The following is a 56,542-nucleotide window of genomic DNA, read 5'->3' as shown; positions in this document are numbered from 1 at the left end:
TGTCGGTTCCGGCCGAGTACGTGGTGACCTTGACCTTGGTTTTAATGTATTTTTGCAAATACCCTTCCTTGGCCAAGATAGCGGATTCCGGGCCGCCTTCAATGATGCCGACACGCACCGTTTCCGGATAACGGGCCGCCTTAGTAGCATCCGCCTGCGCGCCACCGCTAGTCGATGAACAACCCGCCAACACCACTAAACTCAACGTTAACAACAACCCTAATAAGATGCCATTTCTACGCATGCCGTTCCCTCCCGCCTACGATTTGGTGTTCCAACAACAGTCAAATTTTATCGAGAATGATCCCGGTGATGCCCATGAGGATGATGCCCACGAAAACCACATCACTTCTGAGATATTTTGACGCATCCAACACCATCCAGCCAATGCCGGAAACGGCGGCGACCATTTCAGCCGCAACCGAAGTGGCGTAAGCGATGCTCATGGCGTTTCGCAAGCCCACGAAAACTTCTGGCAACGATGCTGGTAAGATGACGTGCACGAAAATCTGGCCCTGATTGGCACCCAACGTCCGCGCATGGTTGATGTAGTCCTGATTGACCCGGGTAACACCGGAGACACAGGAAACAAAAATCGGTGCGAAGGCCCCCAGAAACAGCAGGAAAATCTTCGATGTATCACCGGTCCCCATCCACAAAATGATAATCGTGTAGTAACCCAATGGTGGCAGCGGCCGGATAAAGGCGATGATCGGTTCAAATACCGCTCGAACCTTCACCGAATACCCGCTTAACAACCCCACCGGAATGGCGGTGACCACGGCAATCGCAAACGCGATAAACAGTCGCCGCAAGCTCGCCCACATGTGCGCCCACAGGGAGTTGCCCTTGTAGCCGTTTTGAATCAACTGCATGAAGCAGACCCAAATCTGCTTTGGCGATGGAATGATCAATTGTGACACCTGATGATTGGCAGTCACTAAACTCCATGCTAGTAAGATGACGGCAACGGTAATAATACTGATCCAGTAACGTTCCTTAAATTGTCTGATGATCCTCAATCCTCTCTTATTGCAATGCGGGGGCAATTAACACAAAAAGCGCCCCTTTGACTACGACTAGCCAAAGGGGCGCTTTCAACTGATACGCGCGGTACCACCCTATTTTGTATTAACGTTCAATACCTCAAACGTGCCCGAAGCTGATTACTTCGGAAACGTGGCAGGTTTAACGGCTGCACCCGGTGAAGTAGCGTGAACCACCTCACAGCTCAGAGCTCATCTTCACTCAGTTGCGTGCGTTCCCTTTTGCACCATCCGGGATCTCTGACGTGCACGCGCATGAGCTACTCTTCTCCTCATTGCATTATCATAATATTTTCATCATGATATAATGTGCCGTCCGCTGGGTCAATTGCTGGTTGATATGTAAGTTCTATCGTAGGGCGCCGGTCGTCATTTTGATCACCGAGTCGAACGCGACAATATCAACGTTAGGTTCATCACCATGCGATAGTTTTTTTCTATGAGCGAATGGTGTTTCACGTGAAACATTCTGCGGTTTTTCAAATACATCATAACTAAAACACATAGATTACTCACCAACATAAGCATTAGACATTCTCACCGACTCCCCGTAAGCTAATCACAAAACCACTTACGGAGGCTAACACGATGAAACAACTACAACTCAACAATGGTATCACCATGCCCCAACTCGGTTACGGCGTCTACCAAATCGATGATCTCACCCAGTGCGAACAAGGCGTCCTTGACGCACTACAAACCGGTTACCGGTTAATTGATACGGCAGCCGTTTACGGTAACGAAACCGCGGTCGGCAACGCCATCGCCAAAAGCGGCATCGACCGGCACGAAATTTTCATCTCAAGTAAGGTCTGGATCCAAGACACCGGTTACGACCAGACGATGGCGTCATTTCAAAAGACCCTCGACAACCTCCAGACTGACTACCTCGACCTCTACCTCGTTCACATGCCCTACGGCGACTACTACGGCAGTTGGCGGGCCATGCAGGACCTGTACCGAGCGGGCAAAATTCGCGCGATTGGGGTCTGCAACTTTTTGCCGGATCGGTTAGTTGACCTGATTGAAGCCTTCGACATCGTGCCAGCGGTCAACCAAATCGAATTACACGTCTTTTCGCAACGCCGTGAGTTACGGGATTTAATGACTAAATACCGGATTGCCCCAATGGCCTGGGCCCCCTTTGCGGAAGGACAGCACAACCTCTTCACCGACCCAACGTTAACTGCCATCGGTGACCAGTACGGTAAGACGCCCGCTCAAGTCAGCCTTCGCTGGCTACAACAACTTGGCGCGATTGCGATCCCCAAGTCCGTCCACTTAGCTCGGATTCGTCAAAATTTCGCCATCAATGATTTCGCTCTCAGTGAAACCGACATGACCACCATCGCCAACCTTGATACTGGTAACCCGTTGATTCTGGACGTGGCAACTTGCCAAGAGGCGTATCGGCTCCACAACATGACGGTCGTTCAATAATGTTCTGGCAACACCTCTCGCATGACTTTCAAAAACGCCGTTGCCGCCGGTGATAACGGTCGGTGTTGTGGCCAAATCAAACTTGAGTGGGCTTCCAGTCGCGGCGCTAACGGTACAAACCGTAAATCAGTATTGGCCGTGTTAATGATGCCATCTAAGCACAACGCCGCGCCAACGCCCGCCTCAACCATGATCGACGCGTTGTAGAGCAAGTTATAGGTTGCGGCCACGTTTAATTTTAAGTCGCTGGTGCCGATCCAGTCAGCCAGATAATCGATGCTACCGTGTTGCTGGGGCATGATCACCCGCTGATTGGCAAGGTCGGTGGCCGTGACGGTATTTTGCTGCGCCAGTGGTGAACCCTGCCGCACGAGGACGCCCCAAGCGGTCGTTCCCGGCAAACTGATAAAATCTTCTTCATCCTTAGCGATTGGTTCCATCACAACGCCGAAGTCAAAGACCCCGGCGTGCAAGCGCTGGTTCACATCATTGGCATCAGTACTATGGATACCTACCTGTACTTTCGGCGCCACTTGCGCTAATGCGTTAATGGCTTTAGCAACGGTCACCATCATGGGCGCCTCAGCGCTGCCAATCAAGATTCGACCGGTTAACTCTTGCGTCTGCTTAACGTTGGCCACCGTCTTATCCGCCAGTACAACGATCTGTCGCGCTTGGTTGGCAAAATACTGTCCGGCCTCAGTTAAATCAATGCTTCGACTGCCACGGTCAAACAACGTCACCCCCAACTCATCTTCTAAATCTTTCAATTGACGTGAAATCGTCGGTTGTGACACATGCAATTTTTCAGCAGCCCGTGAGATGTTACGTTCGTTAACCACCATCAAAAAGTACCGTAAAACTCGTAGTTCCATTCGCTCGCCTTCTATTCATTTTAAGCATAGTATACCATCATCATTAGGTATTAGACATATTGATTGAACCGATTTAAGATTAACTCATCAAAAGGAGGTCACCACGTGAATTTAGAAACTTTAATCAACGCTGGACCCATCAGTTGGTCCGGTGAAACCGCTCGAACCGTTGATGCCATCGTCGCTGAAACCAGCAATCACTTAATTGCCCTTAATCAAGCAACTACCGACACTGAACGACGGGCGCACCTCGCCACAATTTTAGGAACTGAACTTCCCAAAACTAGCGTCATCAACCCACCCTTTCAAACCGACTTCGGGCGCCACACCACCATTGGTGACCACGTCTTCATCAACCGTGAGAACTTTTTCGTCGATCTTGGCGGCATCACGATTGAAGACAACGTACTCCTTGGCCCCCGCGTCACCCTCATTTCAGTTAACCATAACGAGGACCCCGCACATCGTCGCGACCTCGTTCTCAAATCTGTCCGTATCTGTCGAGGCGCTTGGCTCGGTGCAAACGTGACGGTGGTTCCCGGCGTTACCGTTGGCGAAAATGCCATCGTGGCTGCCGGTGCCGTTGTCACCAAGGACGTCCCGGCCAACACCATGGTCGCCGGCGTACCAGCCAAAGTCATCCGCCCCGTTCACACCCATTAATAGGAGGAATTCAATTATGATCAAAGATAAAGTTGTTGTCATTACCGGTGCTTCTAGCGGCATTGGTGCCGAAACCGCCAAGTTACTCGCCAGCCAAGGCGCGAAAGTCGTCCTTGGAGCTCGTCGTGAAGACAAGCTCCAAGCCCTCGCAACCGAAATTATCGACGCTGGTGGACAAGCCGTTTACCGTGTGACTGACGTGGTACGTCCCGAAGATAACGAAAACCTCGTTCAGTTGGCTAAGGATGCATTTGGCGGGATCGACGTGATGTTTCTCAACGCTGGCTTGATGCCCGTTGCGCCGATGTCTAAACTGCACGTTGGCGAATGGGACAAGATGATCGACGTCAACATCAAGGGCGTGTTGAACGGGATTGCCGCTGCTCTGCCAACCTTTAAAGCGCAAAAAGCCGGTCACTTCGTTGCGACGAGTTCCGTTGCTGGTCTCAAAGCCTACCCTGGCGGTGCGGTTTACGGCGCAACTAAGTGGGCTGTGCGTGATTTGATGGAAGTCTTACGGATGGAAGCCGCTGAAGAGGGCTCCCACATTCGGACGGCCACCATCTATCCGGCTGCCATTAAGACCGAACTATTGAGCACCATCACCGATCAAGATGCCGCTCAAGGCGCGCAACAGATGTATGACCATTACGAAATCAGTGCTGACCGGGTCGCAAAAGTCGTCTCGTTTGCGATCGACATGCCAGCTGATACCAACGTTAGTGAATTTACCGTTGGCCCAACTGACCAACCTTGGTAATCTAGGAGGTTTAATAAATGACTAAAGTTTTAATTCTCGGTGCCCATGGTGCCACTGCCCAAATCGTCATCGACCGCTTACTCGATGAAACCCAAGATGAACTCGTGCTCTACCTGCGGAATGCTGAGCGCCTCAACCGTTACGCTACTAACGCTCGGGTAACTTTAATTGAAGGCAATGCCCAAGACACCACAGCTTTAGCAACTGCCATGACCGGCATCGACATCGTCTACTCCAACCTCGGTGGCGTTGACCTCGCCCAATCAACCAAGGCCGTTATCGCCGCAATGAACCAAGCCGGCGTTAACCGGTTGATTTTCTACAGCGCCCTTGGTGCCTTACACGAAGTTCCCGGCAAATTCGGTGACTGGAACGAACACGCCATTGCGGCTTACTTACCCGGGTTCCGTGAATCGGCAACGTTACTTACGGCGCACCCAGAAATCAACACCACCCAATTACGTCCTGCTTGGTTAACTGATCAACCGGAAATCGATTACGAAATTACTAGGGCTGATGAACCTTTCAAGGGGACCGAAGTTTCACGCCAAAGTGTTGCTGATATGGTCGTTCGCGTTATTAAAGAGCCAACACTTTACGGCAACGATAGTATCGGCCTCAATAAGCCAAATACGGATGGCAATCAACCGGCCTGGATCTAAAAGTCGCCCTACCTTACTTCGTTTATTCAAAGACGTAAATTAGACTCAAAATAACACACTTGAATGGAGATGTTTTAATGACAACCTTTCTGAATAATCCCCAATACCCCGCCGGCCACGCTAACGTCGAACACCGTAACCCTGAACTCGCTACTGGCGATCAACACGATAGCGCTAACAACTGGTATCAAAGCGATGCCGTTGACCAACAACCCGTTACGTTCACCAACGTCTACGGCATGTCACTTGCCGGTAACCTCTTTACGCCAAAGACGCTCGATAAGACCCAAACGCACGCTGCGTTAGTCGTTGGCGCTCCCAACGGCGCCGTGAAAGAACAAGCCGCCAACCTTTACGCCACCAAGATGGCAGAAGCTGGTTTCGTGGCCCTCTCCTTTGACCAAGTATTTTGGGGTGAAAGCGAAGGGTGGCTGCGAAATGCCATGGCACCTGACTTGTACTCCGAAAGTTTCTCAGCCAGCGCTGACTACCTTGGCCAGTTAGCCTTTGTAGATGCTGACCGAATCGGCGTTCTCGGGATTTGCGCTTCAGGAAGTTTTGCCATTAACGAAGCTAAAATCGATACGCGCTTGAAGGCCGTAGCCACCGTTAGTCTGACTGATATGGGCGCTGTTGCCCGCGGTATGCGTGATATGATGGGCGACCATGCCATGGCAGACGAGGCTTCTCACCAACGTGATGTTGAAGCAGCGGGTGGCGAGATTGCTTACACCTCTGGGACGCCGGAAACGATCGACGAGAACTCGGATGCCTTTGCGACCGAATTCTACGACTTTTACCGAACCCAACGCGGGGCTGCCGATACAACGACCCACCCAACTCTGACGACCTTTGCGAAGTTGATGAACTTCTACTCATTAAATGATGTCGAAACCATCTCGCCACGGCCACTACTGTTTATCGCAGGTGACCATGCCATGTCGCTGAACTTTAGCGAAGAAGCTTACGCTAAAGCGGCCGAACCTAAGGAACTTTACAAAGTTGCAGGCGCGGGCCACGTTGATTTGTATGACCGGACGGATTTGATTCCGTTTGGGAAGTTGAGTGACTTTTTTTGGGAACATCTGAAATAACTAAAATGACCAGTACGCTCTCCTTTTTGGAGGTCACGTACCGGTCTTTTTTATTAATTTCTATTATTAGCGTGTCTCCAGAATGCCACCCTCAAACGACCTTCATTCCTGCACATACACCGACTCGCCCACAAACCGATTTTGGGTTAAATTCGTCACCATAAATTCGGCTAAATCTGCCCGAGAAAGGTGGCCGTTGATTGACTTATTTGGATAATCACCATAGCGATAATTCCCTGTCGGCGCATCAAAGGTTAACGTTGGCGGCTGAACAATGGTGAATGCCAATCCCGATTGGCGGACAATTTTATCCTGCCGCTCCTTTGTCAGTAACATGGGCCGCATCGCAGCCATTACGGCCTTCATTTTTAAATCTAATTGACGACGACTAGCGGGACTAGTTCCGAAACCGGTCAAAATTTCTAACCGGTCAACGCCCGTTGCCATCATTGCCTCAGTGATATGGCGAGTTGGTTCTACGACACCGTAATCGCCCATGGTAATTATTGCAGCATCACTACCAGCCAAACTGGCCTGAATGCTGTCGCCTCGATCGTAGTCCACGTTGAACCATTGGACACCTACTTGTTGAGGACCGGTGTAGTCGTAGCGACTAGTCGCTATCACCGTATGCCCTTGCCGGAGCGCCTCATTGATCAAATAACTGCCGACACTACCCGTTGCACCAAAAATTGTGAGTTGCATATTGATTCCTTTCTACCGATAGTTTAGCGACTCGCCTTAGCGGTTGGCCCTAGTTGGTGATCACGCAATAACTGGTTTACCATGTCGCGGAGTGTTTGTCGAAAATCCGTGTACTGGTATTGATAAAACTCTGGGTGCAATTGCTGGTACGTCACTCGATTTTTGAAGCGGGGATAGAAGTCCGCGATGGTCGTGTTGAACTGAAAAGGCACTAGTAGACTTACTGGCCAACGGAATTGATGCCCCCGAAATCCTTGGTCACGGAAATCTGTTAAAACATCTCGTTTAACATCGGCCATGCTCATCGCCATACCCATCGCTAAATTCCGGGTACCATTGGCTTCGGTGTTAGCCATTAGTGCCACTTGCATCCGCGCCACGTCACGAACGTCCACCGCGTACCCGTTCAAAGGTAATTCAAACGGTAATTTCAGAATCTGATCAACCTGTTTGGCAGAGTACCGGGCCCACGGGACCAGCGATGGCCCCATGACGAAGCCGGGGTTGATGACGGTCATCGGAATTTGGCGGGGATTATGCTGGTGGTCCTTGATCAATCGCCAAGCTCGTCGTTCTTCCAGCGTCTTACTGCGTAGATAGTCGTTTAACCCTTTGGCTTCAGCGTTGGTCCAATCGGCTTCAGTATACGTTAATTTTCGCTGTCCGCCGTAGCCAATCGCCGCCTCTGAACTCGTCAACACGATTTTTTTCAGGGTTGGACTGGTTAAGGCCTCCGCAAAGATATTATCGATGCCCTTGATCACCGTCTCGCTCCGGTGATTTTCAGTCGCAACTGCTTGTGGTGAGGCCACGTGAAACAAAAATTGAACGCCCGCTAAGGCTTCGTGCCAACCAGCATCACCATTTAAATCAGCCTTCACCAGTTCAACACCTGGTAATAGTTCTTGAATGAACGGTAGTTTGCCTTCGGAACGATACGTGCCCCGAACCCGGTACCCCTGTTCTAACAAATCCTTCGCAAGCCAAGTTGCCATGTAACCCGTAATCCCAGTTACTAACGCTAAATCACCTTTATGCATCATCGTTGTCATTGTCGTACTCCTTTTAGTTAAATGAACGTTTATTCTTTTAATCAAGTTTTGAAAAGGGCCGCGTCTGCAACCCCTAAGTCGTTGTTTATCCTAAACGTTCATTCACTTAAAAGCAACCGAATTCCTAAAGTTAATCTGATCACCGGCCAAATACCTTGCGCCCCAAGGTATTTCAGCGTTAAATTAATCAGCTAGTTTTGCCGGCAAGCCGCCCACGCCATCTCAATCATGGTGCTGACCTCATCATCCGTCAACGGCTGCGATGCCCGGAAACGGGCGTCAGCTAAACTATCCAATGGTTGAAACGTGAAGGCAATCAGGAGCTCGGGTGATACTTGCCGTAACTGCCCGCTTTTAAGTCCTTGATGATAAAGCGCATGTAGCGGTTGCGCCCGCGCCATCCCGTTTTGATAGGCATCTGCCGAAATTAATTCTGGATTACTGTTAAACACCCGCATCACCGCCGCCTCCTTTGGGTACTGGCGAATTGCTGTGGCGTAGTTCGTTAACATCAGCTTAAACCGTCGATCGATTGTAAGTCCCTCAGGTTGCGGCTTGAAAAGTTCACCATCGATTTTATCCTTAATGTCTAAGTAGACCGCACTCAACATGTCCTGTTTATCTTGATAGTAAATGTAGAGCGTTGCCACCGAGACGCCCGCTCGCTTGGCGATTTTAGCCACGCTGAGATTTTGGTAGCCTTCTTGAATCACTAGGTTGATCACTGCATCTTGTAATGCGCGTATTTTATTTTCGTCTTTATGTCTCATGTGGTTGATAGTAAACGTTCATTTATTTAAAGTCAACTGACCACGTTAGATTAATCACCACCACTTAACGTCTACAACAAAAGAAGTTCACCCACGACCACATCATGGATGAACTTCTTTTTATTTTTCCAACTCACGAAAATGTTTAATCAATCTATCTTCATACTTCTCCGCCAACGCCTTAGGCTCGCCCGCAAATGCAACGCTGTACTGCTCATACACCGCCTTAATTTCATCAAAATTCACCACCGCTATTAGCGGACTCAGTACCGTTAACAACTGATACGCAAACTCAAGACAAGTGCGCTTGGTTGGCCACTTCACTAATGCCGCCAAAACCTGATGATAGGTTGCTTTTTGAACCGTTTCAGCCTGCTGAGCGCTCGCCTTAATGGTTTCGCCAATTTGGTACTGTAGATATTCCTTAAAATGGCGAACGTTATGTTTCTTAGTATCAACGTGTGCCGGCATCGCTGCTAGTTGACCCAACAAGTGAACCATCAGCAACATGCCCTCCGCTGAATCTTGCTGATACTGATCGATTCGATTTTCCAAGTCTTCGATGATATCGATCATATCGTACCAGCGCACCCACGCAATCTGCATCGACTCGATAATTTCATCTTGAGTCGCCACTTCTTCAAGGGCGTGTTCACTTAACTGGATTGTTTGCTGCGCCCGTTGTATTAACGCTTGCTGAAATACCGAGTCTCGTTCGGCATACTGCATCACAAATTGACGCAACGCCTGTGAATCCATCTGATTAATGACCGTTGATAATTGAGCCATTGCTAACAACCTCCTAGGATGTTTCACGTGAAACATAACAATGTGGAAAATGCATCACGACCGTTACTGCGTCGCCTCATAACTCCCCTCAATCAAATCCGCCAGCTCATCCACGGTTTCAAACCGCTCCAAAATCGCCGTGATCCAGTGTACCTTTGACATGTGGTAACCGGGTAAAAAATTCGGCTGAACTTGCAGAATCGAATTCAGTTCCGGTTCCACCTTGAAGTCGGCGATTTCAACTTCTGCCGTCCCGGGAAGGCCCAGTTTATCCGCGGGGACGTTCATAATCAAGCCGAACCATTTGCCATTCGGATGGCGCAGCGCCACGTAATTTGGATAGTGTTTGAACGGTCGATCAGCTTCCATGTTATATTCGTTTTCACAGTACGCAATTAGCTCATCCCTAGTCATCTCGCTCACCTCAGCTTTATTATAGCCAAGCTCAACGATTCGCGGTAGCGCAAATTTTAAATCGTCTTTCCTAACCGATAAATTTCATCAAAGACCCGGCCCTCAATCTGCCGCTCCTGCATCCGTCGCGTATGAATCGTACTATCCGGGCGATTGACCTTGGTGTATCGTAGGACCGGGTTATACAAATACGTCCCCCGCGTCCGGGCCACAAACTGGGCCGTAAACAGGTAATCCTCGGCAATCGACAATGACTCGTCAAACTCAAGGTCAGCTTGTCGAATCGCATCTAATGAATAAGCCTTATTCCAAACGTAGCCACCGACTTCGGTACCACGGTGGCTGACCTGCGTAAACATTTCGCGTTGCGTCAGCCGTTCGTAGTGGTTTTCTTTGCTGATTGGCGCGTGCCACCAGCGGTAACCCACCGTGACGGCCACAACGCCCGGCCGAAAGCCATCCAGCAATGTCTTCACATAATCAGGATGTAGTTGATCATCACCGTCCGCAAACGCCACAACATCACCAGTAGCGTGTTGAATGCCATAGTTCCGGGCCGCCGAAACGCCACGGTGGTTGGGAAATACCGCAACATGCGTCTCAGCCCGACTAGCTGCAAACCGACGTAGTTGGTCCGCTGAATCATCCGTTGACGCATCATCAATTAACCAAAGTTCAAAGGGTGCGGTTTGCTGTTCGAGCGTGGCTAACGTTTCTGGGAGGTAAGCGCCCAAGTTATGCACTGGGACGACTAACGTTAAGGTTGTCATAGTGGGATACCACCTTTCTCGGTTGAATGTGGCCCCTATTATGCTCGGTATGTGGGTGGTGTCAATGATGTTGGCTTGAGTTGAGGGAATTGGGACGATGGGCGCGTGATGTCTTTGAATTAAATTTAGTTGTCGCTTTGAGCATTAACAATCCCGCTGACTAACTCAAACACCCCTCTCCAAAAGTTAACTAAAAACAATTAATTGTGCTTTTTAAAGTTGCATTTTAAAATCAACGTGCTATACTGTGCTTATAAAAGTTGCAGTTAACCATTTACTAACTGTGCTTAAAATTATTGCATATTATCTTAGGAGGTTTTACCATGGCCACTCACAAGTTTAACATCAACACCCCATACCTAAAGGCCAGCATTGAGGCTACGTTACCAATCGACCGTACTGTCAGCCCTTTTCGAGCACTAATACAGCTTTATAAGAGCTACTTTAAGTTCGCAACTCATCAAACGCTCACCTTCTTCAAACACCCAGCACAATCAACGACTAAATAACTGACACAACCACTAAGGAGATTTTATTATGACAAACAACATCATCGCGCAAGCCACTGCTACCATCAATGCAAAAGCTGACACCGTCTACGCCCTACTAGCCGATCCCCAACTACACGCCACATTCCAAGACAAGCCCTTCTATGATTTTAAAGTCGAACAAGACGTTAAAGGCGCCGGTGCCATCATTAGCTTTAAAATTGACTTTGTGGGGGGCGCCATTGCATTTCGCATGGCTGTGACTGAAGCTGAACCCGGCCACCAACTCGTTTGGACCGATACCAATGATTCCGGTCTCGTCACCACTTATACCGTTACTGAACAAGGCGACCAGTCCCGCGTTGAGATCACGTCACAATGGGTTGGCCAAGATGGCATTGTCGGAACGCTGGAAAAAATCATTTCACCAATGCGGATGAAAGGCGTCTACAAAAAGGAACTCGCCCGCATTAATACGTATGCTCAACAGATTTAACTGTGCTTAAAATTATTGCATATTAACCTAATCCCGTTTATACTGCAATTAAACTTAAAAGGAGCTGATTGCTATTTCAACCCGTAATGTTCATATCGGCCCGCCGCGATTACGAACCGCGATTCAAGCCGTTGTATGGCTTGGCAAAAGTGGCGGTATTATCAGCAGTTCACTAATTGCTAGTCGTGTTAAAACGCACGCGACCTTTGTTCGTCGCATTATGACGTCCTTAGCCAAAGCCAATATCATCGCCTCAAAAGGTGGCCGAGATGGTGGCTACTACCTTGAAAAATCACCGGAAGATATCACTTTGGCTGATATCTATCTCGCTGTTGGCCAAGACGCAACACCCAAGCAAGATAAAGTTGACTTTGATTACCCAGAAGGTGAAGAACGGTTGGATGTTGAACAGTTTCAAGACGCACTCGAAACAATTCTCGGTGATGCCGAAGCCCAGGCAATTGACTACCTTAAAGGGGTTACCGTTGCGCAATTAATGGCGGAAGTTAAGATGATTTAACAGCTGGTGCTGAGTAGTGCTGGCGACGCGCATTGCTACTACGTTTGTTTCGGCGCTTTGGTGACTTTTTTCGTTCCGAATAATCGTCTGTATCCTGCAGCTTGTCTGCGCCTGTTCCTTTAGGCCACCACGCCGAAACGCGCAAAGAAATGCAAAGAGTTGCATACAAGGGCGGCCAAGCCTAATCCCCCAAAACCGGGGATTAGGCTTGGCCGCCCTTGTACTCCACTCTTTAACCGCATTTCTTTGCGCTCTCTAATTCCACCAACTCATCAACTTCATCAACTGCGCATTAATCTTCTTCTCATCATAAGCCGTCCCAGTAATCCCGGCTTCTGCCAGTTCCTTTGGGTCTGCCATCCGTGAATCTTCCGCTGGGGCATCGCCCTCGCCGTTGATGCTGATTGGGAGTTGTTGGTGACCCGCTGCGACGACTTTGTCGTAGTTCAGCGTCTCTTCCAATTCGATGACGTGTTGCCAGTCGTCGCCGAAATCGTAGGTGTACGTCACTGGGCCCTTCTTTAAATCAGGGAGTGCTGCGAATTCACCTTCTGGCTTGGTTTCCACCATGCCGAAATCATCGTCGGCCATCACGATGCCGTATTCCACGTTATCGTCCGTACTTGGGCGGAATGAGTGCAAGTGGGCATTTTGCCAGTCAAATAACACCTGGATAATGGCGTGTAATTGGTCATACCGCACCGTATCCGGCACCAGAATCTCGCGCCAAACTGGCTTGTCGGCTGCGTCCGTTAGTGTAATTTTAAGTTGAAGTACCTTTCCTTGATCCACGTTGATGTCCTCCTAGACTAATCATCTCTTAAGTAGTGACTCGCTCTGCGTCCTTATCGGTTAATTTAAACTAGCTTATATTTTCAAACCAGTCCAACCGGCTCGCAACGCCTGTTTTTCCCATTTTACCATGACATTGCGGCATTTCACCAATTATCCTGATAAATTGATACTTAGACCTTCACCCCTAAAACTTGGTATAATGGAATCACGCAAAATTTTGAACGACATAAATGGAGGCTGTCAATTTGAATAACCGTGACATTCCCAATAAGATCCTAGCCCGCGGGCGTGAAATCGCGCGTGAAGGCGACTTGGATATTGATTACATCGATAATGTACAGCAAGAGGTGAACGCCACCGTTTACGGCACCTACGACTACGGCGTGACCGTCAGCTTTACTGGCCAAAACGACTACTGCGAATGCCCCTACTTTCCGGAGCACGGTTACTGCAAGCACATTGCGGCAGTGCTCTCCTTGTTGAAGACGCAGAAACGGCCAATCGAGCGCCTCTTTTCCGACGTTGATGATCGTGATAACTACGAAAATGACTTTTCCGGCGACTACCTCGGTAACAGCATGGCATTCGAGCAAGCGCTCGCCGAACACCCAGCCGCAGCTGCCCACGTTTACCCGAATAAGGAAACTTACAACGACTTACGGTTCCACCCTAAAAAATGGAACGCCTTTTTCGAGCAATATCCCGAATCAGCCGAACCATCACCTTTCGATGACAAGCCCAAGCCCTACCTCGATCCCGACATCGAGCGCTACTTTGCCCAGTACCAACCACAAAAGCAGATTTCCAGTGGGGCGTCATTTCTGCAAAACATTAACCTGCCAGAACCGCAGTATTTCAAACCCCTGACCGAAAACGAGACGACAGAGATGCCACTGGCGCTAGAAGTCACGCTCCGGTTCCTCCCCTACAGCATCTACTGGGGCAACTCGGACTACCGCGCCTTCGTCAGCCTCCGAATCGCCAGCCAGCAGCAGGGTAAGTTCTACAAAATTAGCAACATTGACAGTTTTTTGACCAAATACCTCACGGAAACCGACTACCAAACTGGTGGTAAGGCCCGGTTCCGGTTAACGCCAGCGGTCTTTTCCGAAGCCGAAAACCAAGTGCTGACGATTCTGAGCCACGGCACCCAACCCGATAGCCAGCGCTACCAAGGCACCGGTAACGACCGAAACCAGCAGCGCTTGTTAAATACCGGCGACCTCGCCCGCATCATTCCGGCATTCTCACAGGTCACTAGTTTCCGCTACGAGGCCGATCATGCTGTTTATGGTCAAGTCGACCTGACAGATTATCAGCCCGATAACGGCCTGCTTACCGCAGCGGTCACGACGACCGATAGCGGTTTTGAATTCACGTTACACAACGCCTTTGACGGCGCGCTAGCCGAAGAAAACCTCTTCACCAGCGCTGACCACTTCTTCCAACTTACCGCACCGCAGTACACGATGATCAGCGAGTTCCTTGACCGCTACGACCAAACCGCTGAGCGCGATGACGATGGCAGTTATGGCCTCCAATTTACGGCCGGCGAAGTTGACAGTCTCTTGCAGCTGATCACCTATTTCCAGCAGTTCGGGACCATTAACGATTTACCCGAAACGCTCGTTCAACCGCAAATGACGCCACACTTCGACCTCACCACGACTGGTAGCCTTCTCCGTCTCAAATTGACCTACGACTATGACGGTACGTTATACACCAAGGTGCAGTTAAACCAGGTCCCCGATGAAAAACGGCTGTTTGATAAGGAAACGCAGGCCGAAAGTTATCTCGGCTCCCTTGGCTTTACCGAGCAAGGTGACGTTTGGGAGAAGGATTTTACCGACCCCGAAACGCTCTACCAGTTCTTCGTGGCCGAACTGCCGAACCTGCAAAGTAACGGGGTCACCACGGTCACCGATGAGCTGCAGCAACGTTTGCGGTCCGGCAGTGACATCGAATCCGCCATCAACGTCAGTGAAGATAACGGCTTGCTGTCCGTGAACTTCTCACTGAAGGGCATCGATGAACAAGACGTTGATCAAGTGCTCCAACAGTTGGACGTCAACCGCCCCTACATTGCCCGTTCAGACGGTAGCATCATGTTGGTGGAAAACGACCTCAAGCAACTGAACCAGGCGTTGATTAGCTTACGGCACCAAGGCGAACTGCATCACGGCCAAATTAAAGTCAATGCCGCTCAAGCGCTAGCGGTCCAAGCAGCTGTTGGCGATACAGCGGAGTTTGACGCCAACTTTAAGCGGTTGTCGCAAGACCTCGCGCATCCAGAAGCATTTGACATCAGCGATGAAGCGCCGGTTCAAGCCACGTTACGGCCGTACCAGGTGACCGGGGTCAAGTGGTTTGAAATGCTGAATAGTCACGGTTTCGGTGGTATTTTAGCCGATGAAATGGGACTTGGGAAAACGTTGCAGATGATTACCTTCTTGAATAATCATTTGGACGCTGACCACCCTGATTTGGTGGTTTCACCCGCCTCACTGATCTACAACTGGTTAGCTGAATTTCATAAATTCGCGCCGGATATTCAGGTCGCCGTGGTGGATGGCAATAAGGAACAACGCCGCGAAATCATCGCCAACACGACTAACACCGTGTTGATCACCAGCTACAACAGCGCCCGACGTGACGTAGCGTTATACAACGACCGCGGCATCAACTACCTCGTGCTCGATGAAGCGCAGTTCGTTAAAAACAGCACCACGAAGACCCATCAAGAGCTCCGGCAACTCTCCCGGCGCAACACCTACGCCCTTTCTGGGACACCAATCGAAAACCGGACGGAAGAACTCTGGTCGATTTTCGAACTCGTGATGCCGGGCCTGTTACCAAACAAGAAGGCCTTCCACAAATTGACCCCCGACGACATCGCTATCCGGGTCAAACCGTTCATTTTACGACGGGAAAAGGAAGCCGTTTTAACCGACTTACCGCCAAAAATCGAAACCAACCTCACCAACGACATGACGCCGGAACAAAAGACCGTTTACCTCGCCCAACTGCAACAGATGCAGGTCAAAGTGCGGGGGATGTCATCCTCTAAATTCGTGAAGAATCGCATCGAAATCCTAGCCGGGTTGACCCGACTCCGGCAAATCTGTGACACGCCAGCCCTCTACATGGATGACTACAACGGCACTTCCGGCAAACTGGAACAGTTGATTGAATTACTGCATCAAGCAGTTGATAATAACCGTCACGTCTTGATCTTTTCACAGTTCACTAGTATGCTAGGCATCATCGAAGACCATCTCCAACAAGCCAAGCTACCCACTTACGTCCTAAAGGGTGATACTAAACCCAAGGATCGGTTGGCCATGGTGGATGCCTTCAACGCCGGTGAAAAATCAATCTTCCTAATTTCGTTAAAAGCCGGTGGAACCGGGCTCAACCTGACCGGCGCCGACATGGTGATCTTGGTCGACCTCTGGTGGAACCCTGCCGTGGAAGACCAAGCCACCGCCCGGGCACACCGGATCGGCCAACACCACCAAGTGGACGTTTACCGGTTGATCACCCAAGGCACGATTGAAGAGCAAATCTACAAACTGCAAGAACAGAAACGTGACCTTGTGGATCAGATCCTCAGCGGTACCCAGAATAAGGGTGCGTTGACCGAGGATGAGATTCGTGAGATTTTGGGCATTGAAGCGGAATAGTGCCTTTAAATTCAAAAAAGCTGATTCAAACGCCAATCATGGTCGTTTGAATCAGCTTTTTTGATGTCCTAAAGTCGTTTCAAATGCAGCTCCGTCAACTCACCCATCCGCGTCGTCTCAACTAACGCCAACCGCTGACTGTAATCACCAGTTGGAAACAGGCGCTTCCCTCGGCCTAACAGGACTGGCGCGATTTGAACCCAGAGGTCATCAACTAATCCCGCCGTTAGTAGTGCCGTCAAGATCTCGCCACCACCGACGATCCAGATACCGCTGCCAACCTGTTGTCGCAACGCTTGAACAACCGCAGCCGGATCATCATTGACGTAACGCCCTTCATCGATCGTTCCCGTCTTGGTCCGCGAGAAGATCACCTTTTCTTTGCCGGGATAAAACGGTGCATCATCACCCAACAACGCTAACGTGGTTTCGTAGGTCACCCGGCCCATCACTAGCGTATCAATCTTTTGCTCGAACGCTTCGTAGGTCGATTGGCCGTCTAAATTAGTATCAAACAACCACTGTAAGTTGTCCTGTTCATCTGACAAGTAACCATCTAAGCTCATCGCGCCGTAAAAGTAGACTGGTCGCATCGTGTCGTCCCCCAATCAAATTAGTTCATTGCTGCCAACTCAGCCGCCGTAAACACGTACGGATAGTGCGCCATCTCCGGCAACCGGTCCCAACGTACCGGATAACCGGCGCCATGGGCACAGAACACGGAATCTGGGGTATTTGGCACATCCCCCACTGGATCGTAACCCTGGTCGGCCACAACCGTTTCGGCATCATGCGCTGGTTGATAACCAGCAACTAAGCACTCCAATTGTCCCTTACCATGGGTGTAGGCGTTGACCGTTTGCGAATAGCCCTGCATCGTGGCGACCGGCGCCGTCCCAGTTAACGTCGTCAGGCCAGTCGTTGCGTCCGTTTCTGGCGTCTCAAACGTGCCGTTCATCCGCTGAATATCCGTCATCGCGCGACCAACTTGATCCTGCGCCACCACTAGCCGGAACTGGTACCACGGCTCCAACAGCTGGCAACCGCCACGTTCCCGCAACGTCATCAAACCCTGCCGAACCGCCCGCCAAGTGGCTTCCCGGAAGTCGCCACCCACGGAGTGCACGATGCTGGCCCGACCACCAACAAGCGTAATCGTCATGTCCGTAATCGGCGACCCGGTCAGTACACCAAGTTGTTCCTTTGCCCGTAAGTTGGTCAGTACCTGATGCTGCCAGTTACGACCAAGCACCTCAAGCGAACAGTCCGCCGCAAACGTCAGCCCACTCCCCCGCGGTGCCGGTTGCATCAACAAGTGCACCTCAGCATAGTGCCGCAACGGCTCAAAGTGACCAACCCCTTCAACGGCTTCGGTAATGGTCTCACGGTACAAAATACTCCCAGCATCAAAGCCCACATCCAACTGGAAGCGATCCGCCAACAACTGCTGCAAAATCTCCAACTGAACGGTCCCCATCAACTGCACTCGTAACTCCTGTAGCTGACTCGACCACGCCACGTGCAACTGCGGATCTTCATCCGCTAACTGTTGCAGTGCCGCCAAACAGTCGTGAATATCGTGGGCTTTCGGATCCAGCGTGTAAGTCAACACCGGTTGCATGGCCGGTGCCAACGCATCGTCAACGTTCCCCAGTCCTTGACCGGGATAGGTATCCGTGAGGGCCGGAATTACGCAAATGCCGCTGGTGACTTCTGGCTGAACCGTGTATTTGGTCCCATTATAAGTTCGCAACTGGTTCACCTTTTGGTCGTCGAGGATCACCGCTTTGGGCTTCAAACTGCCACCCAGCATCCGGAGCCAGGTTAAACGTTCACCCTTTTCGTCATGAGAAATCTTAAACACCCGCGCACCAAAATCTTCAATAACCGGCGTTTCCCGAGTCCATTTTGCCAGCCCAGCTAAGAAATTATCAACGCCGTCCAACTTCAACGCAGCGCCAAAGTAGCACGGAAAGATCGCCCGTTGTTGAATTAAATCCCGCACGCTATCATCTGAAAGTTCGCCAGTTTCGAGGAAGCTATCTAATAGCTTTTCATCATGTAACGTAATTTCCTCATCCGCGCCCTCAGGCAACTCAGTTGAAACGGTCGTCATCTCCGGCGTATCAAACGCCACACAGCCATCCGATAGCTCTGCTTGTAGTTGCGCTAAAATCGCGTCCCGGTCAGCCCCAACCGCGTCCATCTTATTCACAAAAATCACCGTGGGCACGTTGTACCGCGCCAGTAACCGCCATAGCGTTCGCGTATACCCCTGAACGCCATCAGTTGCTGACACCACCAAAATCGCGTAGTCCAGCACACTCAACACCTGCTCCGTCTGACTCGCAAAGTCCACGTGTCCCGGGGTGTCCAGTAACGTTAAATTCAGATCCTGGTATTTCAATTGTGCCTGATGGGAAAAGATCGTAATGCCCCGCTGTTTCTCTAGGTCATCCGAATCCAAAAAGGCGTCACCCTTATCTACCCGGCCAAGCTCTCGCACCGTCCCAGCGCGATAAAGCAACGCCTCTGACAGCGTCGTCTTACCGGCATCCACGTGGGCCACGATGCCCGTAATAATGTCTGTCATATTGTTTAATAGCCTCTTTTTCGTCCAGTTTATGGTTATCTTTTAGTTTAATGGAACAGCCCCCGACAATCAACTTAGACGGTTGCTTGTCGGGGGCTGTTTTAGTAGTGGATTTGTGCGGCATTTAGGTGTTAGATTTTGCCGTAATTTGTTTAAAAGGTGGTCCAACACGAGGCTGACAAGAAAGTCTATATTGGTAAGCATCGAACTAATTTCTTAACTCAAAGTAAGTTAAAGGTTTTATTTAATTTCAAGACTGTTATCTAGCCTAAACGCGCGCCAAAACTCAGGTCCCGGCCAGATAAGAGAATAGGCCCATAGATTCCCAAACCAGGAATCCACGGGCCTATTCTCTTATCTTCTGGGACCTAAACGAGTTTTGTCCCGCTCTCTATTAGTCGTAATTCAAATGTTTATCTTGATCCAAAGCGTTAATTTCAGCAATTTCGGCTGCGGTCAGGTTGAACCCAGTGATTTCAAAGTTCTCTCGTACCCGAGCTGGCTTCGATGACTTCGGGAAGACCACGAAACCGGTGTCGACTTGCCAACGCAAGACGATTTGGGCTGGTGACTTGCCGTATTTATCAGCTAACTTGGTAATGACTGGGTCTTCGAGGATCAAGTGGCCGTGGCCAATTGGAGAGTAGCCTTCATTGACGATGCCGTTGTCCGTGTCAAATTTACCCAGTTTAGCCTGGACCTTGTAGGGGTGGCGTTCGATCTGGTTGACCATCGGCTTAACCTTGGCCATCGCAAATACCTTTTCCAATTGGTCTTCAGAGAAGTTGGAGACCCCAATGGCCCGAACCTTCTTTTGTTGATAGAGGGTTTCCAGTGCACGCCAAGTGTCCAGCGTCAGGTCGAAGTTGTCCTCGTTTGGCCAGTGGATCAAGTAGAGATCCAGATAGTCTAACTGTAAGTCGGTCAACGTCTTGTCAAAGGCTGCTAACGTCTTGTCGTAGCCCTGATCGGCATTCCAGACCTTCGATGTGATAAACAGGTCGGAACGATCGATCCCAGAAGCCTTGATTGCCGCACCAACGGCGGGTTCATTGCCATAAATATGGGCGCAGTCAAGATGCCGGTAACCCGCATCCAGCGCCGTCTTGATTGCTGCAGGGACGTCCTTACTGTCGATTAAATAAGTGCCAAATCCCAACATGGGGATGGTCACGCCGTTGCTTAATTGTGTCGTTTCCATGTCATTACCTCGCTCTTCAAAATTTTATGCCATAAGACTATAGTACACCACGCCACCGTCAGTTTCACGGCAGCCGAATTAGGAATTGTCGGCTGGTGACCGCATATAGGAAGACCGTTTTGGGCGCATGCACTCAGCTATGAACTCGTCAAACTTTCTAAAAAAGCGCAACGACTAAAAAGCCATTGCGCCAATGATCATTCAAAATTAAGTTACTCCGCCAAAACGGTCCCCTCAACCGAGGTACAGTCCCGACCTTCACGTTTAGCCTGATACAAATAGTGATCCGCGCGTTTAAACTGCGCTGTCGGATTAGGATCCGTCGCCTGGGCCAACGTTACGCCAAAGGAACAAGTAATGTGAACCGCATCGCCCTTACTGGTGAGGATCACCATCTGGCGAACCAGTTGCTGACACGCTTTAACAACTTCAGTCGCCTGTTCGATCGTGGTATCCGGCATCACGATGGCGAACTCTTCACCACCGGTACGGTAGAACTGATAGTCGGTATTTTTCGACTGTAAGAACTGCATCATTTGACCCGATAACGTGATCAGGACTTGGTTACCGGTTAAGTGGCCGTACGTATCGTTAATGGCCTTGAAATAGTCAATGTCAAAGACAATCAGTGCCGGCCGCTCCGTTTGACGCGCGAAGTTGTCGTTGAGGTCGGACTGGAATGTGCCCCAGTTCCGGGCCTGCGTTAATGCGTCATACTGCACCTCCCGGGTCAACTTCGCGACGATCCGCTGATCCTTTTGCTGGTACTGGTCGTAATCGACGAACGCGAGGTAGGCCCAAACGAACCCCACGTAGTTCACCACGATCTGCATCACCGTTGCCCGTGGTTGGTAGTACATGCCGATCACGGTCCAGTAAATAGCCCCCACGATCATCGGTGGCACGATCAGTAAACTTGGATGGCGATTAAGGACCTCGCCATACCAGTGCATACTGTAAATCAGCAAAAAGGATAAAAAGTAAAACGGCACGATTTTTAACGTTAGGGCGTTGGTTGTCGCAAATAACAACGCCCCCACGACCTGAATCAGCAGGAAACTACCAAACGTATCCACCAGCATACTAGCAGACAATAACACGACCAATTGTAAATTCAATAACACCCAGCTCTGCGATAACGTCGCATTCAGTTCCAACACGCGCAGCAGAACCAGTACAATGCAGATATAGACAATCTGCGGTATGACTTGTCGGGTTAAATTAAGGTCGCGCTTCACCCGAACCTGGCGTTGGGTGCCCAAAGCAATCTGCGTATTGACCGTCGCAAATCCCAGGGTACCAATCACCACGAAAAACATTTCTCTAAAATAATCGATCCATATCAATTTGGTATACTCCTCTTTATCCAAACCGACCGTGGGTTATACAAACGTTGGTTCATTTGAACAACGTAACCGGCCCACGGTCACCCAGCCAACGCGGTTTAACGCCGCCATCGACTTCTCGCGCCACACCCCGCTCATGAATCAGCGGTATCTGGTTAGCAGTTAATCGCTCTTCAACTATTATATGATAAAAATTCTTAATAAGGCGTTCAAATTAAACATTCTTTCCATTAATGTCCTAAAAAGTGACACTTCACCTCACAAGTTAAACAAACTTTCCGGTTATCGTCAACGGTTCGCGCCCGTAAATTAACCTTAAGTACTGATGGTGCCTTAACTTAATCTGCATGATGCGGTTAAGCCGCCGTATGTATTTAACATCACAATCAAAATAATTGTAACCGCATACAAAACCAGTTATCCTACCAATATAGTCCCATCGACACCGGCTATAACACCAATGTGATGAGATACGCATCGCTAGCTAGCTTAGACATCGAGCACCATCAATCTTGATATCGTTGATAAACTGATTAGGAGGATCATACTATGGCCTATGCAACTATTAATCCGTACAATAACGAAGTCGTTAAAGAATATCCTTACGCAACCGATGAAGAACTCCGCGAAGCGTTAACGGTTGGTCACGATCTTTATAAGACCATGCGTCACCAACCCGTTGCCGAACGCGCAAAGATCTTACACAACGTTGCAGCTAAACTACGTGAACATGCTGATGAACTCGCCCGCGCTTGTACCATTGATATGGGGAAGTTGCTCCGTGAATCCGAAGGTGAAGTGGAACTCTGTGCCATGATTGCCGACTGGTTCGCTGATCACGGCGAAGAAATTTTGACCCCAGAAGTCCTAGACACGATTGCCACTGGTCACGCCCAGATTCGCCATTCCGCAACCGGCGTCGTGATGATGGTAGAACCATGGAACTTCCCATACTACCAAATCATGCGGGTCTTCGCACCAAACTACATCGTTGGGAATCCAATGATTCTTAAGCACGCCGCTAACACACCAACCTCAGCGCAAATGTTCGCTGACGTGGTGCTTGAAGCCGGTGCACCTAAGGGCGCGTTGACCAACCTCTTCTTGTCATACGACCAAGTTACAGAAGCCATCGAAGATCCTCGGGTTCAGGGCGTGGCGTTGACCGGTTCCGAACGTGGTGGGACTGCTGTGGCCCAAGCTGCTGGGAAGAATTTGAAAAAGAACACCATGGAACTTGGTGGAATGGATCCATTCATCGTGCTCGACGACGCCAACATGGACGACGTGATCGACATCGCATGGCGGGCACGGCTCTATAACACCGGCCAAGTCTGCACGTCATCCAAGCGGTTTATCGTGCTGGATAACGTCTACGATGAATTTGTGGACGCGTTGAAGGAGAAGTTCAGCAAGGTCGTTCCTGGCGACCCACTGGATCCAAACACTTCCCTTGCGCCAATGAACACCAAGCGTGCTAAGGAAAAACTCCAGAAGCAACTCGACGACGCCATCGCTGCCGGCGCCAACGTAGTTTACGGTAACGAACCAATTGACTTACCAGGTCAATTCTTCATGCCAACCATTTTGACCGACATCGACCGCAACAATCCAGCCTACGCGCAAGAAATGTTTGGCCCAGTTGCGGCTGTCTACAAGGTGCACTCTGAAGCCGAAGCCATTCAATTGGCTAACGACAACCCATACGGTTTAGGCGGCATCGTCTTCGCCGGCGACCCTGATCACGGCACTGAAGTTGCAGCCCAAATCGAAACTGGGATGGTCTTCGTTAACAACTTCATGGTGACCTTACCAGAATTACCATTCGGTGGTGTGAAACTCTCCGGCTACGGCCGTGAAATGAGCCACATCGGCGAAATGGCCTTCACTAACGAACAATTAATCGTTACAGCCGACAAGCCAAACCTCGACAACGTTGCGGGTGGCTTGGTGGCGACTGATCCGGTGACGGAACCGGTGAAGTAGTAGATCGTTTAAATTCAAACAATAACGTCAAATACCGTGGCTTTCAAAATTGAAGGCCACGGTATTTTTTTGCATATCACTAACTTTCACGCATCCCCATCTGCGTCTCCCCCCACGTACAAATCAAATCCATCACGGGAATCAACGACTGTCCGCACGCCGTCAAACTATACTCGACCTTGGGTGGAATCTGGGGATATTCTTTTCGCAGAATCAGGCCATCCGCTTCCAGCTCTCGCAACGTATTGGTCAGCGTCTTAAACGAAATGGGCGTCAAGACGCGCTTTAACGCATTATAACGAATCGGACCATGGTTGAGGGCCAAGGCGTAAAGGGTCTGCATCTTATACTTCCCGCCAATCAACCGTAGCGTATACGCGAAGCCCGTATCCTTGAGCTGATTATCCTTAATATAGTCAATATCAGGCATCTTACACTCTCCTTTGGGTGAGTACCGCACTTTCATTACCGTACTTGTTTGCCGATTTAGTATACCATACACTAAATTTCAGTAAACCAAAGGAGGTTCTTCTCATGAAGACCATTATTTATGCTCACCCTTACGAAAAAAGTTTCAATCATGCGATTTTGACCAAGCTGACCACTTACTTTGACCAAACGCAGCAGGCTTATCAGGTAATCGACCTCTACAAGGACGACTTTAACCCCCGATACTCGAAAGAAGAGTTGCGGCTGTTTAGTCGCGGTGAAACACCTTACGAGCTCGTTAAACACTACCAACACTTGATTGCCCAATCTGACGAACTCCTATTCATCGCCCCAATTTGGTGGCACCAGGTTCCTGCTGAATTGAAGGGCTTCTTTGACAAAGTGATGTTGAAGGGGTTTGCGTACGAAGAGGATCCTGAATGGCGTGGCTTACTGACTTACATTAATCAGGCAACCGTGATTACAACCGCAACGATTACCAAAAACGATTTACTGACAACTTCTGGTAACCCGATTCAAGGTAATCTGATCAACCGCGTATTTGCAGATATTGGCATCGCCCCCGCTAACACGAATTGGATTCACTTTGGGGAAGCTAACATTACAACTGATGCTGTTCGTCAGCAGTTTTTGACCGATTTACCTGAGCTTTATGTTCACGGGCAGCTTTAGTATCTTCTATCCTGGCTCTGGACAAGTCACTAATCATTACCCGTTACAGCAACCAGACCATTAATCATCGAGATGAAATCGCTTTATAATTCCGGATAAAACGTGCTATGATGACCCTAATCACAATCAACTGGAGGTCATCACATGGATACGCAACTCACCACCCAACTTAACCACCGTTCCGTCCGCCACTTCAAGGATCAGCCCATTCCGGAAACCACCCTGTCAGAACTGATTCAAGTTGCGCAACACACCGCAACCTCGCACTTTTTGCAGTCGTTTAGCGTGATCAGCATTCAAGATCCCGCGATTCGCCAACAAGTCGCTGAGATCAGTGGCCAGCCCTACGTTAATGGTAACGGGCACCTGTTCATCTTCGTTATCGATCAGTACCGCGCAGCAACGTTGGCGCAGGCCGATGACGTAAGTGAGTTAGGGTCAGCTGATAAGTTCATGCAGGCGGCTTCCGATGCCATTTTAGCGGTGCAGAATTTGGTAAATGCGGCCGAAAATCTCGGCTTAGGAACAGTAGTGCTGGGCAGTATTTTAAACGATCCACTGGCTCTAATTGAGCTGTTGAAGTTGCCAAAATACACCTTCCCAGTTCTCGGCGTTATGGTGGGGTATCCTGATCAGGCAACGCAACCGAAACCACGGATGCCACAATCGATGATGCACTTCACTGACAGCTATTCACCAGAAGCAGCGGTGGCTGCTATCAGCGATTACGATCTGACGATTCGCGACTACTACGCCAATCGGTCGTCCAATGCCCGGGAGGAGACCTTCACTAACCTCCTAACGAAATCGGCAACTACTTCGCCTAGAAAGCGGCATGAGATTCTATCCGCCTTACATCAACAAGGTTTCTTATTAAAGTAACTAGTTTGCTAGCTATCTACAAACAGCTTAAAAAAGACGCCAATCAGTCATTATCGGCCTGATTGCCGTCTTTTTCTTGTGCTTTCAAACGAACCATCACCAATGAGAATCCCCAATCATTTTTCACCCGAAATGGTTTCTCCGCCCTGAACTGTGCTAAAATGACTATCGCTTGCTAACTTACAACCTAGGAGTTTTTATCTAATGAAAGAAATGAACAAGATCCTCAAAAAGCAGTTCTTCGTTGACGACCTGTCCGACGATCAAAAAGCTGTGATCACCAACATTAACGACTACATTAACCAAGGCCTCACCCGGAAAGAACACTCCGTCGCCATCATCGAAGGCGCCGCTGGAACTGGAAAATCAGTCGTCTTGATGGAATTGGTTCGCCAATACATGACCGATAAGCGCTACAAGACTTCGCTGGTGGTTAACCACCCCGAACTCTACAAAGCATACCGTGAAATTGGCGCTGCCATTCCCGGCATGGACGTGATGGCTATCCGCCGACCAACGTCACTGATCAACTTCGCGCAAAAGAACCACAAACACTACGACGTGATCTTCGTCGACGAAGCGCACCTACTTTACTCAAAGTCGGAACCTTACGCTCATTATCGTGGCGAAAACCAACTGACTGACTTGATGAATCTCGCTAAAGTCGTCGTGGTCGTGTACGATTTCGACCAAGTGTTCCAGTCTAAGATGTACTGGGACCAAAAGCTGCTCTTCGATACCATTGGTAGCCACCCTTACAAGCTGTTCAGCATGAACTTCCAGTACCGGATGGTCGCCAGCAACGAACAAGTCGCTTGGATGGATGATTTGACCGCTGAAAAGCCAATGAAGCCCTTCCCGAACAATAGTGACTTTGAGTTTAAGGTATTTGACAAAGCCGGTGACTTGTTTGAAAACATCAAGAAGCGCAACAAGGAAGTCGGCATGAGCCGGGTGATTGCCACTTCTGGCTTCCCACGGATCGACGGCCGCCACAACGTTGAAATGGACACCTTCAACCTGCCTTGGGACGAATGGGACCCCCAACGGACGCCTTGGGCCAAGCGAGAAGGCTCGATCACCCAAGTTGGGACGATTTACACGCTGCAAGGGTTCGATCTGAACTATGCGGGGATGATTATCGGCCCATCATTCGGCTATGATAAAGCCACCGACACCATGACGATTATTCCTGAAAAGTACTCCCACAAGGAGATTTTCAAGAAACGTAAGGATCGCAAGTTCACGCAAGACGAGTACAAGGCCTTCATCGCCAACGTCTTGAACGTGCTGATCAAGCGTGGGAAATACGGTTTGTACCTGACCGCTTACGATGATGCGTTGCGGGCACGGTTGATTGAACTGTATCAGGAAAGTAAGTAATCAAATTTCAAAAAACGGCTAAATGACATAGCACCTATTGAAAAATAGGTCGTGTGTCGTTTGGCCGTTTTTTTGAATATTCACATTGTTGACTGCCGCCTTCAATATACGTTATGTTCTCCGTTAAAACCTAACTGTATCGTTCAACCAGTACGTGAAATTTCAACCGTTATTCCAGTATCACCGCCCGGCATTCACTCGTTCGCAATGATGCCCCTTATTTTTCTCTGAGACCTATACACTAATGAAAAATAGTAATAAAATTGAGCTAATTTAATAATAAGTCGATCAACGCAGTCTGCTTTGACCGACGACTTAATTAACCGACAGTTTTTCAACGACTGTGGAAAGTAGGGGCGCGTTATGGGACATTCGTTAAGAACACTTATTTTGGGTTTCGCAGGTGGGTTATTGGGGTTAGGTGCGGTGGCAACAACTGCCAACGCAACGACCGTGAGTTCAAAAATTCAAACTGCCAAAGTTGAATCGGTTCAAACCTACAAGGCAACCAAGTACTATACCAAGTTTAATTTAACGACGGGCAACGTCTATACGTCGCGGTATCTAAAGAATTACAGTCATAATCTGGCCAACTATCCGAATACCACTTGGTACTCAACCGAAAAGGCCACGTTACTTAAAACTAACGGTAAAAAAGCCGAGTACCGTTATATCTATAACGCCAACAAATCAGTCAAGGGCTGGGTCTGGTGGCAAAATCTGCAAACGAAGCCAGCGCCAAAGGTCAAAACGCAGTATTTACTGGTCATGGGCCACGGTGCTGGTGACGCGGGTGCTCGCGGTAACGGGACGACCGAAGCAACTTACCTCCGGAATAAGATGCTACCAAAATTGAAAAAGTATGCCGCTGAAGTTTCGAACGTTAAAATTACGTTCTACAACCCAAGTCACGACATCGTCAAGGACACACTGACCTACCACAAAGGCTCATATGACATCAACAAGAAGACCAAGGTCATCATGTTCCACTTGGATGCCGCTGGCGGTCATGGTGGCCACGTGATTATTCATAGCAAGACCCCAACCGCTCGTGATCGGCGTTTAGTGAGTGTGATTAAAAAATATATCGGCTTAAATCCGGCCTATCAAGGTTATAGCTTCCGAACCAACCTAAATAACTGCAACGTCTTGCGGAAACGCGGTATTGATTACAGTTTAATTGAGACGGCCTTTATTGATAACAAGTCCGATTTCACCAAGTTGAATAAGCACTTGGATCAGATTGCTAAAGGGTATATTGAAGCGATTGCGGATCGGCAGATTAAGTAATAGGCATAAAAAAGAAACTGCACTCAACTATTGAGTTGCGGTTTCTTTTTTATGCGCCTCTTCTCCCTCGCCTCACCACAAATATCCCCAAAATTCCTAACCCATTTTCACCCAATCGCCCCACCCCAGTACCTCCCAACACCCATTCCTACCCCCACATGTTACACTATTGCCAAATGATATAGGGGGGTCAAAGTTATGACATCATACGCCTTGATTTTCAACCCACACGCCGGTCACAATGGGGCAACGGCGGTGGCGGATCGAATCGCACAACGGATTAAAGCAGCGGGTCACCAAGTCGACAAGCAGCCAACGTCGCGGCCAGGTGACGCCACCACTTTAGCATTTACCACACTAGCCGACGTTGCTGTTGCCATTGGGGGAGATGGCACGATTAACGAAGTCGCGGCTGGGTTAGTTAAACGTCGCAAGCCACCAAAGTTGGGCATCATTCCGCAGGGCACCGTCAACAACCTCGCCCGGGTGCTCCATATTCCGCTAACGGCGGATGCTGCTCTGGACAACCTCCTCGAAGGTCAGCCACACCCCCTCGACATCGGCATGGTCAACGACCAAGTCATGATCTCAACCATGACCCTCGGCGTACTGGCAAATGCCGCCGTATCGGTCTCCCAAAAGGAAAAACAGCGTTTCGGCCCGTTCGTTTTCCTCACCCGTGGTCTGCGAAGCCTCAGTAAGAACCAACACTGGCACCTCACCATCGATAGCGCTGATGGCACGTGGGAGCGCAATACCGCCTTTCTGCTGGTGACCATGACCAATTCCGTTGGTGGCTTCTTGAACTTCGCCCCGCAGGCCAAACCGGACGATGGCTTCTTCCACGTCTTTGTCGCCCCCAAAATGACCTGGCGACGGACCCTATTGCTGATGCCGTACTTTCTAACCGGTAACTTCAGCAAGCTTCCCGGCATGACCTACTTTGCAACCAGTCAACTCACGATCACCAGCCCCACCGCCCGACTAAAAAGTCGGATTGATGGCGATCCGAGTGACCGCCTGCCGTTGAAAATGCGGGTGATTTCGGATAAGGTGCAGGTGATAGTGAAGCCGGCATTATTACCGTAATTTAAAAAGCGTGCTCTAGAATTTCAGCAATGAAATTCTAGAGCACGCTTTATTTGATTAACCATTTAATTTCGAATAACCGCATGCGCACTACTCCAAAGTGAACCCGTGTTCACGTAATTTGGATAAAATGCCAACATGTTTTGATAAAGTTCCTCGGCCGTTTTAGCATCTGCAGCAAGCCGATTAAAGTCACTGATGTATTTGATTGTTTGATCTAAGATTGCCGGATTATCGTCGTTATCAGGGTTCTTGTGCCCCGCCACCACAAACTGTGGCTGTAACGTCTTCAAGTGCTCGTTTGCCTTGATCCAGTTATTCCGAGCAGCCAAAGTGGTTTCTTGCATGTAGGCGTGAATGCCGTTGTAAGTGGCATCACCCGCAACAACTAGCTTAATATCCGGTACCCATAAGCTGGTGGTATCGTGGGTGTCCGTAAAACCGTCTTGAATTATCTCGATGCGGTGTCCTTCCAACTCAAATTGGTCACTCACAACATCATCAACGCCAACGATTGGGCTTGGCAGGCTACCAGGAAATAGTGGTTCCCACGTCCCGGCGATGTTGGCCGGCGTCATAACTGCAGGAATGCCATCAGCAGTTGCGCGGGTGCCAATGATCCGCGCACCCGGAAAGGCCGCCTTGACCATCCCGGCACCGAAGAAGTGATCGGCGTGGGCGTGCGTCAGGTAAATATATTTGACAGTCACGTGATGGTCCTTGATCCAATCGATCAGTTCTTGATTGGCAACCTTCGTCATGTACGTATCAACCAACACCGCCTCTTGGTCGCCATAGATCAAAGTCGACGTGTTCGACACCCACTGGAGGGCCTTCGTGTCTTCAGGGATGCCACGGGTCACCCCGTTGCGCCGATTATTCAAAACATCATAGTTTAAACTGCTCATTATCGTTGACCTCCGCATTATCATTGCTATTTAATGACTAAAAATCATGCTATTTATAATAAAAACCTAAACTGGCTGATCAACCTCGACAACTATACTGCAAGTTGATTCTAAATCCAAGCAAAAATACTCACGTTTTCCGGTTTTATATATTAAGCGGTAATTCATCATCAACTTAAAAATAGCGATTTGAAAGACTTCAGCCGCTTAATTGTCATGGCTGATTCTTCAAATCGCTATTAATAAATTTATGCTAATGTCGATATTTACTTCGCTTGCACCGGAATCCACAACTCACCGTGCACCCCGTCCGCATCCGTACTCAATTCAACCGACGCATTCGGTCCACCAACGTAGGCGTAATTATCGTTGTTCGGTAATACTTGCCCAAACGCCTCGCCTTCCAGTCGACCAAACAATTCCCCTGGCGTTGCCGCAGTCCCAGCCACCACCAAGTACTGCGCATCCGGAAAGGCAATGCTCCGTGCGCCAGCTGGTGCTTCGGCATCGGATTGCACACCGGCGTAGTACCACATTTCGTCTTGGTAGGCTTCATTGATGGCGAATAGCTTAGAATCAGGCGCAAGGTCGGTCAGTTGCTTCAACCGGCCATCAGCCTCGGCATCCGCCCACAATTCTGCTTTTTGGCGAACGATTTGCGTGAATTTGTCATCACCAGTTCCATATTGAACGGTGCGGCCAAAGCCAATGAGGTTAAATGCGGTTTTGTGTTGAATCGAAAAAGTCATAATTGTTAGCTCCCTTTAGTTGATAGTGCTATCATAAGTCGCAAACGTATCATTACTTGAGACCTTTGGGAGAAAACCATGAAAAAAAGTTTACGCATCCAAACCGAAATGCGCTTTATCAACAATCGGGAACGGTTTACGATTGCTGACCTGCAAGCCGAGTTTGATATCTCACGCGCCACGGCGATTCGTGACCTCCAAGAAATCGAAACCTTAGGCTTGCCACTCACCAGCCAACCAGGCCACGGCGGCGGTTACGCCGTGCTCCGCAATCAAACGTTAGTCCACGTCCAGTTCAATCAGTCCGAACTAGCCGCCCTCTTCACAGCCATGCAGGCATCAACGAACACCCAACTCCCCTTCCTGAAGAGTCGCCAGGCCATCGTCGAAAAACTCCTCAGTCAAGCGAGTCCAGCTCAACGCGCTCAACTCCTCGCCCTCCGACAGATTCTGATATTTGAAAATACCAACCCCGATGACCCCGACCTACTGGAACTCACCGATCATGCGCCAGATCAATTGGCACCGTTGATTGAACTGGCAACAACCACGCCTAACTTAACTTTCAATTACACGAAACCGGACAACACCGTCACTACCCGCCACGTTTACCTACTACATATCTACCAGCGACAAGCCCGGTGGTATTTAGAAGGCTTAGACCGCGACCGTCACGCCAAGCGGTTGTTTCGGGTCGACCACATCACCCAACTTGTGGCAGATGACGATGCCAAACCATTAACGAAGCAGACGATTGCCGAATGGACCCGAGACGTTGCGTTCAACGTTGACCTCACGTTAGATACCACCGCCATTCAACGCTTCCGCCGGTGGCACCAGCCTGGTCGCCGGCTACAGTTTTTAGATCCGTATCAGCAACAAGCACGGTTACAGGATACGGTTAACGTTGCGAATCCGGATGCCGTGGCGATGTATGCGGATTGGGTGCTGTTTCTGGGTGATGGGGTGAATGCGGTGCAGTTGCCAGAAGTAGTACGAGCGCAGTTGCGACAGAAGTTGGCGCGGTGGCGGTAGCACCGCTGATCATCCATCTGGGCTATTAATAACCTATTTGAATCACCACAAATAAGCTATAATTAACCCTATTACTTATACAGAACGGAGACGCAACATGGCACATCAACATACTCGCACCATCGTCCTAGGTAGTTTGGCTGCGCTTGGTTGCGAAACCTTATATGGACTAAGCTACATCTTTACGAAACAAGCAACCAATAGCGCTAGTCCCATCGCACTATTGGGTTGGCGGTTCTTAATTGCCTTTATCGTGATGACTGGCTTGATCGTTGCCGGGGTCATTCACGTCAATCTGGCAGGCAAAAAACTTCGACCGCTCCTCTTAGTTGCCATTTTTGATCCAGTCCTCTACTTCATTGGCGAAACCTTTGGCATCAGCCACACGACGGCTTCGGAAAGTGGGGTCTTTCTAGCCTGTATCCCAGTGGCGGCCTTGCTTGCATCGGCATTGATTCTTCACAACTACCCGAGTCGCCAACAAGTAATCGGCATCTTGATCACCTTAATTGGGGTAATCATTACCGTGATTGCCGCCGGTGCCAGCGCCAGTCTGTCGATCATTGGCTACCTGTTCTTATTTCTAGCGGTCATCACCTATGCGCTATACAGCGTCTACGTTGAAAAGGCCGAAGCTTACACTGGTATCGAAATCACCTACATCATGCTGGCGGCTGGTGCGATCGTCTTTGTCGTCATGGCGCTTGGTGAAGCGCTGATTCACGGTAACCTCCAATCTTTACTAAGCCTGCCAATAACCAACAAGCGTTTCACCATCGCCGTCTTATATCAAGGAATCGGCAGTTCAGTACTAGCCCTGTTTTTATCAAATTACGCCATCGCTAAAATCGGTGTGAATAAGACTGCCTCGTTCATTGGGGTATCAACCGTTGTGTCAATTGTGGCTGGTATTTTGTTACTTGGTGAAGCCTTCAGTAGCGCTCAGTTGATTGGTGCCGTTGTCATTATCTGTGGCGTGTATACTGCAAATAATACGTTTCATTTCAAATAATATCGCTTAAAAAAAGTCTGGTCGTTTGGTGATCAGGCTTTTTTAGTAATCTATCACGACCGACCGTAACAAAAAAGATCCCCATTCAGGAGATCTTCCGCATGACTTAAATTCGTTTTACAAACACTGACTAATCATTAACCTGCCCAATCTGCTCAATCAGATAATTTTCCATTCCGATATCCTTGATCAAACCAAGGTGCTTCTCAAGCCACAGCTTATGCCCCGCTTCTTCAACAATAAAGGTTTGAATCATCTTGCGCGTCGTATAATCATCGTCAAATAACGCCGCTAAGCGATCCAAAGCACCCTCGTTTTCACCGATAAAGCCCTGATACGTTGATTCAAGCTGTTCCTTAATATCGGTGTAGATTGGTAACGCATCCGTCGCTGGTTGTGGGGTGTAACCCAGTTCAACCAACCGTTTAACAATCGTTTGGGCATCCTCAAAGTCCTCTTTGGCTTCACCCTCTAAAACATCCGCTAGTTTCCCATAGCCGCGCTTTCGATCAAGTTCAGCTTGAATAATTCCCTGCTGAGCAGTCTTGAACCACGTCTGTGCTAAACCCTGAAGTGCATCTAACTTTGCTGTCATGATGAAGCCTCCAATTCGTTATTTGATAATTTTAAAATTAAATTTATGGTACAGCAGCCACTGTTGCTAATCAATTATTGCGATCGCTTTCGTTTAGTCAAATTGAATCCATTTTGGAAATCAAATAAAAAAGAGTTGCTTTTAACTGACTAATCAGTTACTATTGATTCATTGATAAATGACTTAAATAATTTTACTTAATTCGGTGAGCGTTAACTCGCCATTTATTTTAAGTTTTAAAAGACTAACTAATCAGTTATAGGAGAAAATCAAATGAACGCAAGCACCATTTTAATCGCCGACGCCGTTGTCGTTGCCGGTTTGACTGCCGTCTTTGGCCACCGACTCATCAAAAATTATCACCGTAAAATTGAAACGCCGGATGCTTACATGATCAAAAACGTGAAATCTGGGCTAGTTATTCGGCCAAAAGATGCTGGAATCGCTGATGGCGTTCCAATCATTCAATACACGCCGCAAAACTGGGAATGCACCACTTGGCAGATGATTAAAATTGACGAGGAGACCTACCTCCTCAAGGACCTTTATACTCAAAAATCCTTTGCGCCGGTTGGTGAACCCGTTGCCGGTACCCAATTAGCACAACGCCCAATCGGTGGCGACAAGCACCAACACTGGCAATTTAACCGACAAGATGACGGCACCTACACGATTCAACTTGCCGGTAGTGACCTGTACATCACCAGCACCTCAAGCACCGTTGATGATCGACTGGTTCTACAACCAGCCAGCGATGACGCGGATCAACGTTGGACCTTAACGCAACAACATCCCATCATCTAACACCACCTCCCTAGTTCTGTTAGATCACCCAATTCAATCAACTTTCCCCAACTCAAAAATAAGGAGTAAATCTATGTCTAAAATTATGTTAATTACCGGTGCCACCGACGGAATCGGAAAAATCACCGCTCAAGAACTCGCAGCCAAAGGCAACCAAGTGATTATCCACGGTCGTAATGAACAAAAAGCCCAACGCGTAGTTGCTGAACTCAAAGCCGCAACCGGCAATCAAAACGTCAGTTATTTGATTGCCGACCTCTTCTCAATGAAGGCGATTAAACAGATGGTCACTGAATTTAACACCCAGTTTGACCACCTTGACGTTCTAATCAACAACGCCGGTGCGGTTCTCGATGCCAAGCGGTTTGAAACCGTAGATGGAATCGAAGGCACGATGGCGTTGAACGTGATGGCGCCACTGCTGCTGGCCGAATTATTATTACCACAGTTACGCAAATCAACTGACGGCCGGATCATCAATATGTCCTCTGGCACTCACCGCATGGCACGCCCTGATATGCACGACCTTAACTTGGAACACGTTGACTCGGGCCAAACGCGGTACGGCATCAGCAAGTTATTTGTCATCTGGAACACGCAACACCTGGCAGCTCAACTGCAACAGGCTGGCATCACCAACGTGACGGTTAACGTTTCACACCCTGGGATGGCAACGACCAATTTCGGCCAAGACAGTGACAATGGCTTTTGGGACAACCTGATTTATAAAGTCGCTATCAGAATTGGCAAGACCTTCCACATTGCTACCCCAGAACAGGGCGCTGTCACCAACGTCTACCTAGCCTCTGATGATGCAGTAAAGGGCGTTAGTGGCAAATTCTTCGATAATAAAAAGCGGCAAATTCAGCCCGCAACCCGGGAATACTCCCCTGCTAAAGAGCTGATGCTGTGGAACTACTGCATGGCCCAAATCCAACCTTGGATTGACGAAAACTGATTAATCAGTTAAGGTTAGCCTATGAGAACAAAAGACGAAAATAAAATCAAAGCCATTAAAGAAGCCGTCATCGTGTTGTGCGAAGCAGATGGCTTCACCAACCTGACTACAGCCAAAGTCGCCAAGCGTGCCGGTGTTAGTCCCGCAACCATCTACCTCTACTATCAAGATAAGACCGACCTGTTGAGTCGCTTATACGAGGAAGTCAAAGATGATCTGCATAAAGGACTCGCTGGCGCAATTGCGGCTGCCGGTTCGGACCTAGAAGCTCAGGTCCGGGCAATGTTGCGCTATTCAATCACTCAGACGCAGCAGTATCCTAAAGAAGCCCACTTCGTTTCCGCACTGTGGACGAATCAGGAGCTATTGGATGATGCAGCCCGCGCCTATGGTCAAACCGCTGCTGGATCACTGGTAAAGTTGTATCAACAAATTGCCGCTTCGCCCGACTTTATTGATGCACCAGAGGTCATCGTGGCGAGTTTTGCGACCGTGCCACAGCTGGTTTTGCAGACGGCTAATGATGCGGTTGATGATGCGACGATTGCGCAAACCATTGATCTTGTGGTTAAAGTATTGAAACGTTAATAAGCCGATAAATAGCGCATGCCCGCGATAGGCATGCGCTATTTATGTGTCCTCTTTTTTGAGTCAGTCTTTGATATTACACTGTTGATGGCAGTTTTGACAGATCACTATAAATCTAGCTAACTATTTGATTGACTACCACGGCACAATGCCATCAATATCTGAAAACGTCCCCGAATCAATCAACGTCGTCGCGGTCGCTAACGCAACTGTACGTGCCACTCCCACCTGCACGGTCCGGTTACCGCCACCACCGCCGAAACTAGTATCAACCCACCCTGGATTGACGGCGTTGACTGTAAGTGGCGTCCCCTCAAACTCTGCAGCGAGCTTAATCGTGAACATATTGACCGCTGCTTTAGAGGCCTGATAACCGGACGCCTGGAGCTTATGGATACTGGTATCGGGATCACTAGCGAGGGCCAGCGATCCAACAGCACTGGAGATGTTAATAATCCGGCCAGCTGGGGCCGCCTTCAAGAGTGGCAAGAAAACCTGAGTAACGTCCATCATGCCAAAATAATTCACGTCAAAATCTTGGCGAATGGCATTTATAGATACCTCAGAAGGTTTCGTATCATGGTCAACCGCAACGCCAGCGTTATTGATGAGAATGTCCAACTGTGGGTTGAGTTTTGATTTCGCAGCAACAATCGATTCATGATCCGTGACATCTAACTGCACCGCTTCTGCTTGAACCCCAGCAGCCTTAAGTCGGGTTGCCGCGTCCTGTCCACGCGCTAGATTCCTAGAGCCAACGTAGATATACTGCCCTTTCAACCCAATTTCTAGTGCCAATTCATACCCCATTCCTCGATCCGCACCGGTAATTAGCGTCTTAATCGTCATGTCCCCATCTTCCTTTTCTGTTATGATGAAGCTACTATATCAACCTAACGTAACGGGAGGTCAAGCTAAAATGACAACTAATCACTTAATGCGTATCGGTGAGTTCGCAAAAGCCGCCGACGTCACGATTCGGACAGTCCGCTATTACCTAGAATGTGGGTTGTTACCACCAGAAAAGCGCAATGCCACTCATCAGCGACTCTTTGACGATGAAGACTTGCATTGGATGGTCAACCTACACTATTTGCGGGCCGCTGGTATGTCGATTGTTGAATTACAGCATTACACCGCCTTAGTCCGTGAAGGTGACAATAGCTTACCGGAACGAATCGAATTGATGCGTCAACAACGCGATCGAGTCGTTGCTGCGATTGCTGACAAGCAGGAACAGTTGAAGGTAATTGACCATAAGCTGGAACGGTATTTGGCTGGGGATCGTGCGGTGATGTGATGCTTACGTCTACTATGCTTTTTAAGCATTAAAGTGAATATTTTGAAGTATTGTACACAACAAAAAAGTTGCACTAAAATACTAATTGTAAGCAGAATTTAAACTGACAGACCATTCATCAACGCGTTATTCAAGGAGAATCAACCATGAACTATACTCAACTCGGCAACACAGACATTAACATTTCTAAACTTTGCGTCGGCGCCATGAGCTTTGGCCAGGCCGGCACGATGCACGATTGGACACTTGATAAGACTCAAAGTGAGACCGTTATCAAGCATGCTTTAGACCTCGGCATCAATTTTTTTGACACTGCCAACGTTTATTCGGCTGGTACCAGTGAAGAATACCTAGGCGCAGCAATCAAACGGCTAACCACCCGGGATAAGGTCGTCTTGGCTTCTAAAGTCTATTTCAATCCTGGCCGTCTTTCTAAAGCAGCAATCAACCGTGAAATTGACGGGACCTTGAAACGGCTTGGAACAGACTATCTTGATCTCTACATCATTCACCGGTTTGATTACGATACGCCAATTGAAGAAACCATGTCCGCACTTAACGACCTCGTGACAGCCGGCAAAGTCCGGGCACTTGGCGCTTCTGCGATGTATGGCTACCAATTCTACAATATGCAGTTAGCAGCTCGTGATCACGGTTGGGCCCCCTTTGTAGCAATGGAAAATCATTACAACCTGTTGTATCGCGAAGACGAGCGCGAACTGATCCCCCTATGTCAACAAATGGGTGTCTCGTTGATGCCATACAGCCCGCTAGCTGCTGGCCGCTTAGCTCGCCCAAACTGGTCAACGGATACCAAGCGCAGTCGCACGGACCGGGTCGCAGCCGGTAAATACGACCACACCAAAGCAACTGATTTGCTGATCACCCAACGGGTTGCGGAACTGGCAGCACAACATCACGCCACCATGGCGCAAATCAGCATCGCTTGGGAATGGGCCAAGGGCGTTGCCGCACCAATCATCGGGGCGACGAAATCAAAGTATCTTACCGATGCGGCGGGTGCATTTGACGTAACACTCTCCCCTGACGAGATTGCGTACCTTGAAGAAGCTTATCTCCCACACAAAGTTGTCGGCGCCATCGACCACAATCCTGACGATGGGGTTGTGTTGCTGGATGCGGATCGTAAATAAACTAAAAAACCAGATGATCATTGAGCGAATTATTGCTCGATGGTTATCTGGTTTTTTGTTTTATCGCGTTATTTAGCTTCCTTGCAGTTTGCCCGCACACCTTCATGTTTCAATCACCAGTCCCACGATGTTAGCTGAAAATTGAAGCGGCACCACAAGCCAGTTATTTCACAACAAACTGTTCAGTGACCGTACAATCTTCAAGATAGGTCTGACAACTGTCAGCAACCATTGCTTGAATTTTGGGTGCATCGAATTCGCCAAATGCATAGACAATCACTAACGCGTGCGTGGTGTCTTCAGTGATCATTGCCCGTGTCGAATCAGCCGTTGGACTACCGAAGAACCCGTTAGCATCCTTTAAAACCAAGCCATTGGCAAGATCAATCGCTGCCTTCCCGATTCCCGGGTAGGTTGCCCCAGTCGGCGCCACCGTATAAGCGAGCGGCGCAACAAGGTGGTCCAAGTCGTAACTCCCTAGTGGCAAATGCAGCCGCAATGATAACTCATTATTCAAATCTACTAGCGTGTTGACCGCGTATAGCCCTTTGCCTTTGATCACCCGCCGCCACAAGCTATCACTTGAAGGTCGGTAACGACTTGGATCTTTACCCACGTGTTTATAGCCGGCTTTAGTTGCTTGAATTGCGGGATTATCTCGTAATGCCTCTAAATTGTCACGATTAGCGATTTCATCAATTAACGGATCAAGCCGTTCATGCCAAAGGCTATCGCTGTGCGCCGTGTTTTTGAAGGTGATTTCACTGACGAGTAAGGCCCCGTCAATCGTCGGATCAATTGTAAATATCATCTGAAGACTTCCTTTATTTCATCTCACTAGTTTACTAGCATTTACGTTTCAACCGCATCATTTAAGTAACAATGCCACATCTCACCCATTTAGTTCAACGATATCGACATCATTACCATGCGTTTTTATTAGTTTAACAAGCGTGTCAGCCTTCAACCATACTGTGGCAGTATTGTCATTAGGATGTACGCCGATGAGATTGCCCACAAACTCAGCATCAAGATAAAAGTGAACCTTACAGTCTGCATCATTCAAAAGACCAAGCGGTGTCACAGACCCGGGAGTTAATCCCATAATGGTTAGCAAGTCATTCTCTGACGCGAAGGAAAGTGCCCGTAACCCGTATTTCTTACGGAAGGCCTTCAAATCAACTCTTTTGTCACCTTTAACCGAAATCAGATAGTAATGCCGTTTTTTATCATCTCGAACAAATAGGTTTTTGGCGTCCCATTCAGGATAAGCCAAATCCACAGCGTCTAGTTCTCCCATATTGAAAACTGCTTGATGCTCATTGACTTCAAATTTTACGCCATGGTACTTTAAATATTGGTAGATTGCTTCTTTATTCATGGCTCCTCCTTTGAGGTATTGGATTGCAGTTATACGAGCTGTAAGGTGATGATCAGCCTCGTTTATTACGCTAGTCCGCCTCACTTATAATACGGACTTACGTATCATTTTACTCAGCGGTTTTTAAGTCAAAAACCGCTCTATTTATGATACGGAGATCCCTCATTAATCATAAACGCCCGATAAATCTGCTCCGTCAACACCAATCGCATCAATTGGTGCGGTAGCGTAAACCGACCAAACGAAATCTGAGTGTTGGCGCGTTTCAACACGGCCGGATCTAACCCTAAGGAACCACCGATAACAAAGGTGATGTCTGAGTGACCGTACGTTGTGAGCTGGGAGATCTCCTTAGCGAACTCTTCAGACGAACGTTCCTTCCCAAGGATAGCTAGCGCATAGACGTATTCGCGGTCTTTGATCTTATCCAAGATGCGTTGGCCTTCCTTTTCCATGACCTGAGCCATCTCTGAGTCACTTAACGATTCTGGCGCCTTCTCATCCGGCACCTCTACAATTTGAAACTTGCAGAACCGCGATAAGCGTTTAGCATACTCTGCGATACCTTGTTTAAAATACTTCTCTTTCAACTTACCAACCACAACGAACTTGATGTTCATAACTAATCTTCCTCCATTTAACTTATCCACAAAGTTATCCACAGGCACTTTTTGTTGATAACCCTTACATTTCTAACCCACTTTTAATGGCGCCGAACCTATACCAATTTTCATTTCGCCACTCAGCTTCTCCCTTATTCTACCAGCAAGAACCCCGTCATAGCAACGTTTTCCAGGGATTTTTTATTTTCATGATTTTAGTTATCCACAACCTGTTTATAGATTTCGCGACACGCCGGGAAAAAACGAGTAATGACAAGCCTTCACCCACTTTTTGAGTTATCCCCAAAGTTATCCACAGGTTCATAACTTTTCCAGACGTTCCCGAATTTTTCTAGGCGACAGCGCTTTCGTTATTCGTTATCCACAAGCCGTATTTCCTAAACTTCCGTTACTTATACCATTTTCACATTCCGAATATTCGATTTTTCAGGAGAATGAAAAGCCGCTGAAACCAGTTTGTCCGGTTTCAGCGGTTTTTGATTCATTGGGTTTTAATTTTTTGGTAGAAGTAGTTAATTTGTGATGTTTTTGGTGGGTTGCGTTGCGGATTGGGGATCGACCAATTAGTGGCGCGACTTTTTGTGTGTTGCGTGTGAGGGCGACCCGGACAAAAAGAGGTTGGGATAGTTTACTGAGTGCTTCTGGCGATGTACATTACTACTACTTTGTTTTCGTCGCTATTAAAACTGATATTTTCCGGACAATCGCCAACGTTCCCTAACTTGTCATCTCATAACTTTCTGGCCACCGCGCCGAAACGTGTGAGCCAAAGCAAAGCGTTGCATATAAGGGCGCCCCGATTAAAACCTCAAAAACCGAGGTTCTAATCGGGGCGCCCTTATACTCCACGCTTTAAACGCTTTGTCTCACACTCTAATTATTACTATTCAACTGCGAAGTAGTCTCCGTCAACTTAACCTTCTCAGTCTTCATTTTCCCATTGTGGTAGTACGTTACCGCAACCGTATCGCCCACGCTGTACTTGTACAGCAAGTCACGCAAGGTTGAATCGGTGCTGATCTTCTTACCACCTAAAGCAGTGATGACATCGTACTTCTTGATGCCGGCCTTACCTGCTGGGGTGCTTGAACCTGGTGTCGTCATCACAACGACCCCGTTTTCAACACTGGTTGGCAACTTCAAGATGGACTTCTGTTGAGTCTTTGAAACTTCTGAAAGGTCCACGTACTTGATGCCTAACGCTGGCCGAACGATCTTCCCGTTCTTGATCAACTGGTTAATAATCGTCACAACTTCGTTACTTGGGATCGCAAAGCCCATCCCTTCAACGCTGGTCCCGGAGTTATCGCTGGCCAACTTCATTGAGTTGATCCCAACGACTTGACCGGCCAAGTTGATCAGTGGACCACCTGAGTTTCCAGGGTTGATGGCAGCATCGGTTTGGATAACCGTGGCGTTCCCAGTTTGTTGGTTCGTGGTTTCATCGGTCGTTGCGACGGTCCGTTTCTTAGCGGAAATAATTCCTTCCGTTAATGACGTTGCGTACTGCGAGCCTAATGGCGAGCCAATTGCCAACGCGGTTTCACCGACTTTGATGTTATCAGAATTACCGAACGTAGCGACACTCTTCACATCTGCACTGTTGATCTTCAAGACAGCTAAGTCGGTCACTGAATCCTTACCAACAATCTTAGCATCCAGCTTCTTACCATTACTTAAGATCACTTCAAGCGCGTTGGAACCTGAGACCACGTGGTTGTTGGTCACAACATAAGCGGCGTTCCCGGACTTCTTGTAAATGACCCCAGAACCTTCAGAGCTGGTTTCCAAACTGCTTGATGACGATGAATCGCTACTGCTACTATCGCCACCAATCAAGCCACCTAAAGTACTTGATGACTGACTTTCTTTTTGCAAATTAATGACTGACACAACGGACGGTTTAACGGTCGTAAATGCCTTTGAAGCCTGCGAGCTGACGTTCACCTTTAAGTTACTGGTCGACGTTGAACCGCCGCTATTTGACCCAGCTGGTACCGATGTCGAATCCCGGTTACTTAAGTAGTTAGCGCCACCGTAAGCGATTCCCCCGCCCACGAGTCCGGCTACCAACGCCGTAACGGCCACCTTAATTAATAAGCCCTTAGTACCAGAATGTTGCGGTGTGATTGGTTCATTTGAGTTTGGTCCTTGTTGATTATCCATCGTTCGCGCGAATCGCGCTTTCCCTCCTTTAGTAAGGGTTCCAACAGCCGTCCTCCTCAATGCTAGGCACGAAGGCTAGCGCTGTCAGCAGCCCTTTGTCAGATTGGTCCAGTCCCTCACTGAACCACGTTCTGTATAGGTTCTATTGTAACGGTTAGTTATGAAAAAAGTTTGAATCTTAACTCGTAAAAGTTATAAATTTTTGCTAAATCCCTTAAGAATTAGGCGAAAACTTAAAGAGTCACTAACCCGCTAGCCTTCTCTGGATCGGTATCTAAAATCTTGAAATCGTGGTCAACGCCAAAATCGTGGTCTTCCAAAATGGAGGCAACGGTCAGGTGTGCCAGTGACTTCATGTTGTTTTCTTGACTCAAATGTCCGAGGAAGATGCGCTTGGTATGACGGCCTAAAACATCCATCATCGCGTCGGCCCCGTCTTCATTTGACAAGTGACCAGTGTCGCCGAGGATCCGTTGCTTTAATGGCCAAGAGTAACTGCCCATCCGTAGCATTTCAACATCGTGGTTACACTCCATTAAGTAGGCGTCGGCATCCTTAATAACGCCCTCGACATGGTCGGAAACGTAGCCGGTGTCCGTCAACACCACAAAGGTCTTGCCGCCACTGTGAACGGCGTAAAATTGCGGCTCAGCGGCATCATGCGACACGGAGAAGCTCTCCACATCCATGTCACCCAAACTCAGCGTACTGTCGGGTGCCAAGATGTGCTTTTGGGTAACGTCAACTTTACCGATTTTACCATCCATCGCATCCCAAGTCCCCTGGTTCGCGTAAACGTCAAGCCCGTACCGCCGCGCCAAAATGCCGACTGCTTTCCGGTGATCAGAATGTTCATGGGTCACAAACAGCGAATCCACGTCGTGCATATCCCGACCGATCGACGCCATTAACCCTTCGATTTTCTTACCACTCAACCCCGCATCGATTAAAATGTGGTGTTCCTTGGTTTCAATATAGGTACAGTTCCCAGTACTCCCACTGGCTAACACACTGACCTTCAACCCATCATCTTCCTGTTGCATAGACTGCCCAACTTCCTTTTAATTACGGTTCCACGTTACTTTAAAATTTTTACTATCGCCTACTATTAGAACCCATTTCGTACAAAAATACAAGCGTGGCGGTTAGTGTATCGGCCAATTTTAATGGCCTGTCATTGCTTACGTTTGTGTCCAGCGTAAGCATTCTGAGTTTGCGAGGTGATTCTGGTTTTATATGGTGGGAGGATGCCGCGGGAGACTCCGGCGCTATGCGGAGCTGGAACGCAGCTTCCAGGCTTCGCCGGGTCGTCGCTCCGGAGCTCCGCGCGCCTCCGCCTCCCGCTACATGGTGTGCTGGCGGTAACAGAGCTGCTGACTGTCACAATCTGAAGTTGACGGAACTGCGTCACGGCAATGTTAGATAATTACTCGACAACTGCAGACGCGTAACCACAATGAACCAACGATTGCATAAAACTAAATTTGCCAGTTATGCGCTACGTTCACGTGAACTTAATGCAGTTGTGCTGATATTCAGCTATCGTAATATGAATTGCTGATTGATGATCAATTTGGGCGTTTGTCGAATTAACGTCAGTCGTTGTAATCCCGTGACTGAACGTGCAGTTAAGCTCTTGAGATGGTCTACAATGCGGCCAATTGTGCAATATGAGATTCCGGTCAGCGGCTAGGTGGATGCTGTGTCGCGATAATTGGTAGTTGTTGACGAACTTCCAACAACCGCCAATTATCGGGGACGAATTCAAGACTCGCACGGGTTTTGGCGAGGCTTGAATTCGAGGACTGAGACCGCCCTTTGGCTCAGGCCGGCCCCACAGCAGGAACCTAGTCGCTGACCGGAATCGCCAGCTCACGCAACTTATATTTCACAAACTCACATCAATGATGCTTACGCTGGACACAAACGACAGCACAAAAAAGCACCACCCACAATCGAGTGATGCTCATCACACAACAACTAAGTCATCGTAAAAATTTCCGTATTAGCATTGCTGTTATTACTACCGTTGCCAGTCTTAAGAATCTCACCCGTGTAGGCGTTGACCCGTTTCAACACAACGGCAGATGAATTATTGATTTTAACCGCGAAGACCCAAGTCGGCAAGAAAACGTACTGCCCGCGAGCGGTCAGTAACCGCGTATAGGCGAGGTTGGACCAGGAAATCTTAGCACCGTTTGGCACTTCGTTGTACTGGTATAACCAAGTCAGCGCGCGTTCCTCGCTGATAGTCTTGCTCTTTTCCTTTAGTAACTTCACGTTATCGAGGTAGGTTTGGCTATAACCAATTACCCGGTGCTGATTATTCAGCGCAAAGCGAAGTTGGCCGTACCGCGAGTATACCGGACCGCCAGCTACCCGTTGAACGTAAATCAGCTCGTTGTCCCGCGACAGCTTACTGCTATAGGTGTAATCCTTCCCGTTGATGACTAACAGCGGGTTGGCGACGATTTTATCCAAGGTTGCCTTGGCCTCACCTTCAGGCAGCTTGATGGTGCGTTTAAATTCACTCACCAGCTCCTGGCCATTAAAGCGGTAGGTTTGCTGCTGTAGCGCTGCTGCACCATCCCGCAATGTCGTGCCGTTTTCACCAGAGAAATAGTAGCCCTCATGCGTGTCAGTCGTCGGCTTCGTAAAGCTGATTTGATCCTTACGCATTTCTTCCAAAATGTTATTACTGGAGGAATCCGAATTACCGACACTACTCCGGTTGAAGGACAGGTAGAGAAACCCGTCCATCATGATAAAGATGATGAGGAAGATGATCTGAATTCGCTTAAAGTTCATTGGATCGCCTCCTCATACGTTTGCCATTTGCCACCAATTTTGATGTACCAAGTTGGTGTGAGGTTGACGACTTTATCCAGACCGGTATCTCGTGTCCAAGTGTAACCGAGTTGAATATCTTGGATCTTACGCTTATGAACACCCGCAGCCTCAAGTCGTTTAAGTAACGTTCCCATCGACTCAACCGTTGCGGTATCCTGAGCCGGCGGAATCGGTACCTGCAAGCTATCCAGTGAGAAGTTCATCTGATACGAGGTCTGATCCAGAATCTGAACCTGAACCGCCCCAAAGTTTGATTGGTCAAATACCGGCAGTCCACCGACATAGGTTCGGAAACTAACCGTGTGCGCCCCGCTGTCGTAAGCGAAGAACCGCATGTTATCCAACGGCATCCCCACCATCACCATTTGCTGGTAAACGTGGTTCATGGTCGTCAAAAAGCTGTTACTCTTCACTTGCGAATTGTAGTTCGTAAAGACCACGGTATCGTCCTTATCGCTCACTACCATGTGCCGGAAGCCATGATCATCGTAGACCGTACTGTTCTTGTGGTGTTTGATCTGCACACTACTGTTGGCGTTGGTCGTCATGATTCGGTTCGCGTAGTAGCTTTGCGTCTGTTCAGTTAGTTGATAACTGTAAGTTTTAAGTTTCAGCGCATCGGGGTAATAAAGCAGTGGTTTACCATTCAGCATCATGAACGATACTGGGTGCTTGACCATCTGATCATTCAACACTTTCTTTAACTTGCCAGCTTCGTTATTCTTCAACTTCACCCGCGCCACCCGCAACGTTTGGTCGTTTAATAGATACAAATGCTTCGGGTCGTTCAGCAGTAACTGAACCCGGTTAAACTTCTGGTTTGGCACCTTAAGTTGGTTGTCAAAGACCTTGCGGAAAAAGTTGACCGTCATTGGTGTCTCGTAGTTCAGCAACACCGTACTCTTGCGCTTCAACTGCTTGAGATAGGCTTTACTGGACCGTTCGCTCACCGTCTGAACATCAGTCGCCGTAAACCGACTCATTTTGTCGCGAAGTTGCGAGGCAATGTTGATCTTATCGTTAGTCAGAACCTCTTGTTGGCCCTTACTATCGGTCGACACGATTTGTGACGGCAGGTAAATATCCTGAAAGGTGGTGTTATTTGAATTATCGTTGGTTTTGGTCACCTTGGTTCGGCTACTCAGCGTGGAGTGGGCAGGGTTCGTCCACAACATGACTGAGAGGCCTAAACTGATGACCATGGCGATCCCCAAACTAACGGGGAGCCAGAGTTGTCTAAGCTTCATCCCAAAGATCATCCCCCTCATCGTAAGGTTCGTATGGCAGTGAAATGTAGAAGGTTGAGCCGTGCCCTTCACGACTTTCAACCCAAATCTTACCGCCAAGCGATTGGATCACTTCTTTAGAGATGGCTAAGCCCAAGCCAGTCCCGCCTTGTGCCCGTGAGCGCGCCTTATCGACTCGGTAGAACCGGTCAAAGACGTGGGGAATATCGGCTCGCGGAATCCCGAGACCTTGGTCTGCGATGCTTAAAATCACGTTATTATGCGTTTCAATCAACCGACACGTCACGATCCCGCCATCCGGTGAGTACTTGATGGCGTTGTTCATAATGTTGTCTAACACTTGAGTGAAGCGGTCGGTGTCGATTTCAACCCATAAATCACGCTTGGTAAATTCCCGCTTGATGGTGTAGTGCTTATCAGAGCGGTCGTTTTGTTCGTTACTATCGATAATCATATCGAAACGGTTCAAGACGTAGTTAAAGAGCTCGTTTAAGTTCACGAGTTCGAGGTTTAATTTCTGGGTCCCGGAATCCATCCGTGACAACGTCAACAGGTCATTGATCATCCGAATCATTCGATCGGTTTCCTCTTGGGTCACCTTCAGGAACTTCGGTGCGATTTCTGGATCCTGCCAAGCGCCATCCGACAAGGCTTCAATGTAGGACCGGACACTGGTTAACGGTGTCCGTAATTCATGGGACACGTTAGATACGAATTGTTTGCGGTCTTGATCGATTTTTTGTTGTTCAGTAACGTCATGCAGCACACAGGCTAACCCGCTGATAAAGCCGGATTCCCGTTGAATCAGTGAGAAATAAGCCTGCAGGATCAAGTCGTGATCGTCAGTTGAAAAGTCCAGCATGATTTCGTCTGGATCTTCCAATAAGTCACGCAACGTGTACCGCTTGCGGATGTTTAAAATATCAAGGACTGATTGGCCAATCGCTTGGTCTGAATCCACGTCTAAGAATTCAACGGCGGTTTCGTTAATAATCGTCACGTTCCCGCGGCGGTCGGTCGCAATGACCCCATCGGTCATATGCGCCATCACTGAATTTAACCGTCGTCGCTCAGACTCGGTGGATTCTTGCGCCTCTTCCACCCGGACAGATAGGTTATTGACCGCACTGGCTAGTTGGCCCAGTTCGTCATTACCGTAAATCTGAACTTGTCCAGAGTAGTCCCCACGCGCAATGCGGATGGTCTGCTCCTTCATTTCGGTGATTGGGACGGTAATTGCCCGGGAAATAACGATCGACAAAACCAGCCCTAAGCCAACGGCAATAATCGCCGCCACGAGGTAGATGGCTGTAATCTTACTAATACTATCGTAGACACTTTCGAGGCTCGCACGAATGTACACGACCCCAACGGGCGTACTACTCCCGCTACTTTGTTTGATCAACGGCGTCACTTTGATGTAGTAGTACTGGTTGCTGGACGAATCGTAAGTGGTCGTCTCGCTACCAGCGCCGTTGTTATAAATGACTTTTTTAACGGTGTTATCCGTGGTTTTTTGGCCAACGATCTGCTGATTATTGGCTTCGTTAGTCCCCCGAATAGTCCCCTTATTATCGATAATCCGAATCTCAGCGTTTGCCGTACTCGGGATATTAGCATCGGACAACAGGGTTCGAATCTGTCGGTTAGCTGATGCGGTGTTCGCCCGCGAAAGTTGAGAAGTCAGATTGGTACTCACATAACGCTGGAGTGAAATCTGGTTCTTAAACGTGCGTAAGTTCTGCGTTTCGAGTTGCTGGACGAAGACCGCCCCAACAATTTCCAACGTAATGATCAACATCATCGCGAACACAAACGCGATCTTAAACTGAATCGACTGATACCATCTAATTTTTCGTTTCACGTGTCTCTTTACCCCTTACGATCATGCTAGTCGCCTATGCTTGGGCGTCGCTATCGGTATTTCTCAGGTAATACCCCACCCCACGACGGGTGACCAACCAAGTTGGATGGCTGGGGTTATCTTCGATTTTTTCACGTAAGCGCCGTACCGTTACGTCGACTGTCCGGACATCACCGAAGTAGTCGTACCCCCAAACGGTTTGGAGCAAGTGTTCCCGGGTCATTACTTGGCCAATGTGTTGGGCTAAGTAGTGTAATAGTTCAAATTCCCGGTGGGTTAATTCAATGTTTTGGCCCCGCTTTGAAACGGAGTAGGCGTCTGGATGGATCACCAAATCGCCAATTTCGATATCCTTGTTTTCCTCTTCTTCAGGAACGGCCGCACTCACGCTGTTTTGACGACGTAAGTTCGCCTTAACCCGGGCAACCAGTTCCCGGTTAGAGAATGGTTTCGTGACGTAATCATCGGCACCAAGTTCAAGTCCCAGCACTTTGTCCAGTTCTGAGTCCTTGGCAGTGACCATAATAATTGGCATATCGTGCTTCATCCGCACTTGGCGCGCCACTTCAAGCCCGTCGATCTTAGGTAACATCAGGTCCAAAATAATTAAGTCTGGTTCAATTTCTTCTACTTGTTGCAAGGCCTCTTCGCCATCATGCGCGACAGCCACCTCGTAACCCTCTTTAGTTAAGTTAAATTTGATAATGTCTGTAATTGGTTTTTCATCGTCGACCACTAGAATTTTTTTCATCTGAATTATCCTCCTTCAGATAACGATTCGTTCAGGTATGTTTAGTTTTAGTTTAAGTGCACATTCGGTTAGGTCAGGCGCGGGTGCACGGCCCGGCTGACACGTTCAGGTAGGTGTACAGGCTTGTGAAAACGGCCTATACAGTAGATATTATAACACAGCAAGTCACATGAAGCGATTCATGTACTGTGGTTAACGGTAGTTTCCCCGGGTTACATATTAAGTGTGCGGAGCAAGACGGGTTGAGAGCAGTGTGTAAGGCGAGGCCGGTGAAGGCGCCTGGGCCTGGCGGGTTTACCGGCCTTGCCTTACATGCAGCTCTCAGTCTTGCGCAGCACTATTCGGCGCGGTGGCCGGAAGGTACACGTGGTTGACAACTTCCTATAACTTCAGGAACCCTGGAAATAACAGCCAAAGTGGCGCCGAATTTTGTAGCTTGAGAGCGCCAGCTTTTATGCGGCTTTGGCGAGCGAAGCGACGACAAACAGCCAAAATCCAACACGCGCTGGACACAAACGACAATAAAAAACGACCTGAATTCTCAATCAATTCACGTCGCCACTCACATCATTCAGCTAAATACTTATCCATCAAAGTCACGCCACCAACGCCCGCAATCAACTCATCCGCAAACGCCGCAACGTCATGCCCTGTGACGTCTAAAACATCAGCCTGTTGTTCCGCACCATCCTGAAATAGCTGCAGTAACTCCGCCAGCACTTTCTCCTGACCACTAGCCGCTACCGGACCAACTTTAAACACGTACTTCTGAATCTCCAAATAAACCACTTCGTAATCTCGTGGCAAGGCATGAACCGCCGCCATGTGCGCCCGCCAAGCCTGTTTATCATCCATTAACCCCATCACAACGACCTCCCAAGCTTCTTAGCCACTCGCCGGTTCAAAGTCGCTCGCCAACGATCTTGTAGATTCTGCGCACCACTAGTTGCCGCAACGTTGTCCGCAAACGCTGCGATGTCATCACCAAGTGCTTCAGTCACACTAAGGCCATCCGCCGCAGCTTCCGTCATCAAGTCAACAATACCATCAAAAATCGGCATCAAATTTCGTCCGGTAATATCCGTTCGGGTCCAAACCGTCTTTTGAATCAACTGCCACGCAGCTTGATAATCGGCTGGCAAGGTTTGAACCTGTTGCTCGAACGCCTTCATTTGGCGTGTCATATCATTGCCAGTTATTCTATCCCAAAAATTCACTTTTGATGCCCCCTCAACGCCGTCATCGTTGTCGTCAAAAAATCCCATTTCGTCCAAAATTCGGCTAAGTAGGCCTCACCATCGGCATTTAACGAATAAAACTTCCGCATCGGTCCTCGGTCTGATTTTCGCCGGGTGACGGTGAGTAGGCCCTTCTTATCTAGGCGTAACAGAACGGTATACACCGTCCCTTCAACGATATCTTCTAAGCCGTTATCGACTAAGTACTGGGTGATTTCGTAGCCATAGGTCTCGCCTTGGCTGATACGCTGAAGAACGATGCCTTCCAGCGCCCCTTTGAGTAATTCGGTTAGTCCGTTCATAGGTTTGACCTGCTTTCGTTAGTTTAGTTAAGCTCCAGTACATTATATTGTTAGGTAGTATAGGCGTCAAGAACCGAACCTGACAATTCGATGCCACTCGACAAACCGGCACCCAACTGGCTCTTGGGTTCGGTTCAATTTTCACTATACTAAGAATTGTTGCCAAGCATCAGCGAGGACGCGAATCCCATCGACAATGTGGGCATCGTCCATCTGCCGTAAGCTCAGCACGATGCTCGGATACGCCGGTTGTAAATTCGACCAGCACCGATCCGGGTCAACGAGGCCAACGCCAACCTGTTCGGCAGCCGCAATCAACGTTTTAACGGGTTGCTTTAAATACAGCCGTAGCGTCACAAAGCTCCCAGCCGCAACGTCCATTGCTTCAACTCGGGACCCGAAACAGTCCCGCACCGTATTTAACACCAACTGCCGGCGGTTGGCGTAGACGATGGTGAGTTGGCGCATGAACCGTTCGAGGTCATCGTTGGCGATCAACTGACTGAGGACCTGTTGCTGAAGCTGTGAGTTGCAGTTGGGCAACTTACCGTAGATCACCTGATAGCGACCAACGAAGTTTTCCGGAATGACTAAAATGCCCATGCACAGCGAAGCGCCTAAGATCTCATCAAAGTTGGTGTAGTAGAAACAGCGCTCACCATCAAGGTAGTGGTGAATCGCTGGCGTTGGCTGCCCCGAATAAGTCAGGTTGCCGTCCGTATCTAGCTCGATCAGGTACCGTTGCCGTTCTTGTAACCACGCCGCAAATTTTTGTCGCTGAATGGCGGTCAGACCGGCGCCGCTGGGAAAGTTATGGGTCGGTGATAACACGTAACCCGCCGCATCTGGCAAATTGGCCAGTTCCCGAAACTGGGTCACAGGCACCGCCAACGTCTGCCACACCGACCGCGCATTAGGTGCGATCGGTTCCGCCACGCTGAGGCCTTGTTCATGAAAGGCCGGCACAAGCTGGGCAATGATCCCGGCAGCTTCATTGAATCCGCTGGTGATCACGATCTGTTCCGGTTGAACGTGGAGATTTTTCAACCGCGCCAAGTAGTTCACTAGCTGTTCGCGATAACCTAAATCACCATTCGCAGGTTGAATGTGAGCAACGCCACGTTGGAAAACCCGCTGTTCAGCGGCCTGCCACGCTTGCACCGGAAAGAGCCGTAAGTAATCGTAGGTTTCGGTGAAGTCGTAGCGGTATTTGGGCCGCGGCACCGCACTCAACGCCGGACTCGCCACCGTGAATGGTAACTGGTTCGCCACGTGGTAGCCGGATCCTGGCCGACTCACTAAGTAACCTTCAGCGACTAAGTCCTGATAGGCATGATCCACGGTATTTCGACTCAGTGATAACTGTTGGGCCAAATACCGGGTGCTCGGGACGACCTGTCCCGGGTGCCGGACCCCCGTTTCAATTTCCGCGCGCAGTTGACGGTACAACTGGTGATAAATCTGCTCCGTTGCTTGCCGGTCGATGAGAAACATCGCGACCCCTCCTCAATTAAACTACTACTATTATACTCGAAAGGAATCTTACTATGACCATCTTAATCATTAACGCCCACCCAGATTACACGAACCCCCAACGCACCATTAACCAACTCGAACAAACCGCCCTCGACCAGTTAAAACAACTGGCGCCGAACGCCGAAGTCGAACAATTGACCCTGTACGCACCAGAAGCCAACATTCCAGAAATTACGGCCGAAAACTTAAACACCCCGGCCCTCGTTGACGACGCGCAAAATCAACTGATCGACCAATGGAAGCGTGCTGATTTGATCCTCATCATGATGCCACTCCACAACTTCAACGTGGTCAGCCGGCTCAAGGACTACATCGACAACATTTTGATTGCTAATAAAACGTTCAAATACACCGCCGATGGCTCCGTCGGTCTCTTAGACGGCAAGCAAAAAGTGGCCTACATCCAATCCAGTGGCAGCGACTACGAACACGACATCCGCTACGTCAACGCTGACATTGCGCCCCACTACATGCGGACCGTTTTGAACTTCATGGGCATCACCAAGATGGAACTGATTCGCGCTGAGGGGTTAGACCTAATGGAAAATGACAAAGCGCAATTGGTTGAAGACGCTAAGCAGCGGTTAAGTGCTTACTTGGCATCAGTCGTTAAATAATTAGCTAATAAAGCAACCTTGAGAACGCCAAACCGGTAGTTCCCAAGGCTGCTTTTATGCGTTCAGCCCATCTAAGCTAAACCCGATTACTTCTTCAGGAACACTTGCGCATAAACCACGTAAGACAAACCACCAAACATAATAATCCCAGCAACTAACCAGATCAGCGCAATCAACGTGGTATGGGTTGACGCCTGAACACTTTGATCTAACAATCCCCGCGCCACGTTAACAATTGGCGTCATAGGTTGATGATTAGCGAAGATCCGCACTGGTTTGGCCATCCCCGCCGTTGGCATCAACGCCGAACTAACGAACAACAACATCAGTAATAGGTAGGAAAAGCCACCAGCAGACGCATAGTTATCCGCCTTTAGCGAAAACGGCACTGCCAGCAACGTAATCGCCAAACCGAATAACAAGGAGACCCCCCAGAAGGCCAGTCCTGCCGATAATGGCGCATCGACCCGGTAGCCCATCACCATCCCCACTAAAAAGACGGCAACCTCTGCCAGCAACATGAAAATAATCGAGGCCAGAACGTGTGAGCCTAAAATCACCCACCGGCGAATCGGCAACGAGTGAAGCCGGCTTAAGAACCCGGTCGTTTGATCCGTGTTGATTCGTAACGAGGTGTAGGCTGAGCCCATCGCCATCGTTAATAGTAGAAAACCGGGTAGCGCATAGGTTAAATAATCACCCTCACTCATCCCGCCACCACTAACGGTCGCAATGTTGCCACCGAAAACGTACACGAAGAAGAGCAACATAAATACCGGCATGGCGATTACCGTGATTACCGTATCCGCGTTGGTTAAGTTCTGACGCACGATGCGCTTAGTCAGCATCGTTAACTGTTTAATTGATTGCATGAGTGGCCTCCGTATCCGTGACGTTCAAGAAAACGTCCTCTAAGCTAATTTCATCTAAGTCATATTGTTGCACGGTCAGGTGCTGATCCATCAGTAACGACAGTGCAACCGGCGCCACGCTGGCCGTTAACTTGAAACTGCCAGTCTGTTCGGTATAGGCGATCTTTGCAGCTGTTAACGCAGTGACTGCTTCCGCGCGTTGGCTTGGCGCAACCGTCAACGTGTACGATTCCGTGACCCGCTGTTTGATTTCAGCCGGTGTTCCGTATTTGACGATCCGTCCATCCCGGATAAAGGCGATGTGGTCCGAAAGGGCGTCCGCTTCGTCCAAATACTGCGTGGTGAGAAAAACGGTCTTCCCGGCATCCCGCATCTCACGGATGAGTTGCCACAGTGCCAGCCGGTTCTTCGGGTCGACACCAGTCGTGGGTTCATCCAAAAAGACGATTTGGGGATTCCCTAGCAACGACATCGCAATATCCAACCGGCGCTTCATCCCACCAGAATAGGTCTTCACCTTCCGCTTCAAAAACGTGGTCAGATCCAGTTGCGCTGCGACCACTTCAATGGCGGCTGATACATCTTGAACGTTCCGTAACGTTGCAATCAGTCGTAGATTGTCCAACCCTGTAAAATCTTCATCCACAGTCATCGACTGCGCATTAAGCGTAATCTGCTGCCGAACCTGATTACCGTTCTTCACCGGATCAAGGCCCATAATCGACACCGTCCCAGCGTCCGCCCGTGACAGCGTCGCCAAAATATTGATCAGTGTGCTCTTCCCCGCACCATTTTCTCCAAGCAAGGTAAAAATCTCACCCTGTTGTGCTTGAAGCGTAATCCCCTTCAACACTTCCAATTTACCAAACCGTTTTTTAACATCCGTTACATCAATCGCAATCATTACTGCGTCGCCTCCCTGAGTTGTGTTGTTTGTTGCCGTGCGCTAGTGTCAATAACCATCTATATTGTATTACTAGGTAGTCAATCTAATTCGACACTTAAATAAGCCCAGCATGTTCATCTATTCGTTAATACTAGGTACCACTACATAGTAACAGCGAGTAGACTATCCGTCAAGCAAATTAACTAGTCATCGTCAATGATGCTTAACAAACTTGCTCGCCATCTACTGAACTAACCGCATGGTAAGGATTGGATACGGCTTGCCCTGACCATCTAATTCAGACCGACGCACCGTTTTAAACCCTAGATGCTCGTAGAAGCCGATCGCCTGAGGATTTTGCTCGTTAACGTCAAGTTCGGTCACCCCTTCGTGTTGGATTGCCTCTTGCAGTAATTGGCGCCCCAAACCTTGGCCACGAGCTGCCGGTGCAATAAATAGCATTTCCAGCCGTGGTGCCTCGATGGCCATAAACGCAACGGGTTGCTGCGTCTTGGCATGTCGAATGATCAGCAATCGCGGAATCGCCATCAGCGCTGATGGCACAATCGTCTTGATTTCAGCAATTTCAACCTCACTGAGAAAAGTGTGCGTTGCAGTGACTGATTGCTCCCAAACGTCAACGAATTGGTTGATCAGTTCCGGACTGCGTTGGGTACAAACTGTGATCGTCATTTGATCATCTCCCATCTATCATCTTAGTCGCTTGATGGTACCAAGCGACATCAAAGTCGTCAAGCCAACCCATTTAACGAGAAGTCTACTCAACTCGGTTGATGATGGCTAGGCAGGGAATCGAATCCGGGACACACCGATTGCTTCTTTCGTCACATCTTGCTGTGAGAAACGCCTGATTATTTTTTATTTTCTAAATTCAACAAATCCCGGTAAATCAACGTTTCCAATCAATAATCCAACAAAAAATTCCCTAATTATACATTTTTTTGAAAAAAGGTGTTGTCAGATGCTGGTTTAAATGATATATTAGTAAACGTTGATTGAGCGAGTTACTTACTCACATCACAACTTAAACCTTATGGGCAGTTAGCTCAGCTGGCAGAGCAACGGACTCTTAATCCGTGGGTCCAGGGTTCGATCCCCTGACTGCCCATCATAAGATATTAACCAGTTATCACGCAGTGTTATGAACACCGTGGTTGCTGGTTTTTTTGTA

General features: G+C 48.9%; 58 protein-coding genes and 1 tRNA gene (1 of these 59 cut by a window edge). 24 read left to right on the top strand and 35 right to left on the bottom strand.

Annotated features, from left to right (window positions below):
• Together ACYVR3_RS10050 and ACYVR3_RS10045 are read right to left on the bottom strand one after the other, a co-directional pair.
• On the bottom strand, positions 1 to 244 hold the start of the coding sequence (locus tag ACYVR3_RS10050; RefSeq protein ID WP_461244139.1) for a taurine ABC transporter substrate-binding protein. 791 nt of this gene lie to the left of the window's left edge; 244 of the gene's 1,035 nt are visible here — the first part of the coding sequence; it begins with the start codon at positions 242 to 244; the stop codon falls past the left edge of the window.
• A gap of 40 nt (positions 245 to 284) precedes the next feature.
• The gene (locus tag ACYVR3_RS10045; RefSeq protein ID WP_461244138.1) at positions 285 to 1,022 is read right to left on the bottom strand and encodes an ABC transporter permease; all 738 of its coding nucleotides are present in this window, start codon (positions 1,020 to 1,022) and stop codon (positions 285 to 287) included.
• A 612-nt stretch (positions 1,023 to 1,634) separates the two neighbouring features.
• On the opposite strand from ACYVR3_RS10045, the gene ACYVR3_RS10040 reads away from it, so the two are divergent.
• Entirely contained in the window at positions 1,635 to 2,486 is an 852-nt protein-coding gene (locus ACYVR3_RS10040; protein WP_461244137.1) for an aldo/keto reductase, read from the top strand.
• Here the strand turns inward: ACYVR3_RS10040 and ACYVR3_RS10035 are convergent.
• Complete coding sequence (locus tag ACYVR3_RS10035) at positions 2,480 to 3,361, bottom strand: LysR family transcriptional regulator (protein ID WP_461244136.1); 882 nt, start codon at positions 3,359 to 3,361, stop codon at positions 2,480 to 2,482. The genes ACYVR3_RS10040 and ACYVR3_RS10035 overlap by 7 nt on opposite strands.
• Before the next feature lie 105 nt (positions 3,362 to 3,466).
• On the opposite strand from ACYVR3_RS10035, the gene ACYVR3_RS10030 reads away from it, so the two are divergent.
• From ACYVR3_RS10030 to ACYVR3_RS10015, 4 genes are all read left to right on the top strand, one after another.
• Entirely contained in the window at positions 3,467 to 4,024 is a 558-nt protein-coding gene (locus ACYVR3_RS10030) for a DapH/DapD/GlmU-related protein (protein ID WP_461244135.1), read from the top strand.
• A 16-nt stretch (positions 4,025 to 4,040) separates the two neighbouring features.
• Complete coding sequence (locus ACYVR3_RS10025; protein ID WP_461244134.1) at positions 4,041 to 4,784, top strand: SDR family oxidoreductase; 744 nt, start codon at positions 4,041 to 4,043, stop codon at positions 4,782 to 4,784.
• Between the two features lie 17 nt (positions 4,785 to 4,801).
• On the top strand, positions 4,802 to 5,446 hold the full coding sequence (locus ACYVR3_RS10020; RefSeq protein ID WP_461244133.1) for an NAD(P)H-binding protein: 645 nt from the start codon (positions 4,802 to 4,804) through the stop codon (positions 5,444 to 5,446).
• 77 nt (positions 5,447 to 5,523) lie between these two features.
• Positions 5,524 to 6,540: an alpha/beta hydrolase gene (locus ACYVR3_RS10015; RefSeq protein ID WP_461244132.1), complete on the top strand. Its 1,017-nt coding sequence runs from the start codon at positions 5,524 to 5,526 to the stop codon at positions 6,538 to 6,540.
• Positions 6,541 to 6,642: 102 nt separating this feature from the next.
• Here ACYVR3_RS10015 and ACYVR3_RS10010 read toward each other — a convergent pair whose 3' ends face one another.
• The 6 genes from ACYVR3_RS10010 to ACYVR3_RS09985 form a co-directional block, all read right to left on the bottom strand.
• Complete coding sequence (locus ACYVR3_RS10010; protein WP_461244131.1) at positions 6,643 to 7,245, bottom strand: NAD(P)-dependent oxidoreductase; 603 nt, start codon at positions 7,243 to 7,245, stop codon at positions 6,643 to 6,645.
• Between the two features lie 23 nt (positions 7,246 to 7,268).
• Positions 7,269 to 8,297: an NAD-dependent epimerase/dehydratase family protein gene (locus tag ACYVR3_RS10005; protein ID WP_461244130.1), complete on the bottom strand. Its 1,029-nt coding sequence runs from the start codon at positions 8,295 to 8,297 to the stop codon at positions 7,269 to 7,271.
• Positions 8,298 to 8,488: 191 nt separating this feature from the next.
• Positions 8,489 to 9,067, bottom strand: a complete 579-nt coding sequence (locus ACYVR3_RS10000) for a TetR/AcrR family transcriptional regulator (protein ID WP_461244129.1) — start codon at positions 9,065 to 9,067, stop codon at positions 8,489 to 8,491.
• Between the two features lie 120 nt (positions 9,068 to 9,187).
• Positions 9,188 to 9,856 (bottom strand): hypothetical protein, encoded by a 669-nt coding sequence (locus tag ACYVR3_RS09995; RefSeq protein WP_461244128.1) that lies wholly within the window; start codon positions 9,854 to 9,856, stop codon positions 9,188 to 9,190.
• Positions 9,857 to 9,919: 63 nt separating this feature from the next.
• Complete coding sequence (locus ACYVR3_RS09990; RefSeq protein WP_461244127.1) at positions 9,920 to 10,270, bottom strand: MmcQ/YjbR family DNA-binding protein; 351 nt, start codon at positions 10,268 to 10,270, stop codon at positions 9,920 to 9,922.
• A 56-nt stretch (positions 10,271 to 10,326) separates the two neighbouring features.
• Positions 10,327 to 11,040 carry a glycosyltransferase family 2 protein gene (locus ACYVR3_RS09985; RefSeq protein ID WP_461244126.1) on the bottom strand — a complete coding sequence of 238 codons (714 nt, stop codon included), beginning with the start codon at positions 11,038 to 11,040 and terminating at the stop codon, positions 10,327 to 10,329.
• Positions 11,041 to 11,363: 323 nt separating this feature from the next.
• Between ACYVR3_RS09985 and ACYVR3_RS09980 the strand changes: the two genes are divergently transcribed.
• The 3 genes from ACYVR3_RS09980 (at position 11,364) to ACYVR3_RS09970 (ending at position 12,544) form a co-directional block, all read left to right on the top strand.
• Positions 11,364 to 11,549: a hypothetical protein gene (locus ACYVR3_RS09980; protein ID WP_461244125.1), complete on the top strand. Its 186-nt coding sequence runs from the start codon at positions 11,364 to 11,366 to the stop codon at positions 11,547 to 11,549.
• Positions 11,550 to 11,577: 28 nt separating this feature from the next.
• Complete coding sequence (locus ACYVR3_RS09975; RefSeq protein ID WP_461244124.1) at positions 11,578 to 12,024, top strand: SRPBCC family protein; 447 nt, start codon at positions 11,578 to 11,580, stop codon at positions 12,022 to 12,024.
• 64 nt (positions 12,025 to 12,088) lie between these two features.
• A complete protein-coding gene (locus tag ACYVR3_RS09970) occupies positions 12,089 to 12,544 on the top strand; it encodes an RrF2 family transcriptional regulator (protein ID WP_461244141.1) in 456 nt (151 codons plus the stop codon).
• A gap of 255 nt (positions 12,545 to 12,799) precedes the next feature.
• Here the strand turns inward: ACYVR3_RS09970 and ACYVR3_RS09965 are convergent, their stop codons facing one another.
• Positions 12,800 to 13,336, bottom strand: a complete 537-nt coding sequence (locus ACYVR3_RS09965; RefSeq protein ID WP_461244123.1) for a plasmid pRiA4b ORF-3 family protein — start codon at positions 13,334 to 13,336, stop codon at positions 12,800 to 12,802.
• Positions 13,337 to 13,584: 248 nt separating this feature from the next.
• Between ACYVR3_RS09965 and ACYVR3_RS09960 the strand changes: the two genes are divergently transcribed.
• Positions 13,585 to 17,022, top strand: coding sequence for a DEAD/DEAH box helicase (locus ACYVR3_RS09960; protein ID WP_461244122.1), 3,438 nt, complete (start codon positions 13,585 to 13,587; stop codon positions 17,020 to 17,022).
• Positions 17,023 to 17,090: 68 nt separating this feature from the next.
• Here the strand turns inward: ACYVR3_RS09960 and ACYVR3_RS09955 are convergent, their stop codons facing one another.
• The 4 genes from ACYVR3_RS09955 to ACYVR3_RS09940 form a co-directional block, all read right to left on the bottom strand.
• Positions 17,091 to 17,615: a dihydrofolate reductase family protein gene (locus ACYVR3_RS09955; protein ID WP_461244121.1), complete on the bottom strand. Its 525-nt coding sequence runs from the start codon at positions 17,613 to 17,615 to the stop codon at positions 17,091 to 17,093.
• 20 nt (positions 17,616 to 17,635) lie between these two features.
• Positions 17,636 to 19,615 (bottom strand): GTP-binding protein, encoded by a 1,980-nt coding sequence (locus tag ACYVR3_RS09950; protein WP_461244120.1) that lies wholly within the window; start codon positions 19,613 to 19,615, stop codon positions 17,636 to 17,638.
• A gap of 394 nt (positions 19,616 to 20,009) precedes the next feature.
• Positions 20,010 to 20,816: an aldo/keto reductase gene (locus ACYVR3_RS09945; RefSeq protein ID WP_461244119.1), complete on the bottom strand. Its 807-nt coding sequence runs from the start codon at positions 20,814 to 20,816 to the stop codon at positions 20,010 to 20,012.
• A gap of 212 nt (positions 20,817 to 21,028) precedes the next feature.
• Positions 21,029 to 22,162, bottom strand: a complete 1,134-nt coding sequence (locus ACYVR3_RS09940; protein WP_461244118.1) for a GGDEF domain-containing protein — start codon at positions 22,160 to 22,162, stop codon at positions 21,029 to 21,031.
• A gap of 549 nt (positions 22,163 to 22,711) precedes the next feature.
• Here ACYVR3_RS09940 and ACYVR3_RS09935 point away from each other — a divergent pair.
• The gene (locus ACYVR3_RS09935; RefSeq protein WP_461244117.1) at positions 22,712 to 24,148 is read left to right on the top strand and encodes an NAD-dependent succinate-semialdehyde dehydrogenase; all 1,437 of its coding nucleotides are present in this window, start codon (positions 22,712 to 22,714) and stop codon (positions 24,146 to 24,148) included.
• Between the two features lie 79 nt (positions 24,149 to 24,227).
• Here ACYVR3_RS09935 and ACYVR3_RS09930 read toward each other — a convergent pair whose 3' ends face one another.
• Positions 24,228 to 24,578, bottom strand: coding sequence for a winged helix-turn-helix transcriptional regulator (locus ACYVR3_RS09930; protein ID WP_461244116.1), 351 nt, complete (start codon positions 24,576 to 24,578; stop codon positions 24,228 to 24,230).
• A gap of 104 nt (positions 24,579 to 24,682) precedes the next feature.
• Between ACYVR3_RS09930 and ACYVR3_RS09925 the strand changes: the two genes are divergently transcribed.
• The 5 genes from ACYVR3_RS09925 (at position 24,683) to ACYVR3_RS09905 (ending at position 29,914) form a co-directional block, all read left to right on the top strand.
• Positions 24,683 to 25,270, top strand: a complete 588-nt coding sequence (locus ACYVR3_RS09925; RefSeq protein WP_461244115.1) for an NAD(P)H-dependent oxidoreductase — start codon at positions 24,683 to 24,685, stop codon at positions 25,268 to 25,270.
• 144 nt (positions 25,271 to 25,414) lie between these two features.
• Positions 25,415 to 26,152, top strand: coding sequence for an NADPH-dependent oxidoreductase (locus tag ACYVR3_RS09920; protein ID WP_461244114.1), 738 nt, complete (start codon positions 25,415 to 25,417; stop codon positions 26,150 to 26,152).
• A gap of 213 nt (positions 26,153 to 26,365) precedes the next feature.
• Entirely contained in the window at positions 26,366 to 27,535 is a 1,170-nt protein-coding gene (locus ACYVR3_RS09915) for a DUF2075 domain-containing protein (RefSeq protein WP_054735199.1), read from the top strand.
• A gap of 363 nt (positions 27,536 to 27,898) precedes the next feature.
• Entirely contained in the window at positions 27,899 to 28,825 is a 927-nt protein-coding gene (locus tag ACYVR3_RS09910; protein ID WP_461244113.1) for an N-acetylmuramoyl-L-alanine amidase, read from the top strand.
• 198 nt (positions 28,826 to 29,023) lie between these two features.
• Entirely contained in the window at positions 29,024 to 29,914 is an 891-nt protein-coding gene (locus ACYVR3_RS09905) for a diacylglycerol/lipid kinase family protein (protein ID WP_461244112.1), read from the top strand.
• Between the two features lie 65 nt (positions 29,915 to 29,979).
• Here ACYVR3_RS09905 and ACYVR3_RS09900 read toward each other — a convergent pair whose 3' ends face one another.
• A complete protein-coding gene (locus ACYVR3_RS09900; protein WP_461244111.1) occupies positions 29,980 to 30,822 on the bottom strand; it encodes an MBL fold metallo-hydrolase in 843 nt (280 codons plus the stop codon).
• A 266-nt stretch (positions 30,823 to 31,088) separates the two neighbouring features.
• Positions 31,089 to 31,571, bottom strand: coding sequence for a GyrI-like domain-containing protein (locus ACYVR3_RS09895; protein ID WP_461244110.1), 483 nt, complete (start codon positions 31,569 to 31,571; stop codon positions 31,089 to 31,091).
• 78 nt (positions 31,572 to 31,649) lie between these two features.
• On the opposite strand from ACYVR3_RS09895, the gene ACYVR3_RS09890 reads away from it, so the two are divergent.
• Positions 31,650 to 32,606, top strand: a complete 957-nt coding sequence (locus tag ACYVR3_RS09890; RefSeq protein ID WP_461244109.1) for a helix-turn-helix transcriptional regulator — start codon at positions 31,650 to 31,652, stop codon at positions 32,604 to 32,606.
• Positions 32,607 to 32,703: 97 nt separating this feature from the next.
• The gene (locus tag ACYVR3_RS09885; protein ID WP_461244108.1) at positions 32,704 to 33,618 is read left to right on the top strand and encodes a DMT family transporter; all 915 of its coding nucleotides are present in this window, start codon (positions 32,704 to 32,706) and stop codon (positions 33,616 to 33,618) included.
• A gap of 130 nt (positions 33,619 to 33,748) precedes the next feature.
• Here the strand turns inward: ACYVR3_RS09885 and ACYVR3_RS09880 are convergent, their stop codons facing one another.
• Positions 33,749 to 34,213: a ferritin-like domain-containing protein gene (locus ACYVR3_RS09880; RefSeq protein ID WP_461244107.1), complete on the bottom strand. Its 465-nt coding sequence runs from the start codon at positions 34,211 to 34,213 to the stop codon at positions 33,749 to 33,751.
• A 273-nt stretch (positions 34,214 to 34,486) separates the two neighbouring features.
• On the opposite strand from ACYVR3_RS09880, the gene ACYVR3_RS09875 reads away from it, so the two are divergent.
• The 3 genes from ACYVR3_RS09875 (at position 34,487) to ACYVR3_RS09865 (ending at position 36,563) form a co-directional block, all read left to right on the top strand.
• Positions 34,487 to 35,017, top strand: a complete 531-nt coding sequence (locus ACYVR3_RS09875) for an RICIN domain-containing protein (RefSeq protein WP_461244106.1) — start codon at positions 34,487 to 34,489, stop codon at positions 35,015 to 35,017.
• 73 nt (positions 35,018 to 35,090) lie between these two features.
• Positions 35,091 to 35,975, top strand: coding sequence for an SDR family NAD(P)-dependent oxidoreductase (locus ACYVR3_RS09870; protein WP_461244105.1), 885 nt, complete (start codon positions 35,091 to 35,093; stop codon positions 35,973 to 35,975).
• A 21-nt stretch (positions 35,976 to 35,996) separates the two neighbouring features.
• Positions 35,997 to 36,563, top strand: a complete 567-nt coding sequence (locus ACYVR3_RS09865; RefSeq protein ID WP_461244104.1) for a TetR/AcrR family transcriptional regulator — start codon at positions 35,997 to 35,999, stop codon at positions 36,561 to 36,563.
• 135 nt (positions 36,564 to 36,698) lie between these two features.
• Here the strand turns inward: ACYVR3_RS09865 and ACYVR3_RS09860 are convergent, their stop codons facing one another.
• Complete coding sequence (locus ACYVR3_RS09860) at positions 36,699 to 37,412, bottom strand: SDR family NAD(P)-dependent oxidoreductase (protein WP_461244103.1); 714 nt, start codon at positions 37,410 to 37,412, stop codon at positions 36,699 to 36,701.
• 70 nt (positions 37,413 to 37,482) lie between these two features.
• Here ACYVR3_RS09860 and ACYVR3_RS09855 point away from each other — a divergent pair, with 70 nt between their 5' ends.
• Together ACYVR3_RS09855 and ACYVR3_RS09850 are read left to right on the top strand one after the other, a co-directional pair.
• The gene (locus ACYVR3_RS09855) at positions 37,483 to 37,863 is read left to right on the top strand and encodes a MerR family transcriptional regulator (RefSeq protein ID WP_461244102.1); all 381 of its coding nucleotides are present in this window, start codon (positions 37,483 to 37,485) and stop codon (positions 37,861 to 37,863) included.
• A 146-nt stretch (positions 37,864 to 38,009) separates the two neighbouring features.
• Positions 38,010 to 39,017, top strand: a complete 1,008-nt coding sequence (locus tag ACYVR3_RS09850; RefSeq protein ID WP_461244101.1) for an aldo/keto reductase — start codon at positions 38,010 to 38,012, stop codon at positions 39,015 to 39,017.
• Positions 39,018 to 39,180: 163 nt separating this feature from the next.
• On the opposite strand, the gene ACYVR3_RS09845 is transcribed toward ACYVR3_RS09850, so the two are convergent.
• The 13 genes from ACYVR3_RS09845 to ACYVR3_RS09785 form a co-directional block, all read right to left on the bottom strand.
• Positions 39,181 to 39,828 carry a B3/B4 domain-containing protein gene (locus tag ACYVR3_RS09845; RefSeq protein WP_461244100.1) on the bottom strand — a complete coding sequence of 216 codons (648 nt, stop codon included), beginning with the start codon at positions 39,826 to 39,828 and terminating at the stop codon, positions 39,181 to 39,183.
• A gap of 81 nt (positions 39,829 to 39,909) precedes the next feature.
• The gene (locus tag ACYVR3_RS09840; RefSeq protein ID WP_461244099.1) at positions 39,910 to 40,398 is read right to left on the bottom strand and encodes a prolyl-tRNA synthetase associated domain-containing protein; all 489 of its coding nucleotides are present in this window, start codon (positions 40,396 to 40,398) and stop codon (positions 39,910 to 39,912) included.
• Between the two features lie 140 nt (positions 40,399 to 40,538).
• Positions 40,539 to 41,018, bottom strand: coding sequence for a 23S rRNA (pseudouridine(1915)-N(3))-methyltransferase RlmH (gene rlmH / locus ACYVR3_RS09835; RefSeq protein ID WP_054735519.1), 480 nt, complete (start codon positions 41,016 to 41,018; stop codon positions 40,539 to 40,541).
• Between the two features lie 876 nt (positions 41,019 to 41,894).
• Positions 41,895 to 43,187, bottom strand: coding sequence for a S1C family serine protease (locus ACYVR3_RS09830; protein ID WP_461244098.1), 1,293 nt, complete (start codon positions 43,185 to 43,187; stop codon positions 41,895 to 41,897).
• A 233-nt stretch (positions 43,188 to 43,420) separates the two neighbouring features.
• Positions 43,421 to 44,230, bottom strand: coding sequence for an MBL fold metallo-hydrolase (locus ACYVR3_RS09825; protein WP_461244097.1), 810 nt, complete (start codon positions 44,228 to 44,230; stop codon positions 43,421 to 43,423).
• Positions 44,231 to 45,167: 937 nt separating this feature from the next.
• The gene (locus tag ACYVR3_RS09820) at positions 45,168 to 45,995 is read right to left on the bottom strand and encodes a two-component system regulatory protein YycI (protein WP_054735447.1); all 828 of its coding nucleotides are present in this window, start codon (positions 45,993 to 45,995) and stop codon (positions 45,168 to 45,170) included.
• Positions 45,992 to 47,284, bottom strand: a complete 1,293-nt coding sequence (locus ACYVR3_RS09815; protein WP_461244096.1) for a YycH family regulatory protein — start codon at positions 47,282 to 47,284, stop codon at positions 45,992 to 45,994. Before ACYVR3_RS09815 ends, ACYVR3_RS09820 begins: the two co-directional genes overlap by 4 nt.
• Positions 47,274 to 49,148 (bottom strand): cell wall metabolism sensor histidine kinase WalK, encoded by a 1,875-nt coding sequence (gene walK, locus ACYVR3_RS09810; RefSeq protein WP_461244095.1) that lies wholly within the window; start codon positions 49,146 to 49,148, stop codon positions 47,274 to 47,276. The genes ACYVR3_RS09815 and walK overlap by 11 nt, the downstream gene beginning before the upstream one ends.
• A gap of 34 nt (positions 49,149 to 49,182) precedes the next feature.
• Complete coding sequence (yycF, locus tag ACYVR3_RS09805; protein ID WP_461244094.1) at positions 49,183 to 49,899, bottom strand: response regulator YycF; 717 nt, start codon at positions 49,897 to 49,899, stop codon at positions 49,183 to 49,185.
• Positions 49,900 to 50,466: 567 nt separating this feature from the next.
• On the bottom strand, positions 50,467 to 50,763 hold the full coding sequence (locus ACYVR3_RS09800; protein ID WP_461244093.1) for a DUF1048 domain-containing protein: 297 nt from the start codon (positions 50,761 to 50,763) through the stop codon (positions 50,467 to 50,469).
• Entirely contained in the window at positions 50,763 to 51,116 is a 354-nt protein-coding gene (locus ACYVR3_RS09795) for a DUF1048 domain-containing protein (RefSeq protein ID WP_461244092.1), read from the bottom strand. The genes ACYVR3_RS09800 and ACYVR3_RS09795 overlap by 1 nt, the downstream gene beginning before the upstream one ends.
• A complete protein-coding gene (locus tag ACYVR3_RS09790; RefSeq protein WP_054735460.1) occupies positions 51,113 to 51,439 on the bottom strand; it encodes a PadR family transcriptional regulator in 327 nt (108 codons plus the stop codon). Before ACYVR3_RS09790 ends, ACYVR3_RS09795 begins: the two co-directional genes overlap by 4 nt.
• Positions 51,440 to 51,583: 144 nt before the next feature.
• A complete protein-coding gene (locus ACYVR3_RS09785; RefSeq protein ID WP_461244091.1) occupies positions 51,584 to 52,933 on the bottom strand; it encodes an aminotransferase-like domain-containing protein in 1,350 nt (449 codons plus the stop codon).
• Positions 52,934 to 52,986: 53 nt separating this feature from the next.
• On the opposite strand from ACYVR3_RS09785, the gene ACYVR3_RS09780 reads away from it, so the two are divergent.
• Positions 52,987 to 53,592, top strand: a complete 606-nt coding sequence (locus ACYVR3_RS09780; RefSeq protein ID WP_461244090.1) for an FMN-dependent NADH-azoreductase — start codon at positions 52,987 to 52,989, stop codon at positions 53,590 to 53,592.
• Between the two features lie 86 nt (positions 53,593 to 53,678).
• Here the strand turns inward: ACYVR3_RS09780 and ACYVR3_RS09775 are convergent, their stop codons facing one another.
• The 3 genes from ACYVR3_RS09775 to ACYVR3_RS09765 form a co-directional block, all read right to left on the bottom strand.
• Positions 53,679 to 54,464: an ABC transporter permease gene (locus tag ACYVR3_RS09775; RefSeq protein WP_461244089.1), complete on the bottom strand. Its 786-nt coding sequence runs from the start codon at positions 54,462 to 54,464 to the stop codon at positions 53,679 to 53,681.
• Complete coding sequence (locus ACYVR3_RS09770; RefSeq protein WP_461244088.1) at positions 54,451 to 55,368, bottom strand: ABC transporter ATP-binding protein; 918 nt, start codon at positions 55,366 to 55,368, stop codon at positions 54,451 to 54,453. The genes ACYVR3_RS09775 and ACYVR3_RS09770 overlap by 14 nt, the downstream gene beginning before the upstream one ends.
• A 225-nt stretch (positions 55,369 to 55,593) precedes the next feature.
• Complete coding sequence (locus tag ACYVR3_RS09765) at positions 55,594 to 56,043, bottom strand: acetyltransferase (protein ID WP_461244087.1); 450 nt, start codon at positions 56,041 to 56,043, stop codon at positions 55,594 to 55,596.
• Positions 56,044 to 56,406: 363 nt separating this feature from the next.
• Here ACYVR3_RS09765 and ACYVR3_RS09760 point away from each other — a divergent pair.
• Positions 56,407 to 56,479 (top strand) — tRNA-Lys (locus ACYVR3_RS09760).
• Positions 56,480 to 56,542: the final 63 nt, after the last annotated feature.

Source organism: Secundilactobacillus muriivasis (assembly GCF_054785195.1).
Note: the sequence above shows the minus strand (reverse complement) of the source record. Positions and strands in the feature narration are given on the sequence as shown.

What these genes read in the sequence shown, in the direction of transcription:
- ACYVR3_RS10040 (WP_461244137.1), top strand. Translation starts at nt 1,635, where the DNA reads ATGAAACAACTACAACTCAACAATGGTATCACCATGCCCCAACTCGGT.
- ACYVR3_RS10035 (WP_461244136.1), bottom strand. Translation starts at nt 3,361, where the DNA reads ATGGAACTACGAGTTTTACGGTACTTTTTGATGGTGGTTAACGAACGT.
- ACYVR3_RS10025 (WP_461244134.1), top strand. Translation starts at nt 4,041, where the DNA reads ATGATCAAAGATAAAGTTGTTGTCATTACCGGTGCTTCTAGCGGCATT.
- ACYVR3_RS10020 (WP_461244133.1), top strand. Translation starts at nt 4,802, where the DNA reads ATGACTAAAGTTTTAATTCTCGGTGCCCATGGTGCCACTGCCCAAATC.
- ACYVR3_RS10015 (WP_461244132.1), top strand. Translation starts at nt 5,524, where the DNA reads ATGACAACCTTTCTGAATAATCCCCAATACCCCGCCGGCCACGCTAAC.
- ACYVR3_RS10010 (WP_461244131.1), bottom strand. Translation starts at nt 7,245, where the DNA reads ATGCAACTCACAATTTTTGGTGCAACGGGTAGTGTCGGCAGTTATTTG.
- ACYVR3_RS10005 (WP_461244130.1), bottom strand. Translation starts at nt 8,297, where the DNA reads ATGACAACGATGATGCATAAAGGTGATTTAGCGTTAGTAACTGGGATT.
- ACYVR3_RS10000 (WP_461244129.1), bottom strand. Translation starts at nt 9,067, where the DNA reads ATGAGACATAAAGACGAAAATAAAATACGCGCATTACAAGATGCAGTG.
- ACYVR3_RS09995 (WP_461244128.1), bottom strand. Translation starts at nt 9,856, where the DNA reads ATGGCTCAATTATCAACGGTCATTAATCAGATGGATTCACAGGCGTTG.
- ACYVR3_RS09990 (WP_461244127.1), bottom strand. Translation starts at nt 10,270, where the DNA reads ATGACTAGGGATGAGCTAATTGCGTACTGTGAAAACGAATATAACATG.
- ACYVR3_RS09985 (WP_461244126.1), bottom strand. Translation starts at nt 11,040, where the DNA reads ATGACAACCTTAACGTTAGTCGTCCCAGTGCATAACTTGGGCGCTTAC.
- ACYVR3_RS09980 (WP_461244125.1), top strand. Translation starts at nt 11,364, where the DNA reads ATGGCCACTCACAAGTTTAACATCAACACCCCATACCTAAAGGCCAGC.
- ACYVR3_RS09975 (WP_461244124.1), top strand. Translation starts at nt 11,578, where the DNA reads ATGACAAACAACATCATCGCGCAAGCCACTGCTACCATCAATGCAAAA.
- ACYVR3_RS09955 (WP_461244121.1), bottom strand. Translation starts at nt 17,615, where the DNA reads ATGCGACCAGTCTACTTTTACGGCGCGATGAGCTTAGATGGTTACTTG.
- ACYVR3_RS09950 (WP_461244120.1), bottom strand. Translation starts at nt 19,615, where the DNA reads ATGACAGACATTATTACGGGCATCGTGGCCCACGTGGATGCCGGTAAG.
- ACYVR3_RS09945 (WP_461244119.1), bottom strand. Translation starts at nt 20,816, where the DNA reads ATGGAAACGACACAATTAAGCAACGGCGTGACCATCCCCATGTTGGGA.
- ACYVR3_RS09935 (WP_461244117.1), top strand. Translation starts at nt 22,712, where the DNA reads ATGGCCTATGCAACTATTAATCCGTACAATAACGAAGTCGTTAAAGAA.
- ACYVR3_RS09930 (WP_461244116.1), bottom strand. Translation starts at nt 24,578, where the DNA reads ATGCCTGATATTGACTATATTAAGGATAATCAGCTCAAGGATACGGGC.
- ACYVR3_RS09925 (WP_461244115.1), top strand. Translation starts at nt 24,683, where the DNA reads ATGAAGACCATTATTTATGCTCACCCTTACGAAAAAAGTTTCAATCAT.
- ACYVR3_RS09920 (WP_461244114.1), top strand. Translation starts at nt 25,415, where the DNA reads ATGGATACGCAACTCACCACCCAACTTAACCACCGTTCCGTCCGCCAC.
- ACYVR3_RS09915 (WP_054735199.1), top strand. Translation starts at nt 26,366, where the DNA reads ATGAACAAGATCCTCAAAAAGCAGTTCTTCGTTGACGACCTGTCCGAC.
- ACYVR3_RS09910 (WP_461244113.1), top strand. Translation starts at nt 27,899, where the DNA reads ATGGGACATTCGTTAAGAACACTTATTTTGGGTTTCGCAGGTGGGTTA.
- ACYVR3_RS09905 (WP_461244112.1), top strand. Translation starts at nt 29,024, where the DNA reads ATGACATCATACGCCTTGATTTTCAACCCACACGCCGGTCACAATGGG.
- ACYVR3_RS09900 (WP_461244111.1), bottom strand. Translation starts at nt 30,822, where the DNA reads ATGAGCAGTTTAAACTATGATGTTTTGAATAATCGGCGCAACGGGGTG.
- ACYVR3_RS09895 (WP_461244110.1), bottom strand. Translation starts at nt 31,571, where the DNA reads ATGACTTTTTCGATTCAACACAAAACCGCATTTAACCTCATTGGCTTT.
- ACYVR3_RS09890 (WP_461244109.1), top strand. Translation starts at nt 31,650, where the DNA reads ATGAAAAAAAGTTTACGCATCCAAACCGAAATGCGCTTTATCAACAAT.
- ACYVR3_RS09885 (WP_461244108.1), top strand. Translation starts at nt 32,704, where the DNA reads ATGGCACATCAACATACTCGCACCATCGTCCTAGGTAGTTTGGCTGCG.
- ACYVR3_RS09880 (WP_461244107.1), bottom strand. Translation starts at nt 34,213, where the DNA reads ATGACAGCAAAGTTAGATGCACTTCAGGGTTTAGCACAGACGTGGTTC.
- ACYVR3_RS09875 (WP_461244106.1), top strand. Translation starts at nt 34,487, where the DNA reads ATGAACGCAAGCACCATTTTAATCGCCGACGCCGTTGTCGTTGCCGGT.
- ACYVR3_RS09870 (WP_461244105.1), top strand. Translation starts at nt 35,091, where the DNA reads ATGTCTAAAATTATGTTAATTACCGGTGCCACCGACGGAATCGGAAAA.
- ACYVR3_RS09865 (WP_461244104.1), top strand. Translation starts at nt 35,997, where the DNA reads ATGAGAACAAAAGACGAAAATAAAATCAAAGCCATTAAAGAAGCCGTC.
- ACYVR3_RS09860 (WP_461244103.1), bottom strand. Translation starts at nt 37,412, where the DNA reads ATGACGATTAAGACGCTAATTACCGGTGCGGATCGAGGAATGGGGTAT.
- ACYVR3_RS09855 (WP_461244102.1), top strand. Translation starts at nt 37,483, where the DNA reads ATGACAACTAATCACTTAATGCGTATCGGTGAGTTCGCAAAAGCCGCC.
- ACYVR3_RS09850 (WP_461244101.1), top strand. Translation starts at nt 38,010, where the DNA reads ATGAACTATACTCAACTCGGCAACACAGACATTAACATTTCTAAACTT.
- ACYVR3_RS09845 (WP_461244100.1), bottom strand. Translation starts at nt 39,828, where the DNA reads ATGATATTTACAATTGATCCGACGATTGACGGGGCCTTACTCGTCAGT.
- ACYVR3_RS09840 (WP_461244099.1), bottom strand. Translation starts at nt 40,398, where the DNA reads ATGAATAAAGAAGCAATCTACCAATATTTAAAGTACCATGGCGTAAAA.
- rlmH (WP_054735519.1), bottom strand. Translation starts at nt 41,018, where the DNA reads ATGAACATCAAGTTCGTTGTGGTTGGTAAGTTGAAAGAGAAGTATTTT.
- ACYVR3_RS09830 (WP_461244098.1), bottom strand. Translation starts at nt 43,187, where the DNA reads ATGGATAATCAACAAGGACCAAACTCAAATGAACCAATCACACCGCAA.
- ACYVR3_RS09825 (WP_461244097.1), bottom strand. Translation starts at nt 44,230, where the DNA reads ATGCAACAGGAAGATGATGGGTTGAAGGTCAGTGTGTTAGCCAGTGGG.
- ACYVR3_RS09820 (WP_054735447.1), bottom strand. Translation starts at nt 45,995, where the DNA reads ATGAACTTTAAGCGAATTCAGATCATCTTCCTCATCATCTTTATCATG.
- ACYVR3_RS09815 (WP_461244096.1), bottom strand. Translation starts at nt 47,284, where the DNA reads ATGAAGCTTAGACAACTCTGGCTCCCCGTTAGTTTGGGGATCGCCATG.
- yycF (WP_461244094.1), bottom strand. Translation starts at nt 49,899, where the DNA reads ATGAAAAAAATTCTAGTGGTCGACGATGAAAAACCAATTACAGACATT.
- ACYVR3_RS09800 (WP_461244093.1), bottom strand. Translation starts at nt 50,763, where the DNA reads ATGGGGTTAATGGATGATAAACAGGCTTGGCGGGCGCACATGGCGGCG.
- ACYVR3_RS09790 (WP_054735460.1), bottom strand. Translation starts at nt 51,439, where the DNA reads ATGAACGGACTAACCGAATTACTCAAAGGGGCGCTGGAAGGCATCGTT.
- ACYVR3_RS09785 (WP_461244091.1), bottom strand. Translation starts at nt 52,933, where the DNA reads ATGTTTCTCATCGACCGGCAAGCAACGGAGCAGATTTATCACCAGTTG.
- ACYVR3_RS09780 (WP_461244090.1), top strand. Translation starts at nt 52,987, where the DNA reads ATGACCATCTTAATCATTAACGCCCACCCAGATTACACGAACCCCCAA.
- ACYVR3_RS09775 (WP_461244089.1), bottom strand. Translation starts at nt 54,464, where the DNA reads ATGCAATCAATTAAACAGTTAACGATGCTGACTAAGCGCATCGTGCGT.
- ACYVR3_RS09770 (WP_461244088.1), bottom strand. Translation starts at nt 55,368, where the DNA reads ATGATTGCGATTGATGTAACGGATGTTAAAAAACGGTTTGGTAAATTG.
- ACYVR3_RS09765 (WP_461244087.1), bottom strand. Translation starts at nt 56,043, where the DNA reads ATGACGATCACAGTTTGTACCCAACGCAGTCCGGAACTGATCAACCAA.